The organism is Pedobacter cryoconitis, assembly GCF_014207135.1.
Classification (GTDB): domain Bacteria; phylum Bacteroidota; class Bacteroidia; order Sphingobacteriales; family Sphingobacteriaceae; genus Pedobacter; species Pedobacter cryoconitis_D.
Map to the genome: position 1 here is coordinate 400,044 of NZ_JACHCC010000003.1, position 57,671 is coordinate 457,714.

Annotated in this window: 47 protein-coding genes and 1 tRNA gene (2 of these 48 cut by a window edge); 31 read left to right on the top strand and 17 right to left on the bottom strand. The window is 39.2% G+C overall.

What is annotated here, in order from left to right; all coding sequences use genetic code 11:
• From HDF25_RS07185 to HDF25_RS07205, 5 genes are all read left to right on the top strand, one after another.
• Positions 1-592, top strand: the 3' portion of a protein-coding gene (locus HDF25_RS07185; RefSeq protein WP_184624052.1) for an AraC family transcriptional regulator. The gene continues 314 nt to the left of window position 1, outside the view; the window shows 592 of its 906 coding nt (coding positions 315-906); the start codon falls outside the window, past its left edge; it ends in the stop codon at positions 590-592.
• A gap of 216 nt (positions 593-808) precedes the next feature.
• A complete protein-coding gene (locus tag HDF25_RS07190; RefSeq protein ID WP_184624053.1) occupies positions 809-3,841 on the top strand; it encodes a SusC/RagA family TonB-linked outer membrane protein in 3,033 nt (1,010 codons plus the stop codon).
• A 17-nt stretch (positions 3,842-3,858) separates the two neighbouring features.
• Positions 3,859-5,286 carry a RagB/SusD family nutrient uptake outer membrane protein gene (locus HDF25_RS07195; protein ID WP_184624054.1) on the top strand — a complete coding sequence of 476 codons (1,428 nt, stop codon included), beginning with the start codon at positions 3,859-3,861 and terminating at the stop codon, positions 5,284-5,286.
• A 105-nt stretch (positions 5,287-5,391) separates the two neighbouring features.
• Positions 5,392-6,774, top strand: coding sequence for a DUF1080 domain-containing protein (locus HDF25_RS07200; RefSeq protein ID WP_184624055.1), 1,383 nt, complete (start codon positions 5,392-5,394; stop codon positions 6,772-6,774).
• The gene (locus HDF25_RS07205) at positions 6,771-8,126 is read left to right on the top strand and encodes a Gfo/Idh/MocA family protein (RefSeq protein ID WP_184624056.1); all 1,356 of its coding nucleotides are present in this window, start codon (positions 6,771-6,773) and stop codon (positions 8,124-8,126) included. The genes HDF25_RS07200 and HDF25_RS07205 overlap by 4 nt, the downstream gene beginning before the upstream one ends.
• Here HDF25_RS07205 and HDF25_RS07210 read toward each other — a convergent pair.
• On the bottom strand, positions 8,123-9,514 hold the full coding sequence (locus tag HDF25_RS07210; protein ID WP_184624057.1) for a CehA/McbA family metallohydrolase: 1,392 nt from the start codon (positions 9,512-9,514) through the stop codon (positions 8,123-8,125). The genes HDF25_RS07205 and HDF25_RS07210 overlap by 4 nt on opposite strands.
• Before the next feature lie 293 nt (positions 9,515-9,807).
• Here HDF25_RS07210 and HDF25_RS07215 point away from each other — a divergent pair, with 293 nt between their 5' ends.
• The 4 genes from HDF25_RS07215 (at position 9,808) to HDF25_RS07230 (ending at position 16,206) form a co-directional block, all read left to right on the top strand.
• Positions 9,808-12,828, top strand: coding sequence for a SusC/RagA family TonB-linked outer membrane protein (locus HDF25_RS07215; RefSeq protein ID WP_260409335.1), 3,021 nt, complete (start codon positions 9,808-9,810; stop codon positions 12,826-12,828).
• Between the two features lie 7 nt (positions 12,829-12,835).
• Positions 12,836-14,428, top strand: coding sequence for a RagB/SusD family nutrient uptake outer membrane protein (locus HDF25_RS07220; protein WP_260409336.1), 1,593 nt, complete (start codon positions 12,836-12,838; stop codon positions 14,426-14,428).
• Positions 14,429-14,502: 74 nt separating this feature from the next.
• Positions 14,503-15,585: a phosphatidylinositol-specific phospholipase C1-like protein gene (locus tag HDF25_RS07225; RefSeq protein ID WP_184624058.1), complete on the top strand. Its 1,083-nt coding sequence runs from the start codon at positions 14,503-14,505 to the stop codon at positions 15,583-15,585.
• Positions 15,586-15,624: 39 nt separating this feature from the next.
• Entirely contained in the window at positions 15,625-16,206 is a 582-nt protein-coding gene (locus HDF25_RS07230) for a YceI family protein (protein ID WP_184624059.1), read from the top strand.
• 1 nt (position 16,207) lies between these two features.
• On the opposite strand, the gene HDF25_RS07235 is transcribed toward HDF25_RS07230, so the two are convergent.
• From HDF25_RS07235 to HDF25_RS07245, 3 genes are all read right to left on the bottom strand, one after another.
• Positions 16,208-16,513, bottom strand: coding sequence for a hypothetical protein (locus HDF25_RS07235; RefSeq protein WP_184624060.1), 306 nt, complete (start codon positions 16,511-16,513; stop codon positions 16,208-16,210).
• A gap of 156 nt (positions 16,514-16,669) precedes the next feature.
• Entirely contained in the window at positions 16,670-18,280 is a 1,611-nt protein-coding gene (locus HDF25_RS07240; RefSeq protein ID WP_184624061.1) for a gliding motility protein RemB, read from the bottom strand.
• Positions 18,270-19,823 (bottom strand): capsule assembly Wzi family protein, encoded by a 1,554-nt coding sequence (locus tag HDF25_RS07245; RefSeq protein WP_221450869.1) that lies wholly within the window; start codon positions 19,821-19,823, stop codon positions 18,270-18,272. Before HDF25_RS07245 ends, HDF25_RS07240 begins: the two co-directional genes overlap by 11 nt.
• A 524-nt stretch (positions 19,824-20,347) precedes the next feature.
• Here HDF25_RS07245 and HDF25_RS07250 point away from each other — a divergent pair.
• Positions 20,348-21,238: a helix-turn-helix domain-containing protein gene (locus HDF25_RS07250; RefSeq protein ID WP_184624062.1), complete on the top strand. Its 891-nt coding sequence runs from the start codon at positions 20,348-20,350 to the stop codon at positions 21,236-21,238.
• Between the two features lie 94 nt (positions 21,239-21,332).
• Here the strand turns inward: HDF25_RS07250 and HDF25_RS25820 are convergent, their stop codons facing one another.
• On the bottom strand, positions 21,333-21,455 hold the full coding sequence (locus tag HDF25_RS25820; protein ID WP_260409337.1) for a hypothetical protein: 123 nt from the start codon (positions 21,453-21,455) through the stop codon (positions 21,333-21,335).
• Between the two features lie 23 nt (positions 21,456-21,478).
• Here HDF25_RS25820 and HDF25_RS07255 point away from each other — a divergent pair, with 23 nt between their 5' ends.
• From HDF25_RS07255 to HDF25_RS07280, 6 genes are read left to right on the top strand one after another with little or no spacing between them, the layout of a single operon-like run.
• Entirely contained in the window at positions 21,479-22,399 is a 921-nt protein-coding gene (locus HDF25_RS07255; RefSeq protein WP_221450870.1) for a DUF6268 family outer membrane beta-barrel protein, read from the top strand.
• A 21-nt stretch (positions 22,400-22,420) separates the two neighbouring features.
• Positions 22,421-22,831, top strand: a complete 411-nt coding sequence (locus HDF25_RS07260) for a DUF2141 domain-containing protein (protein ID WP_184624063.1) — start codon at positions 22,421-22,423, stop codon at positions 22,829-22,831.
• Between the two features lie 25 nt (positions 22,832-22,856).
• Positions 22,857-23,561, top strand: coding sequence for an ABC transporter ATP-binding protein (locus HDF25_RS07265; protein WP_184624064.1), 705 nt, complete (start codon positions 22,857-22,859; stop codon positions 23,559-23,561).
• Between the two features lie 22 nt (positions 23,562-23,583).
• Entirely contained in the window at positions 23,584-24,552 is a 969-nt protein-coding gene (locus HDF25_RS07270; protein WP_184624065.1) for an HlyD family secretion protein, read from the top strand.
• Entirely contained in the window at positions 24,552-25,691 is a 1,140-nt protein-coding gene (locus HDF25_RS07275; protein WP_184624066.1) for an ABC transporter permease, read from the top strand. Before HDF25_RS07270 ends, HDF25_RS07275 begins: the two co-directional genes overlap by 1 nt.
• 8 nt (positions 25,692-25,699) lie before the next feature.
• A complete protein-coding gene (locus HDF25_RS07280) occupies positions 25,700-27,052 on the top strand; it encodes a TolC family protein (RefSeq protein ID WP_184624067.1) in 1,353 nt (450 codons plus the stop codon).
• 107 nt (positions 27,053-27,159) lie between these two features.
• Here the strand turns inward: HDF25_RS07280 and HDF25_RS07285 are convergent, their stop codons facing one another.
• Positions 27,160-27,420, bottom strand: coding sequence for a flavodoxin family protein (locus tag HDF25_RS07285; protein WP_184624068.1), 261 nt, complete (start codon positions 27,418-27,420; stop codon positions 27,160-27,162).
• Positions 27,421-27,448: 28 nt separating this feature from the next.
• Positions 27,449-27,904: a MarR family winged helix-turn-helix transcriptional regulator gene (locus tag HDF25_RS07290; RefSeq protein ID WP_184624069.1), complete on the bottom strand. Its 456-nt coding sequence runs from the start codon at positions 27,902-27,904 to the stop codon at positions 27,449-27,451.
• Positions 27,905-28,042: 138 nt separating this feature from the next.
• Here HDF25_RS07290 and HDF25_RS07295 point away from each other — a divergent pair, with 138 nt between their 5' ends.
• The 5 genes from HDF25_RS07295 to HDF25_RS07315 are packed head-to-tail and all read left to right on the top strand — an operon-like array spanning position 28,043 to position 32,917.
• Complete coding sequence (locus HDF25_RS07295) at positions 28,043-29,092, top strand: HlyD family secretion protein (RefSeq protein WP_184624070.1); 1,050 nt, start codon at positions 28,043-28,045, stop codon at positions 29,090-29,092.
• A gap of 9 nt (positions 29,093-29,101) precedes the next feature.
• Positions 29,102-30,682, top strand: a complete 1,581-nt coding sequence (locus HDF25_RS07300; protein ID WP_184624071.1) for a DHA2 family efflux MFS transporter permease subunit — start codon at positions 29,102-29,104, stop codon at positions 30,680-30,682.
• Positions 30,683-30,700: 18 nt separating this feature from the next.
• The gene (locus HDF25_RS07305; protein ID WP_184624072.1) at positions 30,701-31,999 is read left to right on the top strand and encodes a TolC family protein; all 1,299 of its coding nucleotides are present in this window, start codon (positions 30,701-30,703) and stop codon (positions 31,997-31,999) included.
• Positions 32,000-32,017: 18 nt separating this feature from the next.
• Complete coding sequence (locus HDF25_RS07310; protein ID WP_184624073.1) at positions 32,018-32,233, top strand: hypothetical protein; 216 nt, start codon at positions 32,018-32,020, stop codon at positions 32,231-32,233.
• A gap of 51 nt (positions 32,234-32,284) precedes the next feature.
• The gene (locus HDF25_RS07315) at positions 32,285-32,917 is read left to right on the top strand and encodes a hypothetical protein (RefSeq protein WP_184624074.1); all 633 of its coding nucleotides are present in this window, start codon (positions 32,285-32,287) and stop codon (positions 32,915-32,917) included.
• A 42-nt stretch (positions 32,918-32,959) separates the two neighbouring features.
• On the opposite strand, the gene HDF25_RS07320 is transcribed toward HDF25_RS07315, so the two are convergent.
• Positions 32,960-33,646 (bottom strand): ArsR/SmtB family transcription factor, encoded by a 687-nt coding sequence (locus HDF25_RS07320; protein ID WP_184624075.1) that lies wholly within the window; start codon positions 33,644-33,646, stop codon positions 32,960-32,962.
• 97 nt (positions 33,647-33,743) lie between these two features.
• On the opposite strand from HDF25_RS07320, the gene HDF25_RS07325 reads away from it, so the two are divergent.
• From HDF25_RS07325 to HDF25_RS07355, 7 genes are all read left to right on the top strand, one after another.
• Complete coding sequence (locus tag HDF25_RS07325) at positions 33,744-34,370, top strand: flavin reductase family protein (RefSeq protein ID WP_184624076.1); 627 nt, start codon at positions 33,744-33,746, stop codon at positions 34,368-34,370.
• A gap of 49 nt (positions 34,371-34,419) precedes the next feature.
• Positions 34,420-35,145 (top strand): ThuA domain-containing protein, encoded by a 726-nt coding sequence (locus HDF25_RS07330; RefSeq protein WP_184624077.1) that lies wholly within the window; start codon positions 34,420-34,422, stop codon positions 35,143-35,145.
• Positions 35,146-35,559: 414 nt separating this feature from the next.
• Complete coding sequence (locus HDF25_RS07335; protein WP_184624078.1) at positions 35,560-36,108, top strand: OmpH family outer membrane protein; 549 nt, start codon at positions 35,560-35,562, stop codon at positions 36,106-36,108.
• Positions 36,101-36,670, top strand: a complete 570-nt coding sequence (locus HDF25_RS07340) for a hypothetical protein (RefSeq protein ID WP_184624079.1) — start codon at positions 36,101-36,103, stop codon at positions 36,668-36,670. Before HDF25_RS07335 ends, HDF25_RS07340 begins: the two co-directional genes overlap by 8 nt.
• A gap of 5 nt (positions 36,671-36,675) precedes the next feature.
• A complete protein-coding gene (locus tag HDF25_RS07345) occupies positions 36,676-41,982 on the top strand; it encodes a hypothetical protein (RefSeq protein WP_184624080.1) in 5,307 nt (1,768 codons plus the stop codon).
• Between the two features lie 34 nt (positions 41,983-42,016).
• Positions 42,017-46,141 (top strand): RHS repeat domain-containing protein, encoded by a 4,125-nt coding sequence (locus HDF25_RS07350; RefSeq protein ID WP_184624081.1) that lies wholly within the window; start codon positions 42,017-42,019, stop codon positions 46,139-46,141.
• Positions 46,142-46,496: 355 nt separating this feature from the next.
• Positions 46,497-46,940 (top strand): hypothetical protein, encoded by a 444-nt coding sequence (locus tag HDF25_RS07355; RefSeq protein ID WP_184624082.1) that lies wholly within the window; start codon positions 46,497-46,499, stop codon positions 46,938-46,940.
• Between the two features lie 116 nt (positions 46,941-47,056).
• Here the strand turns inward: HDF25_RS07355 and HDF25_RS07360 are convergent, their stop codons facing one another.
• Together HDF25_RS07360 and HDF25_RS07365 are read right to left on the bottom strand one after the other, a co-directional pair.
• The gene (locus HDF25_RS07360) at positions 47,057-47,404 is read right to left on the bottom strand and encodes a hypothetical protein (RefSeq protein WP_184624083.1); all 348 of its coding nucleotides are present in this window, start codon (positions 47,402-47,404) and stop codon (positions 47,057-47,059) included.
• Between the two features lie 77 nt (positions 47,405-47,481).
• Complete coding sequence (locus tag HDF25_RS07365) at positions 47,482-48,411, bottom strand: lysophospholipid acyltransferase family protein (protein WP_317618187.1); 930 nt, start codon at positions 48,409-48,411, stop codon at positions 47,482-47,484.
• A 138-nt stretch (positions 48,412-48,549) separates the two neighbouring features.
• Here HDF25_RS07365 and HDF25_RS07370 point away from each other — a divergent pair, with 138 nt between their 5' ends.
• Both HDF25_RS07370 and HDF25_RS07375 read left to right on the top strand, forming a co-directional pair.
• Complete coding sequence (locus HDF25_RS07370) at positions 48,550-49,584, top strand: glycoside hydrolase family 18 (RefSeq protein ID WP_184624085.1); 1,035 nt, start codon at positions 48,550-48,552, stop codon at positions 49,582-49,584.
• A 355-nt stretch (positions 49,585-49,939) separates the two neighbouring features.
• On the top strand, positions 49,940-51,673 hold the full coding sequence (locus tag HDF25_RS07375) for a DUF4091 domain-containing protein (RefSeq protein ID WP_184624086.1): 1,734 nt from the start codon (positions 49,940-49,942) through the stop codon (positions 51,671-51,673).
• Positions 51,674-51,692: 19 nt separating this feature from the next.
• On the opposite strand, the gene HDF25_RS07380 is transcribed toward HDF25_RS07375, so the two are convergent.
• Genes HDF25_RS07380 through HDF25_RS07390 form a run of 3 tightly spaced genes read right to left on the bottom strand, consistent with a single transcriptional unit; the run spans position 51,693 to position 54,341 of the window.
• Complete coding sequence (locus tag HDF25_RS07380) at positions 51,693-52,043, bottom strand: DUF488 domain-containing protein (RefSeq protein WP_184624087.1); 351 nt, start codon at positions 52,041-52,043, stop codon at positions 51,693-51,695.
• A 3-nt stretch (positions 52,044-52,046) separates the two neighbouring features.
• Entirely contained in the window at positions 52,047-52,460 is a 414-nt protein-coding gene (locus HDF25_RS07385; protein WP_184624088.1) for a hypothetical protein, read from the bottom strand.
• On the bottom strand, positions 52,461-54,341 hold the full coding sequence (locus HDF25_RS07390; RefSeq protein ID WP_184624089.1) for a chloride channel protein: 1,881 nt from the start codon (positions 54,339-54,341) through the stop codon (positions 52,461-52,463).
• A gap of 264 nt (positions 54,342-54,605) precedes the next feature.
• Here HDF25_RS07390 and HDF25_RS07395 point away from each other — a divergent pair, with 264 nt between their 5' ends.
• Positions 54,606-55,301, top strand: coding sequence for a Crp/Fnr family transcriptional regulator (locus tag HDF25_RS07395; RefSeq protein WP_184624090.1), 696 nt, complete (start codon positions 54,606-54,608; stop codon positions 55,299-55,301).
• Positions 55,302-55,707: 406 nt separating this feature from the next.
• Here HDF25_RS07395 and HDF25_RS07400 read toward each other — a convergent pair whose 3' ends face one another.
• The 4 genes from HDF25_RS07400 to HDF25_RS07415 all read right to left on the bottom strand — a co-directional run.
• Complete coding sequence (locus HDF25_RS07400) at positions 55,708-56,142, bottom strand: VOC family protein (protein WP_184624091.1); 435 nt, start codon at positions 56,140-56,142, stop codon at positions 55,708-55,710.
• A 73-nt stretch (positions 56,143-56,215) separates the two neighbouring features.
• Positions 56,216-56,788 carry a Crp/Fnr family transcriptional regulator gene (locus HDF25_RS07405; protein ID WP_184624092.1) on the bottom strand — a complete coding sequence of 191 codons (573 nt, stop codon included), beginning with the start codon at positions 56,786-56,788 and terminating at the stop codon, positions 56,216-56,218.
• 300 nt (positions 56,789-57,088) lie between these two features.
• Positions 57,089-57,178 (bottom strand) — tRNA-Ser (locus HDF25_RS07410).
• Between the two features lie 96 nt (positions 57,179-57,274).
• Positions 57,275-57,671, bottom strand: partial view of a YihY/virulence factor BrkB family protein gene (locus HDF25_RS07415; RefSeq protein ID WP_184624093.1) — the 3' portion only. Its footprint extends 593 nt past the window's final position; 397 of the gene's 990 nt are visible here — the last part of the coding sequence; its start codon lies beyond the right edge, outside the window — the gene reads right to left on this strand; its stop codon occupies positions 57,275-57,277.

Here is a 57,671-nt window from a genome sequence, read left to right on the forward strand (position 1 = left end):
TGGTCTGCCCGAAATGAAGCTGATGAATTCGTTCCTGAAAAAAAATAAACATGGGTTTAAAATCCCGTCTCCTTATGATAAAGAAATCTCCACAAGAATTCAGGAGGTACATAAAGCCTCAGGGATGAATGTGGTGTTTAATCTCCTTAAATTCTTTAACAGTTTACTGGCTATTCAGGAGGAAGAAACAGAGCCGCTTTGTCCTAAGTCATATTCTTCTTATATATCAGATAATGAAGGTGCAAGATTTAGTAATATCATTAATTACATTATGCTGAATTACAACAACCAGATTGCACTCGAAGATATAGCCAAAACAGCTTATATGACCCCTCATGCTTTCTGCAGGTATTTTAAAAAACATACGGGTTATACCTTTGTTTCCTTCCTCAATGAGGTCAGGGTTAATGATGCCTGTAAAAATCTGATAGATGGAAAAAAAGCGGACTGCATTTCGGGAGTAGCCTATAAATCCGGGTTCAGCAGTATTACCAATTTTAACAGGGTCTTTAAAAGTGTAATGGGACAATCCCCAAGGGCCTATATGGATGCTTATTATAATACAAATAAGCTCAATCTTATTTCGGTTTAGCCTTGAGCATCACAAAAAGCCATTTTTCTGTATCGAATAGCTAATTTCTGCACTTCATTAATGTCATTTTAATGTTAAAGTGTTGGATATAAACCGCACATTAAAGTTTTATAATTTCGTTCTAACCGGATCTTTAGGTACCCTTCAGTGTTGCCTAATTGTGCTGTATTATGTTTGTCTCATTCAGTATTCATTAACCAACTAATTAAAAATACTATGATGAAGCAAATGTTACTAACATGGACGTTAATCGTCTGTGGTTTTCATGTTTTTGCACAAAACAGAACAGTTCAGGGAACAGTTAAAGATGCAGTGACGAGCGAATTGCTGATCGGCGTCACAGTTAGTATTCCAAACACAACCATTGGTGCCACTTCGGACAGTAATGGGAAGTATAAACTAACTGTTCCAGGTGTAGCTGCTACTACACTTAAATACTCCTACATTGGTTACCGGGATACCTTAATAACCGTTATGCCATCGGTAGAGGATATGCACGTCTCGCTGAATCCGGCGTCGCAGTTTTTACAGGGTGTGGTCATTGCCGGATATACTTCACAAAGCAGAAGTAAACTGACAGGTGCTATTTCAAAAATCAATGGTGCCGATGTCAGCGCGGCCCCTGTAGCTTCACTGGATCAGGCTTTGCAGGGGCGGGTACCCGGATTATATGTGGCTTCGGCATCCGGTCTTCCGGGAACTCCGGGTCGCGTTACCATCCGGGGGATCGGTTCTTTACAGGGGGCTAATACTAATCCCTTATATCTCGTAGATGGTGTACCCATAGAACCCGCTTCATTTGCAGCGCTAAACCCCAATGATTTCGATTCTTACAGCGTATTAAAGGATGCAGCCTCTACTGCTCAGTATGGTTCAAGAGCTGCTAATGGTGTCATTGTCATCACGACCAAAAAAGGCCGTAACTACGAAGATGGTAAAGTCAGGATTAATTACCAGAACCAGTTTGGTTTTTCACAGGTCAATAATGCCAAATGGAATATGATGAACAGTAGCCAGCGTCTGCAATTTGAAGAAATCCTCAAAGATCCCGCGTTTCCGGGCTGGCAGTTTTCGCGTAAAAATGGATTTAATTCCAATGGATCGGCTAAAACAGAAGCTGACTATAATTACGGGGATCAGTATCTGGATAGTCTGCGAGGGATAGATAATCAGTTGAAAAAGCACTTGTTACGAACTGCATTTAATCAGTCACATGACCTGGACATCTCGGGAGGAAATGAAAAAACAACTTATTACCTCTCCGGATCTTATTTTCAGCAAAACGGAGTATTGCGCAATTCCGGTCTTGACCGTTATAGTCTGCGTTCCAACATTCAGCATATCAGCGGACGGTTTAAATTTGGCGTAAATGTTGGCCTGGCTTATGTAAAATCTAAAGTCACAGAAGGCGATTTTAATGTGTCAGAAACTAATCCTGTCGCTGCCCTGTACTTTTCGCTGCCTTATGAAAACTTATTTAATCCCGATGGAAGCCTGGCTACCGGAACAAACAGATATGGAGCCAATGCACTTTCTATGTACAAGGATATTAACAGGCAGCAAAATCAACTCAAAGCTTTAGTTTCCAGTAACCTCACTTACCAGATCGCACCAGGACTGAAATTTATGGGAAATGTTGGTCTGGATTTTCAGCAAAACCATAATACGACTTATATCCGTCCCGATTCCTATCTGGGCAGTCTGGTAGATCCGGGCGGATCGGGCAGTTATCAGGACCAGTACATCAACAGACTCGGGATGATTGCTACGGGAGGTCTTTTATACAATAAATCGTGGGGTAAACATGAGATAGAAGGTAACCTGTTGACAGAGATTAATAAAAATACTTTAAACAGCTCAGGATTTACCGGTTTTGGATTGATTCCCGGCATAGAGAATACGCCTTCCGGAATTACCCCCGGTACCAATGACAATGGTTTTATACCCTTGCTGAAAGGGCAGCGGTCACAAAGTGTATTGCTTTCGCAAATCGGGCTGTTCCGTTATTCCTATAATGACAGATATACCTTCACGGCCAGCCTGAGAAGAGATGGCTCTTCGCGCGTTCCTGAAGCTAACCGTTACAAAATGTTTTATGCTTTTGGCGGCAGCTGGAACATTTCGCGTGAAAACTTTATGGAAGAGTTAAAGACCATCAGCAGTCTCCGTTTACGTGCAAGTTATGGCCGTACCGGAAATGCTTCTGGTTTTGCGAGCGATTTTGGATACCGTGGTCTTTATGGGGGCTCGGGTTATGCAGGTCAGCAGGCCCTGATACCAGTTTATCCCGAAAACAGTGCCTATAACTGGGAACTCAATTATATCGGAGATATTGGACTTGAATTCGGTTTGCTGCAAGATCGTATCAGGGGAGGAATAGACTGGTATAACAGGATTACCACCAATCTTTTCATGCAGAAACGTTTATCCTATACTTCGGGTTTCGAAAGTATAGCTACCAATGCTGGTAAGATCCGTAACAGAGGGGTAGAATTATTCCTTGAAGGCGATCTGATCCGCGAAAAAGAGCTGACACTGACGCTGGGGCTGAATTTGGCTTATAATAAAAACAGGGTGATGTATCTGGGCGGAGAAGATCAGCTGACTACAGATCAGTATTCAGTTAATAAAATAGGTATGCCACTGGGACAGTTTAATATGGTCAGATGGGCCGGAGTAGATCCGCAGACCGGAGCACCTCAGTATCTGGATGCCTCGGGCAATATAACTAAGACATTTAACCCTGATGATGCAGTGCCTGTAAAAGGGTCTTTTGATCCGCCTTTAAAAGGGGGGCTTAATGTAAACCTGCGTTATAAAAATCTCGAGTTATCTACCTTGTTTACTTTTATCAGGGGGATGTACCGTCTGAACACTGCTGAACTGTTCAGAACTTCAGCAGATCCTAACTACCGACAGTATAATCAGTCTGTGGATATGCTTGATATCTGGCAGAAACCAGGTGATATCACCAATAATCCGGGCGCAGCCTATCCCCGTTATATGACTGATAGAGAATTGCAGAATGCCGATTACATTAAACTGCGCAACATCAGGTTAAGTTATACCTTTCCTTCCATTAAAAAATTAAACGGATTGACCAGGGGGATCAAAGTATTTGTTCAGGGACAGAATCTGGTGACCTGGACTAAGTTTAAGGCTTTTGATCCTGAGGATGACAATAACTGGTACCAGTATGAATATCCGCTTCCACGTACGATTACTGCGGGATTAAACATTTCATTTTAAATATCAAATCAGAAACAATGAATCTATATCATATTTTCAGTACAAGAATTATACAATTACTACTGATCTCTACTTTATTATTTACCGTTTCCTGCAATAAAATGCTGGACCTGAAACCTACGGATCAGGTCGAAGAAGCTGATGTTTTCTCTTCTGTTGAAAAACTGGAACGGGGCGTACTAGGTGTTTATGAAGGCTGGTACCCTGAATATACTATCAGAATCGGGTCGTTGATGGCTGATGAATGCAGAATCGGATTGCGAAATTCAGGTGTTCTGGCAGCTGGACAGAACCTTTTCCGCTGGACGTATTCCTCGGGTGATGATGAAGTCCTTGCACCCTGGAAAAATGGCTACCAGGTCATAGACCGGGTTAACCGGTTATTGAAAGGCCTGCCGAAAGTGCCCGCGAAAAATGAGACAGAGGTCAAAAAAATCAATACACTAAAGGGAGAGCTATTAGCTGCAAGAGCTTACGCACATTTTGCACTGTACCAGGTTTATGCTTATTCGGGAGTCTATGATCCCAATGCACCTGCTGTACCGTATATGGTAACGTCTGCTATTGCCAGTCAGCCTTCCCGTCCCAAAGCAGCTGAATTTTTTACGCTATTCTGGAAAGATTTAACCGAAGCAGAGCCCCTTTTAACAGAAAACACTAATCTCCGGATGGGATTAAATGCTTCTTACGCCCTGCATGCGAGGGCTGCCTTATACACTAAAAACAATAAAGAAGCTGTTTTATATACAACAAAGGTAATCAATCAGCTACCACTGTCCGGATTTTCCGATTTTCCTATGATCTGGAAAGACCAGAGTAACGCAGAAGTGATATTTAAACTAAAAAGGACTAATATCAGTATCATGCGTCCTGGCGATATCTTTTATAATATAGCGGCTTCCAGGATATTGTATGCACCTGCTATCGGGCTGATGAACCAATACGATCCGGTAAATGACGTGAGATATACGAGCTGGTTCAGAACTGATCCCTCACTGACTGCTCAAGGAGATCTTCCCGAGGTGATCACCAAATATGAAGGTACCGACGGCGCACAGAACAGGAGTGATCTGAAAATATTCAGAACAGGAGAAATGTACCTGATCCGTGCCGAAGCTGCCTTAAATAATGGGGATCATGCTACTGCTGCAAATGACCTGAATAGTCTGCGGACAGCGCGGATTAAAGGCTACCAGTCTGCCCATTTTACCAGTACTGCAGAACTTCAGTCAGCTATTCTAAATGAACGTTATAAAGAACTGCCTTATGAAGGGCACCGGTATTTCGATCTGAAAAGATTAAACAAACCTGTTTCACGGATGATCGAAGATGCTCAAAACCCATATCAGGTTTTGGCAACTGAGGCTTTACATTATCAGCTGCCTATACCACAGGCCGAAGTACTTGCTAATCCGAATATCAGACCAAATAATAAAGGCTGGTAAGCGATTCATTTACAGTTTATTCAAACAAAAATGTTACCCGATACAGGTAGCATTTTTGTTTGTCAGGCTTAGCGAATTCGTTAACTTGTTCTAATAAACCAAATTATGAGAAAAGCTAAATCGATACTTCTAAGTTTTGTAGTTATTCCGGTAATTTTTCTTCATTCATTCAGGAGTAGTGCACAATCCACAAAATCAGGACAAAACCTTTTTGACGGTAAAACTTTAAAAGGCTGGAAAAGACTGGCTGGCACAGCCGATTATAAAGTCGAAAATGGTGTTATCGTAGGAACCACAGTAATCAATTCCGGTAATACCTTTCTGGTGACCGAGAAAGAATACGGCGATTTTATCCTGGAACTGGATGCTAAAATAGAAAGTCCGTTAAGTAATTCCGGCATCCAGGTAAGAAGTCATTATGGAAGTGATGGACACCCCGGAAGAGTTTACGGAAGACAGGTTGAGATTGATCCTTCCCAGCGCAGCTGGTCTGGAGGGATTTACGATGAAGCCCGGCGTGACTGGTTATATCCTTTGGACCTCAATCCAAAAGCAAAATCTGCTTTTAAAGTGGGAGAGTATAACCATATCAAAGTAGAGTGTATCGGTAATTCCATGAAAACCTGGATTAATAATATACCAGTAGCTTATGTGGTAGATACCATAGATCATCAGGGTTTTATTGGTTTGCAGGTACATGGTATTTCTACGCAGGAACAAGCAGATAAAAAAGTATACTTTAAAAATATCAGAATTAAAACCACTGATTTAAAACCAACTCCTTTCCCGGCCGATATATATGTCGTTAATTATGTACCGAATACGTTAACGCAGGATGAAAAACAGCATGGCTGGAAACTGTTATTCGATGGTAAATCGCCTGCTGGCTGGAGAAGTGCGAAAAATGCAGCATTTCCTGCCAAAGGCTGGGAAATTGAAAACGGAACAATAACTGTCTTGTCATCCGAAGGAAAAGAAGCCGCTAATGGAGGCGACATTGTGACTAAAGATTTGTACAGCGTATTTGATCTTTCTTTTGAATTTAAGCTTTCACCAGGAGCCAACAGTGGGGTGAAGTATTTTGTAACACTGGATGAAAAGACTGAAGGGTCTGCAATTGGACTGGAATATCAGATACTGGATGATGAATTACATCCTGATGCTAAATTAGGGCGTGACGGAGACCGTACGCTGGCTTCTTTGTACGATCTGATTACCTCAGACAAACCCAAACGTTTTATCCGTCCAATCGGTGCATGGAATACCGGCAGAATAGTGGTTTATGCAGATAACAAGGTTGAACATTACCTGAATGGGGTTAAAGTACTTACTTATGTACGCGGATCAAAGGAATTTAAGGACCTTGTTGCCATCAGTAAATATCATATCTGGCCCGACTTCGGTTTAGCCCGGGCGGGGCATATCCTGTTGCAGGATCATGGAAATACAGTGTCTTTCAGAAGTATTAAAATTAAAGCCGGCAAATGAAATCATCACGTCGTTTATTTATTAAACAAGCAGCTTTAACCGGAGCCGGTGTATTGGTTGCAAAGGTTGGCTGGACTGCAAAAAGTTACAGCAGGATCATGGGTTCGAATGATAGGGTAAATGTTGGGGTTATTGGTTTTTCCGACAGACATAAAAACTCGCATCTGCCCAGTTTTATGAATCATTATAAGGAACTGAATTTTGATATTGTGGCTGTGTCTGATCTATGGAGTAAGAGACGGGAAGAAGGAGTAGCTACCTGGAAAGGTAAAATGGGGCATGATATCATTGGTTGTAGAAATAATGAAGAGTTATATGATCAGAAAACAGTGGATGCTGTTTTTATAGGGACAGCAGATTTTCAGCATGCCAGACATACTATCGAAGCTGTAAGAGCGGGCTGTGATGCCTATGTAGAGAAACCTTTTGCAGAGACCATGGAGGACAACCGTGCTGCGTTAAAAGCGGTTAAAGAAAGTGGTAAAATTATCCAGATAGGTTCACAGCGAAGAAGCGGATCGAATTATCAGGCCGCAAATGATTTTATAAAATCCGGCAAATTCGGACCTATTACAATGGTCGAATTAGCCTGGAATGTAAACCAGCCTGACCGGTGGCGCAGACCAGCTTTGGTTGGACAACTCAAAGAAGAAGATACAGATTGGAAAAGGTTTATCTTAAACAGGCCTTACGAAAACTTTGACCCCAGAAAATATTTGGAATACCGGCTGTTCTGGCCTTATTCTTCAGGTTTGCCGGGGCAGTGGATGAGTCATCAGATAGATACTGTACACTGGTTTACAGACCTGAAGCATCCGCGTAGTGTCGTTGCCAATGGTGGAATCTATGCCTGGAAGGATGGACGGAAAAACTGGGATACACTCACAGCTGCATTTGATTATGGCCCTTTGAATGATCTGACCAGCGGTTTTCAGGTCACTTTTGCTTCGCGGATGCATAACGGAGATGATGATCCTTCTGAAATATATTATTCCAATGGAGGTGAACTCAATCTGGCTACTAATAAAATTTCACCTAAAGGGGGGCTGATTAAATCTCATGCAGAAGCCATGAATATGCAGCCCAATTTATTACCTGAATTAACCCTGTCTGCTGCTGGAAAAGTAATCGCATCAGCCAATACCGGAGGGGATATACTCACCTCTAACCATGTCCGTAACTGGATGGAATGTGTCCGTAGCCGGAAACAGCCCAATGCACCCATAGAAGCAGGGTACAGTCATTCCATTGCAAATATCATGACCAATGCTGCTGTACATACAGGTTTTAAAGCAACATTTGATGCAGCTACCCAGGAAGTAATGGCAGGCGGTAAAGTCTTTAAATACTAGTTGTTTAGCCAGATAGGATTCGTTAAAGCCAGCATAGTCCCATTTTTTGCACGTATTTCTATGCGGATATATCGGGCGGTGCCCGGTTTTAAAGTCCATTGGGCAGGTTTTTCCGATGAAGCTGCTCTGGCTATTATTCCCTGGTCACTATGTAAGGTGAGCTCAGCATCTGGTATAAATGAAGTAGTTAAACTCACAGTTATAGTTTGACCAGCAGGTGTATTTAACACTTCGCCTGTTTTTGATTTTTTACCATTGCATGAAGCCGTAAAAGAAAGGTTTATATTATTGCTGGCAGCTAAATAGACATTTCCTTTTTTTAAGCCTGAGAGTATGCCGTTTCTGGATAAAGATCCCGCATAGACAACTGTTTGTGGCTGACCTAAATTATTGTCGTAGGGATTGTTTTTATGCGTGTCACTTGCACCGATAGCAATCTTCTTTTTTCCATGTTGTAAGAATTCGTCCCACCAGTGTAAGGCGCGTTCGTCATCTTTGTCCCAGCTTCCGTTCCAGATTTCAATTCCGTCAAAAGGGGTAGCATCAAACAGAAAAAGATTGGCATAAAAAGGATGGTTGATTATAGCCAGTCCGCCATCCTGGTGAACCAGGTCAATATATTTTTCAACCTGATGGTCTTCGGGAGCGTACCTCCAGTCAATATAGGTGCCTGTGTTTATACCAATTGCATTCCAGTGTCCATAGGCAGTGGTGGTGACTTCTTCTCCATTGATGATCAGCAGATGATCATTGTCGTACTTTCCCCAGCTTTGGTTAGCGCTATTGGTATTGTGTTCGGTAGAAATTATATAATCTAATTTTTTATCAATCGCCTCATTAACCAGTTCCTGTTGGGTACGTTTCCCATCCGAATGTAGCGTATGCATATGCAAATCCCCTCTATACCAGCCCGGCAGATGATTTACCACTTTTTGAGCAGGAGATACCTGGAACAGGCTTTCTGTTTTTCCAAAGGATAAAGTAATTTCCAGTTTCCAGTCCAGTCCTTTAGCTATGACGTTAGATGGATAAATCAATATATTCCAGGTACCTGCTTTAACTTTACCCGGGATGTATCCGGTTGAAGCAGATGAACCATTGATGTAAAATTCATTTTTAGCTCCGCCAGACCAGCCCCTGAAACCAGCTGTATTCCCTGGTTCATAGCCTTCCGGACCATATATACCCATATTTAATACATTTCCATAGGTATAAGATTCCCTGATCCGTATTTCTTTAATCCCGACAGGTACTTCGACTGGTACATAAACTAACTTAAATATCCCCTGTGGATCTATATGTCCTGACCTCACAATAACAGTGTCTTGCCCGGCAAACAATAAGAAGGGGAACAGGAGGAAACAGAACAGCGCAAATCCTTTGATCATGGCATAAAACTCTAAGCCCTAAAGCTAGAGATTACCAGTCTGTCCATTTTTAAATTCCTATTAACTTTTGATGAATCCTGACCCCGTTTACTATTAATATAAAGTGTATAATATACACCCGATATTAACAGATATTAACCTGTTGAATAATAGAAGCTTAAACGTTTTAAAAACGTAAAATAGCCTTAGAAATAACAATTCATTGATGATTTGATAACACTCCCCGGATTCCTTTGCTTACGAAATGTTCTGTATTCAGAAATCAATCTGAATCCACATGAATCTGAGAAAATATGAAAAAAAATTACCAATGTTTTTACCAGTGTATGAGTTATTTCTCCAGCCGGCAGTTTCTATTGCTGTTTTGCGTCATGCTGTTGAGTTCGTTATCCGCTTTCTCTTTTCAACAATCTACGCGGACAATTAAGGGGACGGTGACAGATGAAAAAAATGTCCCGGTCCCGGGAGTTTCCGTCAGGATAGTTAGCTCCGGGAAAGGAGTTGTGACCGATAACAGAGGAGTTTATAGTATCCAGGTTAACAATGATCATGAGGTGATCCGGTTTAGTTCCATCGGTTTCTTAAATCAGGAAGTTGAAGTAGCAGGAAGAAGTACAATTAACATCAGTTTACAGCCTGATGCTAAACAACTGAATGATGTAGTAGTGATCGGTTATGGTACAGCCAGCAAAAAAGATATAACTGGTGCTATCACTTCTTTAAAATCTGAAGATTTTAACCAGGGGGTATTGACCTCACCGGCAGAATTACTCCAGGGTAAAGTGGCGGGTCTGAACATTACCAAAAGTGGTGACCCCAACCAGAAACCTTCAGTGACTTTAAGAGGGCCTTCTACCATTCGTACCGTCAATGGTGGGGTTACAGAGCCCTTCTATGTGATTGACGGGGTACCTGGTGCATCTGTAGACCTTCTTGCCCCTGATGATATAGAAAGTATTGATGTACTGAAAGATGCTTCTTCTACAGCGATCTATGGAACAAGAGCTGCCAGCGGGGTTATTATTATTACCACTAAAAAGGCAAAAGCAGGGCAGACCAGATTAAATTACAGTGCGTATGGAGCTATGGAAAACGTGTCTAAAAAAGTAGATATGCTGAGTGCCGATGAATTACGCCAGTATTTGAAAAGTAATGGGGTAAAACCTTTGGCAACACCTACTGATGATGATGGTTCCAATACCAACTGGCAAAATCTGGTGGAAAGAACCGGTTATTCTACCAACCAGAATGTCTCTATAGGGGGCGCTACAGACAATACTGATTACGGGGGTAGTGTCAACTATATGAAGAACAATGGTATTTTGCAGCGTACGTCCTTACAGCGTACCATTTACAGGGCTTACCTTAATCAGCGTTTTTTCAATAACCGGTTGAAACTGGGGATTAACCTGACCAACAGTTCCACCAACCAGAATGATATTGCCCAGAGTAATGTATTGCCGGGAATGTTATTCTATTTACCGACAGTCGGCCCTTTTAACCCAGATGGCTCTTATAAAGAAAACTATACCAGAACTGGTAGTGGACCGTTAAACCCATTGTCATTAGTCAACAATAATAGTTTTGTAACCAATGACAGCAAAACGCTGATTAACGGAATCGTTCAGGTTGATATCATTAAAGGTTTAAAATTCACCTTAACAGGTTCCCAGCAGAAGGATCAGAATAAACTCAACAGTTATTTAAACAGCCAGTCCGGACTGGCGGTGAATCTTGGTGGTGTAGCACATCGTAATGATTATCTGACTACCAATGATGTTGTAGAATCCTATCTGAATTATGACCGTGTTTTTGGGGAACACAGCCTGAAATTTTTAGCTGGTTATTCTTATCAGCAGGACCGTACCAATGACGGATTCGGTATTACTACCCAGAATTTTGCGAATGATGCACTGGGTTATAATAACCTGTTTTTATCAAATCCGGCATCACTCTCACAAATTGCATTTGATAATAATCCGATATCGACTTTGCGCCTGGAATCGCAATATGGACGTGTTCAGTATCAGTACGCTGACCGCTATTTACTCCAGGCTTCGATTCGTAGAGACGGTTCATCCGCCTTTGGGGTGAATAACCGTTATGGCTATTTCCCGGCAGTATCTGCGGGCTGGAAAATCATCAATGAAAAGTTCATGAAGGATCATCCGTTATTTACCGACCTGAAATTAAGGGCTGGTTATGGTGTTTCTGGTAATAGCCAGGGGTTTGACGCATTTTCTTCTATCTTAATCTATGGTACGCCTCCGGGAAGCAGTAAATACATCAACAACGGGGTGGTGTCTAATTCATTAAATGCAGTAAGAAATGAGAATCCTGACCTGAAATGGGAAAGTACAGCTACCACTAACATCGGTCTGGATTTCGCGATTTTAAATAACCGGATCAGTGGATCAGTAGACTATTACATTAAAAAAACGACCAACTTAATTGATGATGCTTTACCAGTATCTTCTACCGAGTTTCAGTATACCACTTATACAGCCAATGTAGGTCAGATGAGTAATAAAGGGATTGAGGTCGCTTTGAATTTTGTACCTGTTAAGACATCAGATTTCAGCTGGAGATCTTCTTTAAACTTCTCCCACAACAAGAATAATATTGATAATCTGTCCACCAGCAGATTTACAATCCCATACATTTATACCGCACAGTTAGGAGGGAAGGGACAGTCAGGTAACTACAGTCAGATTGTTCAGCCAGGTTATCCTTTAGGTACATTCTTACTATGGCATTATTTAGGTAAAAATGCTGCGGGTGTAAGTACTTATGAAAAAGCTGACGGAACCACTACTGCTACCCAACCCTTAACTACCGATCAGCGGGTTGCAGGAAGTGCACAACCTAAACTGATCTATGGCTGGAATAACAGCTTTTTTTACAAACAATTTGACTTTAATTTCCTGATACGCGGTGTATATGGAAATAAGATCCTGAATGCTACGCTGGCTGGTTTAAATAACCCTGCGGATTCAAAGATCCAGAATATTCCAAGGTTTACCCTGGGCGAATCATTCAATGATATCAACGCCTATCTGATTTCGGACAGGTTCCTGGAAAGCGGTTCTTATTTACGTCTGGACAATGCAACTTTAGGTTATACCATTAAACCCAAAATTCAGAATATCAAATCTATCAGATTATACCTGAGTGGTAATAATCTTTTTGTGATCACCAAATACCGTGGTATTGATCCTGAGATAAACATGGGTGGATTAACTCCCGGTATTGATAACAATAACTTCTATCCTAAAACCCGCACCTTCATTTTTGGTTTAAATGCGTCATTCTAAAATTTATATGAAAAAGAAAATATTACTGGTTTTGATGACCCTGACGGTTGTGCTGACCTATTCCTGTAAAAAACTGGACGTCCCTGTAGAATCACAGTTCGTGGCCTCTAACTTTCCTAAAACCCTGTCTGATTATAATGCTTCTGTAGGTGCTATATACTCTAATCTGTCATCCAATTTTGCAGTGCCTTACTGGCGTATGCAGGAGTTGGCTACCGATGAAGCGATCTTGCCGGCAAGGGATGGAAACTTTGATGATGGCGGGCAATACAGGCAGTTACATTACCATACCTGGACATCCGATCATCCAAATGTAACCACTATCTGGCAATGGGCTTACAGTGGAATTATGACCTGTAACCGCTTAATTAATATTACCAATTCATTCGGTTTTACACCTGCCGATAAAACAGCTAAACTGGCAGAAATCCGTGGAATGCGAGCCTTATACTATTTCTTTCTGATGGATTTGTATGGCAATGTTCCGATCATTACAGATTATCCTGTGACTGGCATTCCGGCTACTCAGCCCCGGGCAAAAGTTTTTCAGTTTATCGAAAGTGAATTGTTAAGTATAGAGCAGCAATTGCCTGCTAAAACCAATGTCGTGGCTTCAAATGTGCTGCAATATGGCAGGCCTACCAAAGGAATGGTTTTCGCGCTACTCTCTAAAATCTATTTAAATGCGGCTGTTTATACTAACGTACCACGTTATCCGGATGCTGTAGCGATGGCTGATAGTGTGATGGCTAATACCAATTATGGTTTAGATGCCAGATACAGAGATATCTTTTTGCCTAACAACGGGCCGCAGATCAGAGAGACCATTTTTGCTATTCCTTATGATCAGCAGATCCCAGGTAATCAGTTTACCAGATTTGGATTCTTTTATTACCTGGTTAATGCTTATGGTTTCAATGTGGGCTTAAGTATTGCCATGAGTACTACGCCCGAGTTCTACAACCGCTTTAATCTGCCGGGTGACTTCAGAACAACTACCTGGTTATCCGGGCCACAGTTTGCCCCAGATGGTAATGGTGGATTTACGACACAACCGATTTATTATCCTAATACAACTACACAGGTTGTCATCAATCCTGTTTTAACATTGGTACCGCCTAAACCTATGGATCTGGGCAATACCCTGGCCAGTCAGTCTGAAGGGGTACGTTCCATTAAGTATTATCCAGACCCTGCAATTATACAGGCTACCCGTTTAAATGGTAATGATGTACCTGTATTGCGCCTGGCAGATGTCATGCTGATGAAAGCTGAAGCGATTTTACGTGGGGCGCAGCCTACGGTGGTGAACGGTGAAATGCAAACACCATTGCTGTTGGTAAACCGTGTGCGTGCAAGGTCTGGTGCACAACTGGCTACTTCAATTGACCTGAATGGTATGCTTGACGAACGTGCCAGAGAGCTTTCTTGGGAAGGATGGAGGAGAAACGATCTGATCCGTTTTGGACAGTTTGAAGTTGAGTATCCTTTACCGAATGATGTACTTTCTATGGATAAAAGCACCTTCCGCAGATTATATCCGGTACCTACAACCGAACTGAAGTTAAATGGTAGCCTGATACAGAACCCAGGATATTAGATCTTAAATCAGACAGCATAAAGGGTTAATTCTCTTTATGCTGTTATTGAATTTAAAACAATAAATATAAACAGATGAAACTATTATTAGCTACTACAATATTTGCGCTATTGCCATTTTTCCCACCTCAGGAAGACGCTCAGCCGATAAACCACATACAAGTAATTGGTTCACACAACAGTTACAAAAGAGCTATAGATCCAGGATTATTCAAGGTGTTGCAAAAAAGAGATTCTGTCGGAATGAGCAGGATAGATTACAGCCATATATCTTTAACAGAACAGTTAAATATGGGATTGCTAAATCTGGAAATAGATGTTTACGCAGACTCACTGGGAGGAAAATATGCGCATCCCAAAGGACTTGACCTGGCTCCGGGACAGCCAGCCTACGATACAGAAGGGGTAATGAAACAGCCAGGCTTCAAAGTATTTCATATCCAGGATATAGATTTCAGGAGTAATTGCCCGACGTTTAAGCAATGTTTGGGAGAGCTTAAAAAATGGTCTGATCTGCATCCTGATCATCGTCCTGTTTTTATCACGATGAATGCTAAAGATGAAGTGATAGAAAAGGCAGGGTTGACTGTGCCTGAAAAATTCACCACTAAGGTATTTGATGCGCTTGATAAAGAAATTGCAGATTATCTGGGCAAAAGTTATTTAATTACACCTGATCAGGTAAGAGGTAAATACATCACTCTTGAAGCAGCTGTTTTACATCAGAACTGGCCTGATTTAAAATCTGCAAAAGGGAAATTTATTTTTATCCTTGATGAAACCGGAGTTAAAAGGTCAGCTTATATTGCCGGACATCCATCCTTAAAAGGAAGATTATTATTTGCAGATGCAGAACCGGGAACACCAGAGGCGGCAATTCATATTATGAATGACGCAAAAAGAGACCTTGTAGCTATTCGGACTTTAGTAAAAAAAGGATATATCATACGAACCAGGGCGGACAGTGATACAAGGGAAGCCAGAGAAAATGATCAGCGTACCTTTCAGGCAGCATTGCAATCTGGTGCACAAATTATTACCACAGACTATTACCTGAAAAGCACACACTTTAAATCTGCTTATGTAATTAGTTTTGCAGATAAATCGTATTTCCGGTTTAATCCGTTATTTAGTAACAGGATGAATGAATCAAAATGAGATTGTTTTTGTAAATTGCTGTTAAGCAAACTATTAGTTATGAAAAAAATGATATTAATTGTTTCGGTAGTGGTTTCTGTATTTCTCTTTTCCTTCAAAATGATGGAACCGGTTATATGGACCGTTGATAAGGCTCATGCCAGACTAACTTTTACTGTCACACATATGATGGTCTCTGATGTGGAAGGTTCTTTCAGGATCTTTAATGCTAAAGTAATTACACTGAAGGATGATTTTAGTGATGCTCAGGTTGACTTTTCGGCTGATGCAAGCAGTGTAAATACTGATAATGACCAGCGTGACGAACATGTGAAAAGCGCTGAGTTTTTAGAGGTGACCAAATACCCGGTCATTACTTTTAAAAGCACCTCTTTTAAAAAAGTAAATGGTAATGCCTATAAGGTCACCGGAAACTTAACCATTCATGGGGTGACCAAACCTGTTATCCTTACCGCGGTAGCCAGAACAGGTATTAACCCAATGAGTAAAAAACCAATTGCGGGTTTTAAAATTACAGGTACGATTAAACGTAGTGATTATGGGGTTGGAACAAAATTTCCCGTAGCTGTGTTAAGTGATGAGATTGCTATTGCAGCGAATGCAGAGTTTGGTAAGAATTAATTTATCCGCCCGGAAGATTCTGCGCTGCGTAATTTAAAAATAGGTACAGCAGAATCAGACATAATGATAATAAGCATAAGATTACAGCCAGGATATTTCTTCTGATTAAAATTGATGACACGCCACATAGCAGCGTAGCTAAAAGACAATAAAAGCTGAAATACATGTAATCAGACATGAAAAAAGTATAACTAAACTCAATATTGGTACATAGCGAGGGGATGGAAAAGACTAAAACGGCAATGATCAGTAAGGCTGTACCTGTTATGGCAACGTAATAGGCTCGTTTCTTTTGTTTTTCAATCATTATCGACGTCAGGTAGGTTCCTGTTTTTAAAGATAACAGATTTTGATCTAGTATAAGCCCTGTATGATTTGGTCACGAAATAAATACAAGATGAGGCCTGAATATGTAAAATCCATTCCCTGATCAGACGATCAGGGAATGGATTCGCTATAGACCTTAATGAGAAGTAAGATCTGTATAAAGACTACGGAAAGAGCTTCTTACTCCAAAAGTTAATAAGGTAGTTCTGTTTGTGAATACATCATTCGTTTCATTCCTGAAAATTCCACCTAATTCTATTCTTAGGTTATATTTAGGATTAATTAGAAAAGATGCTTTTCCTTCAAGGTAAACCATATTTGTAGCCAATCCCTGGCCAGTATAATTGTTATAATATCTTGCTGGATCTATGTAAACTTTGAAAATGTCTTTTCCATAGTTTAATCCATTCATATCTAATCCATATTTGCCTAAATCAACCTCTCCGCTAAAATCAAATCTTTTATAAGTATAATTTAATATACCCACAAGTTCTCTGAAATTAGCTCCCCACGGATGTGCCAGTGGCTCTCCGTTGGAAGAATAATTCTCTATGGCAGATCTTGCAGCATAAGTGTAAGGTTTTACACTATTGGTTTCCAGCAGGTAATTCAAGCCTTTGATTTTAAATAAATTAGCTCCTCTGACGCCCAGTTGCCAGCCATATTTGTTACCGAAACTTCCATTACTGGAGAAGAAATCTTTGGCACGAAATTCATTTAAGGCAAATTGGCCATAGGCAGTTATACCATCAGTGAATTTATATTTAACATTTAAACCCAGCAGGGATTTATCTGGATTATTGGCTGAATTATTAATAGGTTTCATAAATATAACCGGATTTATATAGTTGAAATCAAAGGGGCGTTTTGCTCCATTGTCATCTGTATAGAATCCCATAATATTTTCGAAAAATCCGATTGACAATTTTTTGTTTACACTCCAGTCAAGGTAATGGAAGACTCCAAATTTCTTTCTGTTAATCTGATACTGTGATGTAGTTGCAGGATCATTCATATACGTCCACATGGCCATGTACCGCACATTTCCCAGTGTTCCGGTCAGTTTGAAAAATGGATAGGGGGATGCATAATCTGAAAGCAGCAGAGACCGGTATCCATCTCCAATGAAAGTTTTATCACGACCGGCACTGATGGTTAAATATTTAATAGGCGTATAAGCTACTGAAGCACTTATATAAGCCCAGTTATAAGCATCCTTGCCGGGATAACGCGCATAAGCCTGTCCCGGTATAATTCCAACCTGGTTAATATATTCAGTAAGATAACTTGGGAAAGATCCCCGGCTTAAATACCCGCTTACATTATAAGAGAGTTTATCGCCTATTGTCCCTCCCAGTTGTACACCCATTGAACCCAAACCAGTGGTTTTACGTCCTGAGAAATCTCTGCCTATACTAAAATCAGGTAAGAGATCAGCATAAAATGCAGAACGGGGCATTTTAATATCAATTAAATGCTCACTAAACAATTTTCTGTAGGCCAGGCTGTGTTGTTTATCATCCTGTTTATGATTCAATAAAGAATCTATAGAACGATTGATTAAAGTGTCATTTACAATAAATGGTTTTAAAGAGGTATGTTCATTACTTTTTGTAGAGTATATGTCCTGGTTAAGTTTTTGATAAAACTGATAAGGATATATCGTTTGCGCAAACACCGGTCCTGTAGCAAATATGCATAACAGGAGCAGGACAAACACTGGCTTATTAGGTAAATTAAAAATCATGGTATAGGTTTCTAAAGCTGCTTCTTAATCCAAAAGTTATCATGGCTGTTTTAGTGTCAGTCAAGCTGTTTTTTTCTTGTCTGAGTAAACCGGAAACTTCTAAACGTAAATTATATTTGGGATTGAGTAAATAAGCCACTTTACCTTCTGCAAAACGCATAGATGTAGCTAGCCGTTGCCCACTTTGATCAATGCCATATCTTGCATAATTAAGCTGGCCCTGGAAATCAAATTTATTAATTGAATAATTGATGATACTTAGCCACTCTCTAAAATCTGAACCAAGGGGATGAGCCAGAGATTCACTTAGTTGACTATAGTTAACAATTGGATGGGCTGAGTAGGTATAAGTATTTGGTGTTGCTGTATTGTATTCAACTAAATAATTTAACCTGTTGACCTTAAAAAGGTCCGCACCTCTGAAACCTAATTGCCAGGCATTTTTATTTTTGTTTGTTTGAGATGGTGCCTGATCAAAAATCAGCTGACCGTATACTGTTGTGTTCTTTAATACTTTGTATTTACCATTGAATCCTATTAAAGTATGATCAGGTGTAGTTCCTGATGGTCTTAAAGCTGAAGAAAACAGAATGGGATTAATGTAATTCAGATCAAAGCCATGTCCTTTACCCTGATCATTTGCTTCTTCTGCAACCAGAGCATTAAAAAAACCTAAAGATGCATTTTTATTGATAGTCCAGTCTACATAATGAAAGGCACCCCATTTACGTCTGTTGTTATAAAAGGAATTAAATTCTGTTGCATGTTGATCCTGCATATAGGCCCACATAGCCATGTACTGAACCTTCTTGCCCAGGTTTGCCTTTAGCCTAAGCAAAGGGTAGGGAGCAGCAAAATCAGACAATAACAACGATCTGTACCCGTCACCGATAAAGGTTTTATCCTGGCCCAGTTCGACAGTAATAGATTTATTAATTGAATAACCCATTAATGCTGTAACGTAAGACCAGTCAATCGCTTTGGATGGGCTTGGATCTTTACTGTAGGCTTGTCCTGGCACCATACCGGTTCTTGTGGTGTAATTAAGTTCATAATTGGAAAACTGAGCCTGGTTCTCGAATCCACTGGTATAGATGAAGAATTTCTGGCCGATCGTAATGCCTGCCTGGTAACCACGTGTATTCAGCCAGGTAGTTTTACTACCGTTAAATTCTCTTCCCAGTTGAAAATCGGGCAAAAAATCTAAATAGAAGGTGTATTCTTTATTTCTAACATCGACTAAATGTTCATCGAACAACTTTCTGTGAACCCAGCTTCTGTGTACTGTGCTCGCCGGAGAATTCATTAAAGAATCATGAAGCGGTCTCATCGCACTTGAATCAGAGATCAGATAAGGTTTAAGTGCAGTATGCGAGTTCTCCTCTGCTGAATACACATTTTTGTTCAGTTTTTGATAGAACTGATAAGAATAAGGCTGGTATATTAATTGTGCATTACTCTGTTCCGGCTTAATTAATATAAATGCAAAGAGTAGGACAAACGAGATTAACCCCTTATTTTTAGTAAGGTAAATATCCTTCATAAAGTTTCAGATTTAGGGGTGCGTCTTAAAGGTTGATATTTCATTTTTTTATTTTTCATTAGCGTGTATATTGGTATGTTTATGATGGTCTCATTATGATAAAGAGAATTCCAAAAGTAAAGAATAAACATTAAAGACCCACTAATTTAACCGGAGAATTAGACTTGTACAGTGTTAAACTATTCTCATACACCGATACAAAAGTGTTTTAATTGTTCTTTTCGACTATTATAACGTCAAAAAATAAGATTTAGTGACTGGTTTGTCGACTTTGCCTTGGTGTATTAAGTTTTTTGACGTAAAAAAGGGTCTTTATTGCTGTATAGAGGCCTTTTTTTTGGATAGATATTTCTTGTTTTTTTAAAATACCTAAAGAAATCTCTTTTGATCAGGGTATATAGGTTAAATCTTTACCGGCCATTTTCTGGCTACCTGGCTTGAAAAAAAACTGGTTTTTGAGAAAAAAGAATTAAAATTGCCCTGGCAGATTTCAATCACTGAGATACAGCTGTTAATTTTGTACTGTGACTAAAATAAAGAGAATAACTCCAACCGATTTCAGAGGACAGTATATGTCTGAAATGTCAATGGATTTTGCAATTTTAAAAACACCTGTCCAGATACATGACATAGCCAGAACATCTGGTTTTATAAAAGTCCCAACGCCATTACACAGACAGGATTTCAATTCGATAATTCACATCACCCGCGGAAATGCGAAACAGCAGGTGGATGCAGATCTGATGTCTGTCAAAGAAGACGAGATCTTATTCATCCGTCAGGGGAATGTTACTTCGTTAAAAGAGGTAAGCCCTGATGCTTCTGGTCATATTATTTTATTCGAAGATCAGACCATTAATCAGCTATTGTCCAAACAGGAGCTGATCAGACTTTTTTCAGCAAATACAGTTATTCATTTATCCAGAACAACGAGTGAGTGGCTGACCCCGCTTTTTGAATTGCTGAGTATTGAGATTTACAGTGAAAACCCTAATCTGGGAATTTGTTACTCCCTTTTGCAGGCTGGGCTACAAAAAATACTGACTTCGAGTAAAGAGCTGAATAAAGGTGTAAACCGGAGTACCGAAATCACCTTTAATTTTAAGGAACTGGTTTACAAACACCACAGAGCACAAAAGACAATTGTATTTTATGCCAGTAAGTTATCCGTTTCTGAAAACTATCTGCACCGGTGTATTAAGGAAACTACAGGTATAAGTCCGAAAGAATGGATTAATAAAGCAAGTATTCTGCAAAGCCAGTTACTTTTACAGGATCTGACCAGGAGCGTATCAGAAATTGCTTTTGAGCTAAATTATGGAGATCCCAGTTACTTCGGACGTCTCTTTAAAAAGGTAACCGGAATAACCCCTTCCGAATACCGGATCGCATTTATGCAAGATTTGTCCGAGTAAAGGTAGGTTTTGTTTTAAAGCCTCTTTCGTTTTCATTCCATCTTTGTCTTATCAAATTCAAAGAAATGAGAACACATATTATCATCAGAAATTATTACAAAACCAGGCCTGGAATAATCTGTCCATATGGTCTTGCTGTGCATGTTTCCAGGTTAAAGACCCGCATGCAGAAATCTCCCTGTCCTCCTGATTTTTTATCCGCGGTTAAACGCTGCATTATTCTATTGTAAATATAAAACCATGAATAAGTTATCTATTCTTTTTGTCATCATCTCAGCGCTCTTTTTATCCAGTAAATGCCATAGTCAGATTATTCAGGATGTCGGTGGCGTTGCACTTACTGTTCACGATAAAAGTTATTTTAAAGATTTGCCGGCCGGAAGTTCATTATCAGGGAATAAGTTTCAGCTGAACACTTACGATGCCTGGTTACCGGTTCCTCCTTTCAGAATTGGAAAGACAACTGTCTTCAGTAACCTGAATTATCGTCTGATGGATTTCAGATACGATCAGAAATCGGTAGCCGATCCAAACCGGATAGACAGAATCCAGGAAATCAAATCAGTAATTGTTGTCCGACACCCCATTTCAGAAAGATGGTCAGTTTTAGGAATAATTATGCCAACAATAGCCTCCGACTTTAAGCAGTCACTCTCCTTTGACGATGTAATCTTAGACGGGATATTGGGTGTATCTAAAAAATTCGGCAGTGAATCCAATCTCGAGATCGGTTTAGGAGTCCATGCTTTATATTCTTTTGGAGACGTTTTAATTACTCCGGGCATATCAGTTGATTACAGGAGTTCCAATGATAAATGGTTGGCCCAGTTCTACTGGCCAAGACTGAATGTACTTTACAAGGTGGCTCCGGGTACAAGAGTTGGTTTAGCAGGTTCCATAGACTGGACGCGGTTTAACCTGAAGAACTATACCGGGTATAATGGAAGAGAGGTTGATTATGCACAGTTCTCCAGTATACATGGAGGTTTACAGATACAACAGCGTATTGCAGGTAGTTTCTGGGTCCAGGCACAGGGGGGGATGGGACTTTTCAATAAATATGAATTGTTCGATCCCAAAAACAAAACCGTAAATGATTTTCCGGTAAACAATATGGCCTATGGCAAATTGACGCTTAGTTATAGAATCGGCAGAAAATAAATAATTAAAATCCATTTAATCATGAAAGCATTTATTCTTATCATCCTGTCTCTTTGTTTATCAGTTATAACAAAGGCACAATCAGTAAAAATGACCATTGAGGTCAAAAAGGTGCAACCTGGAAAGGGAACGGTCGTGGTCAATATATACGATAAGAAAGAGGTTTTTTTAAAAACCTCCTTCCTCAGTAAAACCCAGAAAGCAGACCAGTCAACCCTGAAATTCATTATAGACTTACCCAAAAAAGGTACCTATGCGATTACTGTTTTTCAGGATCTGGACAACAATAAGAAACTCAACCAGGACTGGCTGGGAATCCCGGAAGAACCAGTTGGTTATGGCAATAATTTCAAACCATCCTCGAAGCCGAAATTTAATGAATGTTCAGTAACGGTAAATGAAGATACCAGTCAGGTGATCAGTCTTCTATAAGTGGATAAGAAACAATTATACTCCAATGAAAAATAGAACTATTGCAGAAGTGATGCAGGTATATAAAACTTATCAGACGGGAGATACCCTGATTACGGCCCTGCATTCTACCTCTCTGCAGTTTAAAACCGGAGAGCTGACCCTGATATTAGGTCCCTCCGGTTCAGGGAAAACTACTTTGTTATCATTGCTGGGATGCGTTATTTATCCAACCGGAGGAGATGTTTTTATTGATGGTCAACAGGCAAACTTATTGTCTGCTAACGAATTGTCAGTGCTGAGGCTGGGTAAGATTGGTTTTGTATTTCAGGGGTTTAACCTTATTGCCCCACTCAATGCGCTGGAAAATGTAATGATACCACTACAGCTTAGAAATAACAAAGCAGCCGGCAATAAACAAAAAGCCGAAGCAGCACTCGAACTGGTTGGTATGAAAGACCGGATGAAGAACCTGCCCAAAATGCTCAGTGGGGGACAACAGCAAAGAGTAGCTATCGCAAGGGCCCTGGTAACTGATCCTCCCATTATACTTTGTGATGAACCGACCGCTGCGTTGGACCCTAAAAGTGTCGGTGTTGTTATGGAGGAGCTTAAAACACTGGCGATAAACGGAAAGAGCGTAATCGTGGTTACCCACGATATGCGGCTTAAACAATATGCTGACAGAATAATCTACGTAGATAATGGTTTGGCAGCCGAGGTGGAACATCTCAGTCTCCTCCCTCATTAATATTAAAAAACAATATATACGGATGAAAAAGACATTTATTTACCTGGTATTCATTTACCTGGTACTACTGGTCTGTTGTGCCTGCTCTTTTGGCTGCAAGCCGGCAGAGGCAAAGAAGGAACCCAGTTTATCTTCAGCACAACAAGACATTGCGAACCATGAAATTGTAGGCTTAGGACGAATTGAACCAGAAGGGAAAGTGGTATCGCTGGCTACAGCGGTAACCGGGATCATCACCGAAGTATATAAAAGAGAGAATGATCAGATTCTGAAAGGAGAGCTGATCCTCGAACTTGAACATACTGTACAGGATGCAAAAATGGAACAGGCAAAACGAAGGGTTATTACACAATTGGCTGAGATCAGGATTGCAGAATCAAATCTGGAAGAACAGAAGGTTCTTTTAAGTAATAAAGAGCTGGAACTGGGCAGAATAAAAAATCTGTACGCTAAAGGAGCAGAAACAAGACAGAACTTAGATAATCTCGAAACTGATGTCAAAGTTTGCCAGGTGAAGACGGCGCAATTACAAAAACAGATCGTTGTATCCAGCGCAAGACTGAAAGAAGCAGAACAGGAAGCAGATGTATTTGCCAGAGAATTACAGCAACATTTTGTGAAAGCTTTAGGCGATGGGCAGATCATGGATATGAAGGCTATAAAAGGAGCTGCATTAATGGCCAATCAGTCTTTTGCAGAATTCATACCCAAAGGGAGACTGGTTGCTACCTGTGAAATCGATGAACTTTTTGCTGATAAAATCAGAGAAGGCCAGCAGGCAGTGATCCGCCAGATAGGTTCCCATCGGATCCTGGGAAAGGGAAAATTGATTTTTGCCTCTTCGGCACTTAAACGAAAATCTCTTTTTTCAGAGCAGGCAGGTGATCAGGAAGACAGGAGAGTGAGAGAGGTCAAGATCCTGTTAAATGACCAGACAGGTTACCTCATTAATTCCCGTGTTGAATGTATCGTGCAATCAAAAATAGACTGATGAAATCTACAATTATTACTGCCTGGAAGTTTATTCGCTTTGATCAGACAAAGAGTATTGGAATTGTGATAGGGATCGTAATCAGTACTTTTCTGATCGGTCAGCAACTGGGAACGTTTAACTTCCTGACAAGTCTGATGAGTGTGCTGGTTAAAAATACAACAGCAGATATCTGGGTTGTAGATAGCAAAACAGCCGATGCCAATCAACTCATCCTGTTAGATACGAGGAAAGAAAGAGAAATTAAAAGTTTGCCAGGGGTGGAAGAAGCTTTTCCGATAGTTATTACAGGGGGGAAAGCTAAATTTCCGGACGGGACGAGTGCAAATGTTAATCTCATCGGCAGTGAATTTCCATATTTTAAAGCGGGTCCCGATGGTGCTAAAATTATAGAGGGTCAGCGTAATGATCTGTTGCAGGAAGCAGGTGTCTCGGCAGAATATTATGACAGGAATAATTTTGGAGGCTCTTCAAATGTTGGCGTTGAGTTTGAAATAAACGGTAAACGTGCCGTAATCACTGTCCAGACTAAAGGTATCCGTGGTTGGGGTGGTTATCTGATGTACACTACTCTGGAAAGAGCAAGGTATTACGGGCATATTCCGTCCACAAATATCAGTGCGGTATTGGTAAAAGTCAGACCCCAGGAAGATGTGGACCAGGTTGTCAGACAAATAAACCAGGCTATTCCCGGAGTAAAGGCCTGGAAGACTTCCGAATTAAGTTCCTCCACTATTGATAGCGTACTCAGTTCGACCGGACTAGGGGCGAGTACCGGTTCATTGGTTGGTTTCGCTGTTATTGCCGGCTTCTTTATAATCGGATTAACTATGTATTCCTCTGCATTGGACAGAATCAAGGATTACGGGACTTTAAAAGCTATTGGCGCCACCAATGTGTATATCCGGAACCTGATTCTGACACAGGCCACCTTGTTCGCTGTGGTTGGCTTTATCATCGCGTTAGCTTTTCTGATGGGATTTCAGAAAGGCATGTCACAAGCAGGTTTGCTGATTGAATTTAAACCAGTTATGGTGATGGGCATTTTACTAATCACTTTTTCAATTGCATTACTCGGGGCAGTATTTGCCATCCGCAGAATTAAAGATGTTGAACCAGCCTCTGTATTCAGGGGATAAAATATATTATGAACAATAAAATGAAATCATATTCGGCATTTACGCTGTCTGTTTTAATGACCTTTTTTTTGAATGGTTATGCACAAAGTGATAAGTTGACCTTACAGAACGCAATAAGAGCAGCTAAAAATAACCGGCGCTTACTGGCTTCTCTGGAAATGGAAACCCGGATCAGTCAGCTTAAAACAACTGAATTAAATGCCAGATACTTACCAAAAATAAGTCTGGATTATAACTATCAGTATCATCCGATTATTGCATCTGGTATTATTCCTCTTGGTGAATTGAATTCTAATGTACCCACAGGGGCTGGGAAAGCTTTGAAAATGGGTACCAGCTATACACAAAATGCTGGTTTGACTGTTCAACAGCCTTTGTTAGATATCTCTGTTTCCAAATTGGTCCGCGAATCAAAGTTACAGGAAAAGCTGGCCCGGCTGAATGAGAAAGATGCAGAACTGGAATTGACCTATGAAGTTGCGAAAGCTTATCTGAACGTACTGGCTTCTGCAGAACAAGTCCGGATCGCAGTGAATGATACGGTCAGGACGGCACTGAGTTTAAAAATGGTCAGGGAGAAATTTCTTAATCAAAGGATACTCAAAGCAGAGGTGAACGAGACATTGGTCACACACTATGATAATGTTCAGCAATACCATAATGCCAGGAATGCGGAATTGGTTTCCAGGCAATATTTACTTTACGTCACCGGAAATGATTTATCAGGTGCCCCACTATTGGTACTGGAAGATTATAATTTAAGTCAGGATATTTCGGATATGGATGAAACCAGGTTAACTGCTTTACCCAAAATAGAAATCCTGAAAATCAAAAATGAAGTATTGAATAATAAAGAAAAGCTGGAACGCTTAAAATACAGTCCTCTGATTAATTTGAATGCCTATCTGGGAGGTGATCAGTTTAGTGACCGGTTAAACCCGTTTAAACAAAACTCATGGTATGGGAATAGCTATGTTGGTGTTTCATTAAAGCTACCTGTACTTTTTGGAGAACAGACAGCCAAACGGCTGAGTCAGCTGAAGTATCAGCAAAGACAAAATGAATATCAAATGATAGAAGAAATCAACAGGTTAAAGCATGATATACAAAGTACCGCCGCAAAGTTTATCAATATTTTACAGCAGCTGAATACGTTGACAGGCAATATTAACCTGAGCTCTGAAACTGTGGCCATCTATCAGGAAAGGTTTAAAGAAAGTCAGTTGTCATTAAACGAACTGAATGACAGAGAGGTCAGATTGCAGCATTTAAAATTACAGTATGAAAAGCTGAAAAAGGAACTGATCATTGCGTGGCTGGACTGGAAAAAGGCAAATGGCACTATTGAGTTCATAAAATAACACCTTTATATACTTGTTTGTCATAGCCACAGCTAATGAAGTATAATTTCTTTCCCTTTAGCTTATACCCCAGATCTTTTCGCAATTTCAGCAAATCCGAAAACCTGTCAAAAAAAAGTTTTGAGCTGGGCGCTTAATGCATACCAGTAAACGGGCGAGACAATAATCAGTTCGTCATACTTTAAAATATCCTCCATCAGGCTCAGGTAATCATCATTTTTATAGTCAAATGAATAATCGAAATAGCCGATATTGTAATCATTTAAATCATATACTTTATCAATTTGGATCTGTTGAGTGATAACCTCCACCAATTGTTTCGTATTGCCGTCAGACCTTGAACTGCCAAAAATTATTACAGGATTCATCTATAGATGTTTAATGGAATTTTCCAGGCTATGCCTCATTCTCCAGCCGTTCATGGAAATCTATCATTTTTGTAAGGGTACTCAGGGTAGTGTCAAAGTTTTTAGTACCTACAAATTTCTTGTATTCGGTATGGAGTTCTAAACCATTCTGTCGGATAGAATCAAACAATAATTTCCCCTGTGGTGAAAGGAATATCATAATTGACCTGGCATCAGTTTCACTTTTTTCAGTATAGACCAAACCAAGGTTTTCCAGTTCTTTAACTGTTTTACTTACGCCTTGTTTGGTTACTTTGATTTTACGGATTAGTGCATGATTGGAAATTCCATGATCCCCTATACTCATAAAATAAGGCAAATGGACAACATTTAAGCTTTCAGGGGTAATACCTGCTAATTTTGATTCAGTCCATCTGTCCATCACCCGCTTCATCAGGTAAACTAATCTGAAAATGAGATCTTCTGTTCCGTCTTGCTGTTCCATTTTGTAAAAGTATGTTTTTTTAATATAATTCCTAATTGTCATTGAAATGTATTATTTGACATTTTTGTTAATAAATAAAGTAAACTAAGTTGACTAATATAGTCAACTTAGTTTACTTTTGTTGAAAAATAATAGAACATGGAAACAGAAGAAAAAAAACAAAGTCCAGCTAAACTGACAGCAAAACTTGCAACGGTAGGTATTTTGGCGATCGTAGTTTGCTACTTCGCTTTTACTAAAATAAATCATGCCCTGAATTTTGAAGGTACTGATAACGCACAAATTGAAACCAACTCTGTACCAGTGCTTAGTCGTGTGCCTGGTTATATCAGAGAATTTTCACTGATAGATTATCAGCGCGTTAAAGCAGGGGATACTATTGCCATTATAGATGATAGTGAGTATGTTCTGGCTGTGCAGCAGGCCGAAGCAGATTTACTGGCCGCAAAGGCAGATCTCAGTGGTGCTGAATCTCAGTTACCTACTATTGGCTCCAACAAGGAAGTCGCCTCGGCTGATATGAGTATTGAAGAAACCGGGTTGCAAAAAGCGAAAAGAGATGTTGACAGGGATGGTGCTTTATTTAAAGAAGGATCGATTACCCGCCATCAGTTTGAAAATAGTCAGTCTGCTTATCAGACAGCGCAGAAACAATTAATTGCCAGCAAAAGGAAAGTAACCCAGGCCGGTACACAAACCAGCACTGCCGAAGCACAGATAGCTAAAGCAAAGGCGGCCATAGCAGCTAAAGAAACGGCTTTGGCCAGAGCCAGACTGGATCTTTCTTATACCAGGATTATAGCTCCTGTTAGTGGTAAAGTAGGGAAAACGAATCTGAAACAAAACCAGTATGTACAGGGAGGGCAGCAACTTTTCAGCCTGATCACTAATGATAAATACTGGATTGTGGCCAATTTCAAAGAAACACAGATTGAACATATGAAAATCGGGCAGCTGGTAGAAGTTAAAGTGGATGGTTACCCTGATCATAAAATCACCGGAAAAGTATCTGGTTTCAGTGATGCGACGGGGGCAAGGTTCTCATTGCTGCCACCAGATAACTCTACAGGAAACTTTGTTAAAGTGACACAAAGAGTTCCAGTAAGGATAGAATTAGATAATCCGGCTGCACTAAGCGGAATTCTGAAAGCGGGTTTAAGTGTAGAGGCTGATGTAAGAGTAGATTAAATTATCAAAATGTCTGATAACACAAATAAACTGATTAAGATCATTATTGTCATCACGACCATTTCGGCAGCGATCATGGAACTGATAGATACTTCTATTGTGAATGTCGCGCTGAGTAATATCAGCGGTACACTGGGAGCAACCTTAGAGGATGCTTCCTGGGTAGTTACTGCTTACGCGATAGCCAATGTGATCATCATTCCAATGACTGGGTTTCTCAGTCGCTATTTTGGAAGAAAAAACTATTATCTCTGTTCTATTATTCTTTTTACGATCGCTTCCTACATGTGTGGAAGCTCTACGTCATTGTGGATGCTTGTTTTATGGCGGTTTATTCAAGGAATTGGTGGAGGGGCTTTGCTTTCTGTATCACAGGGAATTCTTTTCGAACAATTTAAACCTGAAGAAAAAGGAATTGCAGGAGGAATTTTTGGAATGGGGATCGTGATCGGCCCAACCATCGGCCCTGTTTTAGGAGGATATATTGTAGATAATTATCATTGGGCACTGATTTTTAATATCAATGTTCCGATAGGTATAATCGCGGCTTTAATGACCTGGAAATTTATAGACCGGAAACCAGAAGAATATAATATTGACAAAAAATCTATACCGATTGATTATCTGGGTATTCTGTCTTTAATGGTAGGTATCGGTGCATTGCAGTATGTACTGGAAAAGGGGCAGTCTGATGATTGGTTCCAGTCGGAATCTATCCGTTACCTGACTATGGCCGCAGTTTCGGGGATAGCCTTTTTTATCTGGTGGGAACTCTACACTAAAAATCCGGTGATCAATTTAAGGGTATTGAAGAGCCGGAACCTGATAGGAAGTAATGTTTTAACCTTTGTCTGTGGTTTTGGTCTTTTCGGATCAGTTTATCTGTTTCCGGTTATGGTCCAGCGGGTAATGGGTTATACACCAACTGAGACTGGTATATCGATGGCGCCCGGCGCACTGATCACCATTTTTGCGATGCCTTTGATCGGAGCTGGTCTGGGTAAAGGGATCAAACCGATGTACTTTGTAGTCGCAGGATTTATCCTTTTTATTCTTTTTGGATATCTTTCTTCGCTGGCAACAGCCGAGTCCGACAAATGGTGGTTTACATTGCCACAGGTATGCAGGGGACTGGGGACAGGTTGTTTAACAATTCCACTACTTAGCCAGGCCGTTGTTGGTCTGAAACCCGTAGATATGCCTTATGGTATTTCTTTGAACAACATGTTCCGTCAGCTTGGCGGTGCATTTGGGATTGCTATTATGAATAGTTATGCGACCAATCGTTTTGCAACGCACCGTTCCGATCTGGTATCCAATCTCCAGGGAAATAACCCCATGTTTACTGAACGCCTCAATGGTATCGCACATACACTGACTGCAAAAGGGATTAATCCGCTTGCGGCTAAACAAGCGGCCTATGGGATTCTGGATAACACAATTTCCAGCCAGGCACAAATGCAGGCATACCTGGATGGCTTCTTCTTAATCGCCGTCTTTTTCGTCTGCGCTATACCATTTATGCTGCTCCTTAAAAATCAGGCGATGGATGCTAAAACCAGAGAAGAGGTAGCAGCTGCAGCTCATTAATTATAAAAAATATATATCATGAAACGTTTAATCAGTACCCTTATCATACTTTCTCTCTCTACTGCAATTTACGCGCAGCAGGGGTCGGGAAACCTGTCTGCACTTATCAACCAATCTTTTAACTACTTTCCTCAGTTTAAAGAACTGGGACAAGCTATAGATGTGGAGCAGCAACGCATAGTCCTGGCTAAGTCTCCGGCATTGCCATCTTTTCAGGCTACAGGAAGTTACAACTATATTAATCCGGTATCAGAGATCAGTATCCCGATGGGTGCCGAAACCAGGACTTTCGCTATGATGCCCAAAAACAATTACAAGACTTCGCTGAACGGAAGTTATACACTCTGGGATTTTGGAGTGGTGAAAGCAGGGGTAGATCGTGCGAAAGCTTCATTACAATATGCTAAAGATAATATGGATTATAATAAAAACCAGATGGCTGCTCAGGTATCCGGAATATATTATCAGATTGCTTATCTTAAATCTTCTATTGAGATCCAGAACAGTGTGATCAGCTTTCTGGAAAGCAACCGTAAAGACACCGAAATTAAATACAAACACGGTGATGCCTTAAAGTATGATGTCCTTTCCATTCAGTCTAGTATTGATCAGGAAAATAACCGCAAAATTGATTTGCAGAATACTTTAAACAAACAATATATTCTGATGGAATATACCACCGGTGCAAAGATCAGTACAGATCCTGCCGATTTTGTTTTCCCGGTTCAGGGTTTAGAGGAAGGGGTAGATAAATCATTCGAAAATGCGACAAATTATAACCCAGAATTTAAATTATTAAAAGATAAAATTGTACAGGCCGAGGCTGATCTGGCGGTTAGTAAAACAGGGGGGAAGCCATCAGTCAGATTAAGTGCTGGTACTGGTTATGCTAATGGTTATCCAAACGATTTGAACAGGTTTATCTATAACTATACAGCAGGTGTAACTTTAAATATTCCGATTTATGAAGGTGGTAAGGCCAGGAAGCAGGCCAGGTTATCTCAAAGCCAGCTTAAACAGACCCAGTTGGCCTCAGAAAGTCTGAACAATACTTATCGTAGTAATATCCAGCAGGTTCTGACCGATATTAAAAGTAACCGGTCGAGTATGGTGAATGCGGACAGGCAGATTAACGAGGCGAAAGAAGCACAGAAACTTGCACAAAGCAGGTATAGAAATGGGACTGGTACTAATCTGGAGCTGACTAATGCGAGTACCAATGTACAAAGAGCAGAACTAACAAAATTGCAGTATGCTTATCAGCTCTGTGTTGCGCAGGTTGAAATGGCAAGATTAACAGGAATCAAATACTGGTAAACAATTAAATAACTGACCATGAGAGTTTTCATTTTCGTTTCCAATATCAATACCGAAGCAGATATTCACAAGTTAAAGAGACAATTTGATCAGCGCAGGGATATTGCTGACTGGTCTGTCGATCTGAGTGATGAGGAAAAAGTTTTACGTGTAGTGACTGGTACATTGGAACGACCTGAAGTTATAGCCCTGGTCAGGTCCTGTGGATATGATTGCCATAAAATGGATTGGTGAATTGTTGCAGAAAATCAGGAAATATTTGTACTATCGTATAAAAATCACTTTATGAAACGTATCTATGTGGTTTCCATCATTTCGGCATCCTTATTTGTCTATGCATGTAAACCAAGCAACAACAACAACATTCAAACCGGAAAAGATAGCACAGCAGCCACGGTTAGTTCATCTGCACCAGCTACAACTGCAACAAGCAGCGAACAACCCAGTACAGATCTTTCCAGACTGGAAGAATTAAAAAAGCTTAAGCCTTACACGGAACAAGAAGCGAAAAAACTTCTTCCGGAGGAACTGGATGGACTTAAATTAGCTGATCTGACTGCAAATGATCTATTTGGACAGGCAGTTAGTGGTGACTATGCTAAAGCCAAAGAAGCTCCTTATAAAGTATCCGTTACGGATTGTGCCGGAGAAAAAGGTGCTGGTAAGTATATGATGTTTTACATTGGTCCGATGGCAGCTGAAGACAGTAAACCAGCCAAAGGAGCTGAAAATGTCGTTACCCAAAAGAAAGTAGATTTTGAAGGTCAGAAAGCAATCAGCCGTCATGATCCTGTGAACAACATTAACTCTCTTGTTTTTGTGAAAAAGGGAAGATTGTTTGTAGAGATGTCAGCTCCGGCAGGAACAACCCTGGAACAATTACTTGCAATAGCTGGTAAACTCAGCGCAAAATTGTAATCACTAGCCGGTGCGCGTATAAACGGGCACCGGCTTTGAATTCTATCCCGGGAGTTCTACCCCTAGGATATCATAAAGACTTCTTTCCCCTTTTGATGTGATTACTAAAGCTCTTGAATTCTGAGTACGGCGCATCCAGTCATCCTGAAACATTTTTTCCAGAATAGCACGTCCCAGAGACCCTGCAAGATGAAACCGTCTTTCACTCCAGTCTAGACAAGGTCTGGCAAACGGTCTTTTTAGTTTTAGTAAAACATCCGTGTCAATACCAAAACCAGTAAAAAACGAATGTCCTTTATCAGTCAATTCATATTGCTGACCTTTTTCTGAAAGATACGCTAGTTTTAATATCCTGTCGGTAATTGCCACGCCCGCTTTCCCGGCAATATGATCGTAACATGTCCTGCAATTTTTAACCGGAACATTTTTAGCACCAGACTGGCAAGATTCTTTCTGAACCGGAACCAGGTTGGCCAGTGCTTCAATAGCATAGGCGACCTCATCATTGGCATAACTGAAATAACGATGCCTGCCCTGGGCAATAACCTTTAAAAGCCCGGCCTGTACCAGTTTACCCAGGTGCATACTTGCACTTTGAGGAGACACCTCGCCAAATAAAGATAACTCTGTTGCCGTATAAGCCTTACCATCCATTAAAACCCATAACATCTTAATTCGGGCCGGTTCACCTATTAATGTTGCTATGTTCTCCAATTGTGCGATTTCCATGATCAAATATACCTGGTTTATAAAAGATATAGTTCATTTTAAAATGAACTATATCTTTAGATAATGAGAGAGATTTACAGCGTAAATAAATTCAGTTATGCATCTCAGAAACACAACTCCTTTTTTAACCATTCAACCTAAGATTTTATATTTCGGTACTCCTGTCGCTTTAATTACTACCATTGATGAAAAGGGGATATCAAACATCGGCCCCATATCATCTGCCTGGGCTTTAGGCTATAACCTGCTCCTTGGACTAGGTTGTGACAGCAAAACCTATCAGAACCTGATCCTGACTAAAGAATGTGTCGTTAACCTGCCATCCGCCGGCTTATTTGAAAAAATTGAAAGAATAGCAGGTTTAACAGGATTAAATCCTGTGCCTGAAAATAAAAGTAAACAGTACCGGTATGAACCAGATAAATTTCTGGCAGGTGATTTTCAGATGATGCCGGCAGAGAAAGTTACTCCGCAAGCCATTGCGGACTGTCCACTGCAATTGGAAGCGACTCTTCAACACCATTATATTATGGAATATGGCACTGATGGAACCCCTTTAATTGCTGCGGTACAGGTAAAAGTAATTAATGTAAGAGCTCATGAGCATCTGGTTACCAATCAGAACTATATCGACCCTGCATTATGGTCGCCGCTGATTTATAGTTTTCGCCATTACTATGCACTGGGAGAAAAAGTAGGAAAAAATTTCAGAGCTGAGATTTAAATAATAACTTACCGTAAACTTGCCATTTTTTTAATTATAAATTCAAATCATGAAAAATCTGATCCTGTTACTCTGTTTCTTTTCCATGCCTTTTATGCTGCTGGCTAATGCTGATCATCCTGCAAAACCTCGTATTCTCGTGTTTTCAAAGACAGGAGGCTTCAGACACAGTTCTATTGCAGTCGGAAAAGCGGCGATTATTAAACTGGGCTCAGAAAATGCCTTTGATGTTGATACAACAGAAAATGCAGCGTATTTTAATCAGGATTCACTGAAGAAATATGCGGCCGTAGTTTTTCTGCAAACCACAGGTGATATACTTGATGCAAACCAAAAGGCAAGTTTTGAAAAATACATCCAGGCGGGGGGAGGATTTGTAGGGGTACATGCAGCTACGGATACAGAATACAACTGGCCGTGGTACGGTGCTTTGGTAGGAGCTTATTTTGTCAGTCATCCCAATCAGCAGGTAGCCGTATTAAATGTGGTAGACCGTACACATATTTCTACCAAACATCTTCCGGCAGTTTGGAAACGTAAAGATGAATGGTATAATTTCAAGAATCTGAATAAGGATATAAAAGTATTAATCACTATTGATGAGAAATCATATAAAGGTGGTATTAACGGGGATTTTCATCCAATGGCCTGGTATCATAACTATGATGGTGGACGTTCGTGGTATACTGAATTAGGGCATACGGAGGAGTCGTACACAGAAGAAAATTATTTGAAACACTTACTGGGTGGCATTCTGTATGCAATTGGTGGTTAGCCTGTATGCCTGCACTACATGTGGTGTTAAAATAACAGCCTCTATAAACATCAAGAAACAAGATTAGTTTATTCCTGTTTTGGTCACAGTGTGATCTTAGAGTTAACCGAAATTTCCTTTTGTGTGAATTTAATATTAAGTATTGAATATTAAATAATTAAATAATAAATAAAATATAAATATGTATATAATTGATAAGAAATTATCGTTGACATTGTCAATAATATATATAAATTCGCCTCAGGAAATATCTACCAGGAAAATCTAAGTTGGTCAGTCAATAGATTGATTCTCTTGTCTGACGTTAAACCAAATTACAATTCTGAAATTATGCGGGTATTAGTTATATTGATATCACTAGGACCAATAACTAATCTCTGTATAATTTTAACTCTCGTATCATATATTTTTTAAATGCTAAAGTTAATCTCTGTTAAGGCTCTCAATCGCCAGGTGGTACTAAACGTTTTATTCACTTGTACAATCGTTTACCTGCTATTACTACAATTAGTTTTCAAAACCAGGACCGCGTATATTGATTCTAATAAGATATATCAAAACTACAAGGGAATTTTAATTGCTAAAACTGAGTTTCAGAAAAAAGTTGATCTCTATAGAGAAAGGATGGATACCTTATCAGGGAGGGTAAAGCTTGATATTATGAAAATTGAAAAATTCAGATCAAATAAAGCCATTGCACAGCAGTACGTAGACTCCGTAAAGTATCACAAAAAACAGCTTTCTGATTATCAGCAGTCAATGAATGCGTCATTAAAAACAGAAGAAGGAAAGCTGACGCAATCTGCTATAGAAAAGCTAAATCAATTTTTGAAGCAGTATGGTAAAGAAAAGAACTATGATATTATTTTCATAGCTAATAATACAGGAACGATTGCTTACGCCAATGATAAATATGACATCACGGATGAGATTCTAAAAGAAATCAACCGTCAGTATGAATAAGGTTGTTTTTGGTATTCTATCTGGGATAAGTATCTTGTTGATTTCCTGTGCGCCTAAGCAAATGAACAGGGAGCAATTGCAAAACTACCTACATGATGAGGAAAATGGGGTTAAAAAGACCATTAATCATCGATCAGGCCTAAAAATGGAAGTCTATGCGCTCAGACCAGAGTTAATTTACGGGAAAACAAAGCCTGTAAATAAGCTGGATTCGTTGCAGTATTTTATGATTTCATTTAGTAAAGAGAACAGAGAAGCTTTGTTACAGGCGGGAGCGATGAATACCTATTCAAAGCTCGTTGAAAACTTATCTTATAATACTAGTCAGTTTTGCCGGTTAATTGTCGATAAAAAAGATACCGTACAACTGGAAAATTCTACATTTTCAAATGAATTCGGTACCTCTCCGGCAAATTCATTACTACTGATTTTTAAAACAAAATTACCAGAATCTCAATATGAACTCGATTTGGATGAATTAGGATTCAATATTGGGGATACCAAAGTTGTATTTCAAAAAAAGGACCTAGATCAATTTACACATATCAATCTCAAGAATTAACCTCCATGCCAAAAACTTTCGCTTTAAAGAAAGGAATCACCATAACCCTGGCCCTGATTCTTTTAAATAATGCTCTTACACCCGGTATAGCCTTTGCATTAACCTCTGGCCCTAAAAGGCCTGAATCAACTAGTTTTGAACCTGTTGATACCACCGATATGGTAAATATGTTAAGCGGCGATCTGGCCTATAACATTCCTTTGCTGGAAATACCTGGTCCTGAAGGTGGTTATCCATTATCATTATCCTACCATGCAGGAATGCAACCCGAAGAGGAAGCTTCATGGGTAGGACTTGGCTGGACACTTAATCCTGGCGCAATTGACAGAACGGTTAGTGGGTTTCCGGATGATTTTAACGGACAGCAGAATTCATCTAGAGATTACTGGGGTGGAGGTAAAAGAACAACTACGTCTGTTGGTGTGAATGTGGGATTAGGCGGAGTGCTTTCTGCAGATATTGGAGTTGCCATTGGTCATGATACATTTTTAGGTAGTGGTATTGGTGGTTATATGGGACTAAGTGCCTCTGTGCCATTTGTAAAGGACAGTCCTTATGGTGCAACAGCGTCACTGGGGCTTGCTGTTGACCCATTTGGGGGAACCTCTATGACAGGCGGTATTGGTGCCGGTGCAAGACTGGGAAGTAGCGGTAATATGAGTGCAAATGCAAGTCTGGGTCTTAGTTTTTCTACGAACTTTGAAAGCCTGAACGTTGGAGCTGGTGGTGGATTGAGCCTTTCAGCGAAAGGCGGAGGGCATTCAAGATCGGTAAGCGGCTCTTTATTAGGAGCCTCTATGAGTTCTTCAGCCGGCGGAGTAAACCTTAGTCTTGGTGGCGGTTATAATAATGTAGATAATGCAAAAGCGGGTAAGATTCAGACACAGTCAAGTGGCTGGGGGATATCTATACCTGTATGGTTTGGTGTTTCATTATCCTTAAGTCATAATTATATGAGATATTGGTCTGATGAAACATCCAGTGTACAGACCTTCGGATCTTTACATCCGGCTTTAACCAGAGGTTATGGTAACAATATGGAGTATGATACCTATTATCTGGCAGATATTGATAATCCTGGTTATATTTTAACTGATGTCAATAAAAATGATCCTGTAAAATCAACAGGAGGTACTCTTTCAGATTTTGATGGTTATTCCGTTTTAGGACAAGGTATCTCAGGAAGTATGAGGCCTTATGGTTATCAATTAGAACTCGTTGGTAAAGCTAAAAACAGTACTGCAGATCAAAGTGTTTTTCAGACTAACCGTCAGACTGTTACCAATCAGCAAACATTTGATAACTATTGGGATAATAGTATACAGGATTATGTAGAAGTCGTATATGATAACTTTACTTATCACACACAAAATCCATCAAAATTAGATTTCAGGTTTACCAATGATTTTTCAAACCGTTACCTGCAGAAAGATTTAGTCTTAAAAGATAATAATGCTGTTTTTGATACCAGTCCGACTTATGGCTTAAATGATGCTAATTACGGGTATGATCCGACGACCGAACGTTTAGCCTCCTCAAAAAATATTGAATACTTTACTAACGATGAGATCAAAAATGGAGCAGCGCAACTTAAAGGGTTTATAGATTCACAGGCCAAAGGATTCGATAGAACTAAAAATCCTGATGGATCTGCTGTTGGTGCTAATGATCAGAGAATAGGAGGGTTTATGGTAACGAATGAGAGTGGTGTTACTTATCATTATGCACTTCCTGTTTATTCTTATAATGAGTACTCTAAAACAACACAAAATTCGGATGTTACTCAATTCAATGAGCAAAGAAGGCCAAGCCCATACGCAACAAGCTGGCTGCTGACAGCAGTTACTGGACCTGATTATGTAGATACGAATCATAATGGAAAAGTAGATAAAGGTGATTGGGGATATTGGGCTGATTTCGAGTATGGCCGGTGGGCTAAAGATTATGTATGGAGGACTCCATTCTCTGGAACGAATAAAGATCTGGATCAAAAATTCAGTTATTTTTCAATGGGCTATAAAGAACTATATTATTTAGATGCGATTGTTACCCCAAGTCACACTGCAATATTTTCAAAAGAGATTCGTGCTGATGGAAAAGGTATTTCCGATACATTTCCAGTTGCATCAGCTCAGCTCCGTTTGAATGATATTATTTTGTTGAATAATAAGGATATGAATCTGACCTTAGATCAGATTCGGAATTCTTCTACTAATTATACTCAATCTCTTTCGTATGATAGCTGTACGGACTGTGATAACCCAACCACATATACTAAAAAACTTCATGATGGAGATAATATCATTGATAAATATGATATCGCCAGCTGGACTGGTCTGAAAGGAAAAACGATCAGAGACGTAAAGATGAGTTATGATTACAGTTTATGTCTTCAAACTGATAATAGTTACGATCCGGCAGGAGGTCTTTATGATAGCAGTGCAGGTGCAGGCTCAAACGTAAAAACAGGTAAGCTAACTTTAACTTCATTGTCTTTTTTGGGTAAGCAGGGGCAGTCTAGTATACCTCCAACCACTTTTGACTATGAATTACCATCCGATTTGGTGAAACAAAGTAGTTCCATTACTTTTCAGTCGCAGAAATCTAATTCAGACGTTTGTCTTTTTCAAGATCCCCAGGATATATTCAGCGAAGGTGATATTGTTAAATTTATATCAGGTGGTATTACTTATTACGGCCTGATCAAAGCTGTTGACGGTAGTCATATTATTGAAGTTAAATATATCGGGAAAACTCCTCCGGCCCTGAGCGGAAGCTTGACTTTTATCAGTACGAAAAATCCGCCCTATTCTGCCAGTAATCACGATATGTGGGGCATGTATAAAGCCGATTACCAGGATGTGAAAGATAACGAAAACCTTGGAAGATTACCATCCAGGGCTTCGGCGAAAGCTTCAGATGTCTGGTCATTACGAAGAATTCATCACTCCTTGGGTATGACTACGGACATTGTATATGAGCCAGATGTTTATAGTAAGGTAGCCCTATACCAGAATGCATCTATTATATTGAATACAATACAGAAAGGGACTGGGACTAATGATATTGTGGTAAGTAGTTCAAATAATTTTGGAGTGGATTTAAGAGACTTTATCCGTATTGGAGATAAGGTTCAGCTGTCTCTGACAGGAACATATCAGGAGCAAACAGCAGATCAGAATGGTACTCCCTATTTTGTTTCTGCTCCAACAAGTCTTTCATCTGGTGATGTACCTAGTTTATTAGTCACGAGTGTTTCTGAATATAGTATTACAATAAATGATGCTGGTTTTTACAAAGAAGTTTTTCAAAACGAAATAGGTGGGCAATATTTTGGTGGGAACCTTTCTGCTGGAGGAATTGGGAATAACTATGGAGGTGGATTAAGAGTAAAACAGATTGTCAATAAGGAACCTATAACCGGGGTATCAATGTCGGTTAATTACAATTATAATTATCCTGGACTAACTCTGAGTTCTGGTGTAACATCATATGAACCTCTTGGTATTGATGCAGTGAGCTTAAGAACTAATTCTTTTGATCCTTATCTGGATGGGCTTACAAGGAAGTTTTCTAATCTGCTGGGCCTTTCCCGTCTCATACCGGGTCCGGGAGTAATGTATGAATATGTAGGTGTAAATACATCCCGGACGGTTGATGGTCAGACAGTTGAACAGTTAGGTAGTTCTCAGTATCAGTTTGAAGTCTTTACCAAAGGTATGATAGGAGTTTTTAATGAGTCTCCTGTAAGAACCAGTTCTCTGGAAACCTCAAATATCCTCATTCAGAATTATAGTAACCGGATAGGTAATTTAAAAAGAATGATAAGATATGATAAGGATGGCAGAAAGTTAAATGAAACTATCAATCATTATTTATCAGATGAACAATCCGGAGAATCTGCACAGAGCAACTATTCTCAGTATGAGAATCTGTTGAACCGTTATAACAAACAGGGTCTAATAATGGAAAGAACTGCCGAAGGACGATATAATGATGGAAAATACCGTCGGGTGATGACTATGAATACGACTTATCCAAATGTTGCTACTGGAAGTACTACAATAGATTATAAAACTGGTTTGACATCCAATACGCAAACACTTGGTTTTGATTTCTATTCGGGAACACCTAATAAAACCTTAACGTTTGATAGTTATGGAAACCGTTTCATCACTGAAATTACTCCTGCATATAGAATCTATCCATCGATGGGACTTAGATTTAATAATCCTCAGAATGCGAATATGCTAGCTCAGACAGCGCAAGAGGTTACTTATAAAGCAGACCAGAGTAATAATTATACCTATGTTGTTTCGGCAACAGCCAATACCTGGAGTAATCAGTCTGTGATGTTAAATGATACCGAACAGCCAGTAGCTACCAATATAGCTAATACCAGGGCGACTAAGGTTTCAACGACAGATCAGTTAAATATCTGGCGACCATATCAGACCTATAACTGGATGCCGCAAAGCCGGACAGGAGGGTTGAGTAGTATAGCTGATTTTGCTTCTTATTTCAATGGAGGAGATAAACTGGCAGCATGGGTAAAGGCTTCAGAAATTACCTTGTATAATATTTATAGTAATGCTTTGGAAGTCAGGGATATCAATGGGAATTACGGTGCCACTATGATGGGATATAATCAATCGAAAGTGGTAGCTAATTCATCAAATGCTAACTATAATGAGATATGTTATGCAGGACTTGAGGATAATATGCTTTATAGTAATTATATGCCAAGAAAAGTTGCGCTTGGACAAGGAACCATTGTTAATGGAATCAGTCATACAGGTGATTACTCAGAGCAATTAAATGGGGGACAATCGGGACTTATCTATACAGTTACTGCCAATCAGTTAAAACAGGGGCGTAATTATACTGCTTCAGTATGGATGAAAACTGATGGAAATGCGTCATCCCCAACTTTGTATTATAAAATAAATGGTGGGGCTGCAAACCTGGCATCAGTTAATTTAACTAAGAAAGCAGGGGCCTGGTATTTAGTGACTTTACAAATTCCTGGAGGCAGTGTTAGTTCGGGGAGTACGCTTGAAGTGGGTTGTATTAATAATGGTTCATCAGTTGCTTATTTTGATGATTTCCGCTTTAAACCGGTCAGTTCTGCGATGACATCCTATGTCTATGATACTAATTCGGGTGAGTTAACCTACATATTAGATAACAACAATATGTTCGCTCAGTTCCAGTATGATTCAGAAGGTCGCCTGACAAAAACGTTTAAGGAGAATTTTAGTTACGGAGTCAAACAGACAGGTGAAAATCAATATCATTATGCTAATCAGTAAATACGTTCGGACCAACCTTTTAAACATCCATTTAATGAGATCTAAAGAAGAATATTTCAGAAATAAAATTCGGTTTGCAACAGTGTTATGTTTGATTATACTGCCTTTTTTTGTTAAAGGTCAAGAGGTAATTCAAAATGCAGGTGCAATTAGTTTACCTGCGTTAGACGGTGGTAGTAAAATTATAAATAGTGGACAGACCTTAACTGTGACCAGTAATACTTCAGTATCCCTGAGGCCAGGTTTTTATGCAGCTGCTGGCTCAACCGTCTCCATCAGCATATTGAGTACAGCAATTTATCCTGTACCTTTAGCTAATAACAATACCAATCCAGAGCTTAACTGGATAATTAATAAAGAATTTGATGAGATTGGGAATGTCGTCTCCGCAAGTAAAAAGTTTTTTGATCTGGGTGGTAAGTTATTGCAAAGTCAAAGTATAAATACTACAACAGGGCATGTGCTGGCTAGTCAGACACTAAACGATCGTTATGGTAGGCAGGCAATTCAAACGCTTGTTGCGCCTGTAAATAGTAGTGATTTTATCTATCGGTCTAATTTTGTTTCAGGCAGTAATGGTCAGAGTTATACGACCTCACTATGGGATTTGCCAGCTAAATTGAACAGTCCGGATGCTGTTGATTCCGGTACTATAGGTACGCTGGGTTGGTACTATAGTGATAATAATACCTGGGATGCCTATGTTCCTGCCACAGCATATCCTTATAGCCGAAACGATTATTTTAAAGATGGTACAGAGACTGTATCCAGAACAACCGGGCCGGGAGAACAATTAAAAATGGGAACCGGACATGAAAGTGTAGGGAATAATTTTCCTGTAATTAATGAACTGAGTAACTATCTGGCTATTCGTAACCGATTTTTCACCGATGCAGGTAGTATTGGTGCTACAGGGCAAACTGATTTGATTGGATCTGCTGTACAGTCAATTGGTAAAGATGCCCAGGGAAATTGGGTAATGAACATAAAGGATAAGGATGGTAAGTTATTAATGAACGCGCTGCCCGGTAACTGGTTTACTGTGAATAATACGGTAACACTAAATAATTATAAAGAAGAATATGATATTAATGGAGCTACTTTAGGGACACAATTAACTGATCTTAAGCTAACCGGGGCAGGTACATTTTTTGTTTATAATAATAATAGTCTGGTTTATCAGGGGAACCTGGCAGGCTATACTATTCCTGGTACTATTGCAACGACTGAGAAATATAGATTTTTATCAGATCGGCCGTTTACAGTCCAATACGCTTCTGTTACTGGAGTAAGTTCAAAATCACCGGTTTGTGAAAATTGTCATTCTCAGGTTCAGGACGGTAATGTCAATGGACAGGATTATCATTATTTTGCTTTACCAGCAGGGGGTAATGTAAATATTACCGGAGGAAATGTCCAGATAGAGGATGTAGTAAATAATTCAGTATTATATACGAATCAAACTGGTGCTGTTACCCTTGCAGCGGGAATGTACAAGGCAATTGCACAAAGCAGTCAGCCACAACTTAGTTATTCAACCAGCTGGGGCGATATAAGCTATAATTTTTATGATCAGAAAGGTCAGGCGATAGCATCAATAGCACCAAATGGTGTACAGCAGATCATCAGTAATGGTGTATCTAGTTATGCTGATCTGGCGCATTTACCTTTTACTTCAACAGTAGAATATAATCAGCAGGGGAAGGTGATGGCATTTACTTTAGCAGATGGCGGACGGACAGAGTTCGTTTATCGGAAAGATGGGAAGATGCGTTTGAGCCAGAATGCTGAACAGCGTAAAAATGGGCGTTTCACGTATGCTAACTATGATGATAGTGGAAGATCTGTCGAATCGGGGGAATATCTTCCAGGGGATATAACCTTTGAAAATGCGAAGATAAATCAGGCATTAATAGAAAATATTAATCCTGACGGGGGCCTTACAAATGGTATTAAAAAAGATTGGGTACGTGTGCATTATGATCAGGCTGATAATAGTCATGGACAGAGTGGATACGTGCAGGATTATTTGGATGGAGTTATAAGCTGGACAGAAAATTCGAATGCTAAAACCTGGTATAGTTACAATGAACAAGGTAAATTAACCTGGGTAGTTAAATATGTTAATGGCTTGGGGTATAAGACATTTGACTATAATTATAACTTCCTGGGGAAAGTAACCACCGTATCTTATCAGAAAAATAATCCTGCTGAGAGTTTTTATCACTATTATACTTACGATACAGACCAAAGGTTATCAAATGTACAGACTAGTAGAGATGGAGTGAATAAACTGCAACAAGCAGGTTATCAATACTATCTGCACGGACCAATAAAACGTGTTGAACTTGGGGATCAGCTGCAGGGATTGGATTATGTTTATACGGCTCAGGGGAAACTAAAAAGTATTAATAGTGCTAGTGGTGATCCGGCTAAAGATCCAGGACATGACGGACAAAATTCTTTTACCCCTGATGCATTTAGTATGCAACTGGAATATTTTAATGGTGATTATAGTAGAACAGGTACTAATATCGGTAGTGTAAATTCAGTTCAGAATTATTATAATGGGAATGTTAATGCTTTTGGATGGCAAAGTAAAAAGCCACAAGGAGTGGTTAGTATATCAGGTATCGCGATACAAAATCCAACTATGTACAACTACAGTTATGATAACAAGTCTCAGTTAACTGGAGCTGCCTGGGGTACACCTGACTATACTGCCCTTAGTTTTACACCACAGACAAAATTTAGTGAAAATAATATAAGTTATGACGCGAATGGTAATCTCAAAGGGTTACAGCGTACCAGTAGCAGTGGTACTTTAGCAGATGATTTTAGTAATTATCAATACCAGAGCGGAACAAATAAGTTGAATAGTGTAGGGAATGCGAATAATTCAACAGTCTATGCTAATTATACTTATAACAGTCTTGGACAATTGGCAAGTGAAACGCAGACAGGATCAAATTACTATATTAATTATAATGTAAATGGAAAAATAACCGGAATTTATGCAGATGCTAGTTTAACCCAATTGAAAATCGGGTATGCTTACGATGAGTCTGGAAACAGAATCTCAATGACTGATAATACTGGTACGACTCCAGTAACAACATATTATGTCTATAATACAGCGGGTAATTCTGCCGCAATTTATACGGGAACTACTTTGACAGAAATGTCAGTTTATGGTTCTTCCAGATTGGGTACTTATACATTAGCGGCTAATGCTTATGCCTATGAACTACGTGATAATGTAGGAAGTGTAAGGGTTGTCATTAACAGAAACCGGGACAGCCAGGGTAAACTGGATGTGATGAGGTATAATGATTATTATCCTTACGGGAGTGTTGCACAGAGTGGAGGTACAAATTACCGTTACGATTATCAGGGAGCTTATGCGGAAAAAGATCCGGTTACAGGGTTTAACAATTTTGCACTTCGGATGTATGATCCGAGGATCGGAAGATGGTTGAGTGTTGATCCAATGGGGCAGCATAATTCGCCTTATGCAGGTATGGGGAATAATCCGGTTAGCAGATTTGATAAAAACGGAGGATATGACGATTATCCTGATGAAGGGACAGCAGCTCTTGCCTGGGTAGGAGCCTATATGAATGGGAAAACACCAGGCTCTATTTATAACACTGGTGGTAAAAACGGCTGGGGATTTAATATAGTATCTGCTAAAAACCCTGAAGGTGTTACTTTTCAAAATAATGGAGGTCTTGATCTTGCTGATCAAGTTTGGAATGGCCCTATTGCAAGAGCCATGGTTCCAGATGTTATGAATGCTAGTGTGAGTGGTAGCATGGTTGCTGGAATAGGATTAGGCGGTAGTTTTAATCTTACTCTTTTGACACGAGGAAAAGATATTGGTTTTCATAGGAATAATACAGGGTCATTAAGAGTTGGTGCTGAGGCGGGTGTATCCGCTAATTATTCTGCAGGTTATTTTCTTGGGGATCCCCACAATGCAACTTATGATAGTTTGTTGGGTAGCGGAGTTGATGGTACAGTAAGTTTAGCAGTTGGAGTAGGGGCTTGGGGATCTCTAAAGGACAATTTAGCACCTTCGTGGCTTGGTTATACTGTTGGATTTGGACCGGGCGCAGGTGGTTCAGTTGGTTTTACAATGACTGAGGATGGTTGGTAATAAAATATATTAAAAAAAGAATAAATTTGAAATCATTTAATTAATATGTGGAAAAGAGTAATTTGTATTGGTATGCTTTTATTGTTTGCAGGAAGCATGTATTATTTCAGTGCAAAGGAATCCAGAGAAATCTTAAGTTATCATTTTAAAGGAGAAGTTAAGAATGTTCGGTATGACCGAAAGGGTTTTCCGTATGTCACAATTGAGAAGACAACTTATTATTTATCGTATAATAATTGGGCCTTTGAACATCAGATTCAAAATGGTGATACACTTGAGAAAAAGATAAACTCTTTTACAATTAAACTTACCAAATACAAATCTGGTGATGTCACAATATTTAAATAAATTTTTCATGAAGAACGCATTATACTATTTGATTTTGATTGTTTCCTTAACATGTGCCTGTACATATAATAATGTGTATCTCAATAGAGAAGAAGACAATAATGAAGGGAAAGTACTCCTTAAGAAATTCTATTCCAATGTAATCAATGAAAACTATAGGGGTGTGGATGAAATGGTTGGGAGTAGCATAAAGATACTAGGTGGACCTCATGTAGTACGTAAACTAGTGAAATTTATCAATAGTAAAGTAGGTAAATGCAAAGGTTATACTATTGAAGATCGCTATATCCGTCGCACAACTGGGAGTATTAATGAAACATCTTATAATTACAAATTAAAGGTAACTTATGATAAAGGAACAATTAATGAAGTTATTGGCTTTATAAAGCGAGATGGATCAGAAAGTAAAATAAATGCATATCAAGCTAACTCTGATTTGTTAATGAACTAAGATCATTCTTGATCACCCTACGGGAGTAATCAGGGGAAGGAAAAGTATAATGTAATAGCAATTTATTATCCCGGAATAAGCAATCCACTTGTTCCGGGAGATTTATATAACGATTTTTAGTGTTTAGTCTGGCTACGTTTTTCAGCCATCCAATTATTATATTTTATCAGTTGATCAGCTGTTAAAAGTGCTGTAATTTGGGCATAGTCATATTTAAACTGAGCCTTGATTACGCTTTTATCAACATTGATTTTTTTAAGACTGTCAAGCTTCGTATTCTGATCTAAAAACACATTGTAGAGACTTGTTTTTTGATTATCACTTAACTGTAGTCGTTCTTGTAACTGCTTAATAGTTGTTTCTGCCCTTAATTTTGGGGTTAGTTTTGCATCGGGAGTAGCCTGGGCAAAAGAGAGAGAACCTGTAAAAAAAGTAAGCGCCAAGCAGATTATTGTTTTTTTCATTTATACCTGTATTTATAATGCTAAATATAGGTTTAATATCCTTTATAAAATAGTTTAGGAGCTTGTATTTAACAACATCAGGGTCTATCTGCGATCGAACTGATATCTGGCTTGTACTTCCATCTTCTATGACTCCAGAGCCAGTAAGCAGGTTCGTTATTGATAATGTCTTCGAGCATATGGGGGTGCATTTCTGTGATTTCATAATCAGCTGTTTTGGCAGGATTTAAACAAAGCGGAATACAGTCAACTGTATAATAACCCCGTTTAACATAATTGACCCTGAAATAGAATATGGGCTGATTTGTCTTCTTTGCTATTTTCTCTATACCTAGTTGAACGGAAGTCTGCTGATGCATAAAAGTTGTCCAGTAATGTGAATCGCCTTTTGAGGGCGCCTGATCATTTCCAAAGCTAAACATGCTTGGTTTACCTTTGCTTTCCTGTAAAGCTCTTAAAGTCTGACGCATCGCAATGAGTTTATTCCCAAATCTGCTGCGGACTCTTTTGAACCATTCATCGAATATGTGATTGCTTAATGGCTTGTAAATAGGGTAGTGATCTGCCTTGAAATTTAAACCGATTCCTAAAGTTCCCCATTCCCAGTTCCCATAATGTGCTGAACAGATCAGGATGCTTTCTCCTCTGTCTAAGTAAGCCTGAACCTGTTCTTTATTTCTGAAAATAAAGCGTTTTTCAATTTCTTCTCTGGAGATGCTGTTCATCTTTATGATTTCGAAAATCAAAGAAGAAAGGTACTTGTAAAAGCGTTTCTCAATAACTTTGATTTCTTCAATTGTTTTATCGGGCAGTGCGTTGATCAGGTTCTCTCTGACAACTTTTCGGCGGTAGCCAAAGACACGGTATAATAATACATATACACCATCCGCAAAAACATATAAAACTGATAATGGAAATAGAGATAGTATGCACAAAAAATATACTCCTAAATGAGAAACTATTTTCTTAATCATAGTAAACTTAGTTGACTTTACAAAAGTAAAAATGAACTAAAAAAAATATGCCACACAAATGTTATAATTAATTTTTGTGATGGATTGTAGAAAATCATTGTAGATGTCTACTCCCTTTGGCACAGCTTATCGTTATACCTGTAATAAAGTTAACCTAATAAATACCTAAAAATGAAAAACTTAAAGAATGGAGTTGGACTTCGGGCGCTGACAATTGCGGGTGCTGTCTGTTATCTGCTTTTGCAGGGGTCGTGTAAAAAGGATTCTGGAAAAACAACCGGCGTATTGGCTACCAGTCCACAAACCACCAATGTGAGCACTGATTATAACACGCAGTTAAGAGCCTACAAAGCAAGTGATCATCAGTTGATGTATGGCTATTTTTCATTGGCTAATGCTGTTGATATAGCTAAAATACCTGATGGTGTTGATATTATTGCCTTATGGGGAAGGCACGAAGCAAATTCGCCCGATTTCAAGGCTGAACTGGACGCCATTCATCTGATGCAAAAGGATAAGGGAACTAAATTTGTCATGGCCTTTATGCTTTCTGATTTAACCGACAGATTTGGTCCGAGAGATCCGGTGACTAAGAAAATCAATAATGCTGATCCGCTTTCAGGAGTTCAGCCTTTGGTCGATTCTGTTAAAAAATGGGGATTGGATGGAATTGACATTGATTATGAACCTAATTATTGCGGATGTAATGATGTATTTGCGGACAAGCAGAAAATGTCCGGTCTGATCACTAAATTTTCGGCAAGTTTTGGCCCCAAATCAAATACTAATCTCTTACTTATTGTAGATGGAGAACCAGGCTTCCTGAACACAGATCTGGGACAATATCTTAATTATGGAATTTCGCAGGCTTACGGTGCCTCTAATGGGACTAATTTACAGCAGCGTTATTCGACGAGTAAAATAACACCGGGCAATACTGCAAATGTCCTGAAATCACCATCAAAATTTATTGTAGCTGAGAATTTTCAGCAATATGGTAGTACAGGTGGGGTCGATTTCACTAATGCGGATGGAACCAAAACTAAATCTTTACAAGGAATGGCAGGCTGGAATCCAACCGAAGGTAAAAAAGGTGGAGCGGGTTCGTTTTATATAGATGCAGATGCGAAAAATGTTCCTGCCTATAAATATACAAACATGGCGATTCAGATTATGAACCCTGTGAGTGCCAAATTTATACATTGATAACTCATCGTAGTATAGGACAAGGTTATACCTAGTTTAGTTTCTAATCTCTGTTGAAGCGAGGTTGAACTGGGTTTGAAGCAGGGTTGAAGTACCTAAACCTGCTTCAAACCCAGTTCAACCTCGCTTCAACATCGTATCAACATTAAACAGAAACCGACTAGAACTATATCTGTCTTATACTGAATTTACTTGACGCACTTAGTGAAAAAACTGCAGAGACCGTCAGATCAACGGTGCATTCCATGATTTTTTTGGAAACTATCAATATCGTTACATTGTATCAAACGGTTGCGTAACAAACGCAATACAAAAGCTCTTTAACCTTACTCTGTCAATGTGTTAACTTAGAGTTATGAAATATCTGGTTTTTATCTGCTTTTCTTGTTTATGCCTGATAGCCAGGGCACAGGATGTAAGTTTAGCTCTTCAAAAAAAGGCTCCCTTAAATTCACAAACTATTCATGATGAATGGAACAAAGTAGCTAATGGGTTAAATGTAAGTTTTGCCTCTGCTAATGTCCGTTTTGCAAGAGAATTACCACCAAAGGTGGAATTGCAGTCAACATGGGAAACTAAAGCCTGGAAAGGAGAAAAGATACATACGCAAATGTTAGTCTGGGCTAACAAGAGTTTTAATGCAGTAAGCTTACAGCTTTACGATCTGAAAGATAAAGACGGACATCTCATCAAAAAAGAAAACATTACTGCCGGATTTATCCAATATGTGATCACTGACGAATTTAAAAACGGCTGTGGTTATCGCAAGACTGTAGATTTCGATTCTTCGTATGTTGCAGATGCAATTGATACCAAATCTGCCTCTATAATGCTAAAGGAAAATAACACGCAACCAATCTGGTTAAGTATTAAGGTTCCGGCTAATACTACTCCTGGAAATTATAAAGGCTCGATTAAAATAAAAGGAGACAAGGATTATTCCTTTCCTATATCTATAGAGGTATTAAACAAAACACTTCCTGCTGCCAGCAAATGGCAATATGATTTAGACTTATGGCAACATCCAGCCGCAATAGCCCGCGTTCACAAATTACCATTATGGAGCCCGGAACATTTTTCAATGATGAAGAAGTATTATCAGATGCTTGCAGATGCTGGTCAAAAAACAATCACTGCAAGTATCGTGAATGAGCCCTGGGGACATCAGACTTATGATGATTATCCGAGTTTGATTAAATGGACTAAGAAAAAGGATGGAAGCTGGAGTTATGATTATAGCTTATTTGATAAGTATGTAGCTTTTGTAATGGATTGTGGAATTACCGAACGGATCAACTGTTACAGTATGGTGCCCTGGAAAATCGCTTTTACTTACTATGATGAAACGCTACAGCAAGAAGCAGTCTTTACAGATGCTATTGGGACACCAACTTATAATGTTTTCTGGAAAACCATGCTAGTCGATTTTACTAAACATCTGAAACAAAAAGGATGGTTTGGCAAAACTTATATTGCCATGGATGAAAGACCAATGGACACGATGATAGCGGTCATTAAATTATTGAAAGAAACTGATAAAGACTGGAAAATAGCCCTGGCGGGAGATTATCATACCGAAATAGAGAAAGATATAGATGTTTATTGTGTAGCCTCCAGATGGGATTTTCCAGCAGCTACTTTACAAAGACGAAGACAAGAAGGCAAAGTGAGTACCTGGTATACCTGCTGTACTGAACCTTATCCTAATGGTTTTACTTTCTCTTCGCCTGCTGAAGGAGTTTGGATGGGGTGGTACACTGCGAATAAAAACCTGGACGGTTATTTACGATGGGCTTATAACAGCTGGACAAAAGATCCAATGGCTGATAGCCGTTTCACTGCCTGGCCAGCTGGCGATACTTATCAGGTGTATCCTGGCCCGCTAAGTTCTGTCAGGTTTGAGAAACTGATTGAAGGTGCTCAGGACTTTGAAAAGATAAAACAATTGAAGATATACTACAAAAAGAATAATCTTACTAAGGAGCTAAATGAACTGAATAAGGCTCTGGAGATCTTTGAGATCAAATCACTGGCAAATACTACAGCTGATGAAATGCTGAAAAAGGTAAAGCCACTGCTGAACAGGTAAATTGCAATGGCTGGATAAATCACCCAATTATCCTGTTTAAGAAATTTCGAAGCACTATAGCATGATTATGCTCCTGATCACTGGCCGCATAGAGCAACGTAATGGTCTGATGCTTTTGATATTCTTCAAGCATCGCCATTACGGCTGGATTGGAGGCTAACTCTTCCGTATAGCGAGTTTCAAAAAGCCACCATTTACCCTGATCCTGGTCAAACCAATCTTTCAGAAGAAAGGAATGAGCAATATCCTTCATCCAGAGATCAATATCTGCATCTTCTTTTTTTAATCCTCCTGGCCATAACCGGTCTATAAAAATTCGGAAGCCATCCTCTGCCGATGCAGGTTCATATATCCTTTTTAGCTTAATCATATCTCATTTATATTTGAATGTTTTGACTTCCCAGCTCTTATCTTTTTTAATTACACTATATGTCAATAGCATTTTTTTATTTAGGCAAAGGATAGAGAGCGTTGCTTCTTGTTTGTTGACCTCAAAATTTTCTATGCTATATAAAAAGTGGTTTTTTGAGATCAAAACGTCGGGTTGCTGGTTGTAAACTATGTTAAAATGACCTATCCGTTCCGGCCAGTTATCGTGGGTATATTTGTTTTTAACCATCATCAGTGTTTGTGTCTGCGGAGTAACTATTGTCTGGAAACCCGGATCATTAAATACACAGTTGAGTATACTAACTGTATCCTGATAATTAACGAAACTATTTGCGGCCTGATTAGTGCAAGCAGTAATCAGGCTGAATAAAGCGAATAGTAAACTCAGATTTCTCATTTATGAATTGGCTTTGCTTACTTTATAGAACCTTTTTCCTTTAATCAGCATCTTCATTCTTTGTCTTTTTAGTGACAAGTTTGCGCCCGCTTCCTTGTTTTCGATGAGTTGAATTTTATAAGCCTTCAGAATATCCTTATAAGTTAATACACCAATAACCTTGTTTTCGTCTTCAGACAATACAGGTATTAATTCTTCCTGCTGCACTGACATCAGCTCTACAGCTTTTGATAAGCTATCGTTGCTTTTGATTGCATAGTCTGACTTTTTCAGGATAGCGGAAATAGCTGCGTTCTCTCCGATTTTATTGTTGTAAAGATCAGTAAGCGCAACTGTTCCCTGAAAATCACCCTGTTGATCAACAACAATGAAATGGCTGTCTGTTTGGAGATTGTTAGCTAAATAAACTTTGAATTCACTGATCAAAGTTTCAGGATTCAACAGGACTGATTGAGTTGATATGACCTGGGCTACTGATAATTTTCTCAGAATGTCAGGTTCATAGGCATCTGGCGTATAAACTCCTCTTCTGGCAATTTTTTCAGTCATAATCGTATTTTCCATAAAAAAGAAAGATACAAGGTAGGCAGATGTACAGGCCCCTAACAGGGGTAAAAGTGCTTCGGGTTGCATAGTAGCTTCCAAAGCAAAAGCGATACTGGTTAAATAGGCACGGGATGCACCTGCAAACATTGCAGACATACCAATCAAAGCACACATCGGCAAACTAATATCAGCTGCGGGCAATAGATATATAATAACAGAGCCGATAATAGCCCCGCAAGCACCACCAATGGTTAGTAGGGGGGCAAGTGTACCACCTGAAGTGCCACTGCCAAGGGCAATAGCCCAGGAGAGAAATTTGAACAGGGATAAACTTAATAATAATGCTAACGTGATATGACCAGAAAGTATATTGATAATGTTATCATAGCCGACACCTAAAGTATGTGGTTGATAAAAACCGATTAATCCAACAGCGAGACCACCTAAAGCTGGCCACCACATCCAATGAATGGGTAATTTTTCAAACAGATCCTCTATGTAATAAACGGCTTTGGTTAATCCTACAGCTAAAAATCCAATGATGATTCCAATAGTGCTGTAAATACCCAAGCCAAAATTACCTGGAACAGCAAGGTGAGGCATAGGAAATACAGGTCCGGATTCGAATAAAAAGTGATGTCCTGCGGCCCCGGTAATACAAGCCAATGCGACTGGAAGAATAGCTTTTGGTGAAAATTCGAAAAGTAATAACTCTACTGCAAGGAAAATAGCCGCAATCGGTGTTCCGAATATGGCGGACATCCCCGCGGTTGCACCTGCAGCTAAGATAATTTTTCGTTCATTAGAGGTAATCTTGAATAATTGACCCAGTGTTGAACCCAAAGCGCCACCGGTAGCAATGATAGGGCCTTCCGCACCGAATGGGCCACCCGTTCCTATGGCAATAGCGGAGGAGATAGGCTTTAGAAAAGTAATAATTGGTTTAATCTTACTTTTATTGATCAGGATTTGTTCCATAGCTTCCGGGATTCCATGACCCCGGATAGCTTTAGAACCATATAGGGCCATAATCCCTACCAGTATCCCCCCAATTGCAGGAATAAGTATCACCCATAAACCGAGATGGTTGGTTGCTGGGCTATGAAAATTAATATCTGCCGAACCGTAAAAGGCAATGTTTGTAACCAGGTTGATTAAGTAGATCAGCAATTTGGCAATTATGCTGATTGCCGCGGCTACAATAACCGAAAGAACGGAGATCTGGAGTAATCTTTTTTTGAGGAATAAATTTTGTTTTTTATCATCTTCCTTTTGGTTATAAAAATAAAGTAAAGGAGATATGGGAATGCCATTTTTATAGTCTGTTCTCTTCATAAATATCACATTTTCTAAGTCAGGCTTATCGTCAATGATAAAACCTTAACTGTTGCAAAGCTAATAAAATCTATTGTTGGTTTTTGTATTAAATATTGTTTATTACATGTTTTTGTTTATTATTATTGATAATAATTGTTTTTTATATTGTTTATGCAATATTTGTTTGATTTGATGTTACTGGCTTATTTATCTAAATAATTTGATTCAATAAATTTAGATCTACAGTTATTTAGTAATATTGTGCCCAAACAAGTCCTACCTATGAAAGAATGCAAAAGCACCTGTGACCTTAATACCTGTTTTTTATGTAAAAACTGTCTTTCAGAATGGCTTCCTGCAATTGATAGTCACCGGAAAAACTTTGAAGTTAAAAAGGGAGAACAGATTTTTAAGGAGGGAGACCCTGCAAAGGGGATTTATTTTATTTATAAAGGGACTGCAAAAGTTCATAAGCGATGGGATAAAGAAAAAGATCTCATTATTCGTTTTGCGAAAAAGGGAGATATGTTAGGTTACCTTGGATTAGGTAATGATCCGATTTATCCTGTCTCTACGACAGCACTGGAACCAATGGTGGTATGTTATCTGGAAATGACCTTTTTTGAAGCTACACTGGCTGTAAATACGGGCTTTACTTATAAACTAATGCGTTTTTTTGCCAATGAATTGCAGGAATCTGAAAAAAGAATGCGAAACCTAGCCCATATGTCAGTTAAAGCAAGAATCGCACAGGCGTTCCTTGCTTTAAAAGATCAGTTTGGTACAGATCAGAATGGTTTAATTGGTATTGAAGTCACCAAGCAGGATGTATCCTCTTATGCTGGTGTCTCTTATGAAACTTTATTTAAAGTCAGTCAGGAGCTAGTACAATTGAAAATAATAGAGTTGCAGGGAAAAGCTATAACTATTATTGATCCCAAACAACTGTTACAAATTGTAAAAGCAGATAACCAATAATAAGATCCGGACTACGTCATTTAAAGAATGCGCTCGCCTTTTTTTACATGTGAGGATATATTGAAAATAAGGCCAATTACAAAAAAGAGACCGCCGCTAAATGTGATCCAGGAGAAAGATTTGATGCCATTTATATTAATCGTCCAGGGATGAGAGTCTACTGAATTTACATAATTAAGGTTTTTGAATATAAAGGTGCCTAAGATCAAGAGGATAATTCCACCTATCATTAATACTGTTCCTGATTTTTTCATGATATTGTTTGTTTGGTATTTTAATATTGTTTTTTGTAAAAATATATATAAATTATATTGTTTAAACAATATTAATGTAAAATTCCTCGAGGAATGTTTTTTATGATGTAACACTAAAACAGTACATAATTAAAGCACATTTTAATGTTTAGTTATTTTTCAGCGTGTAACCCAATTCTGTTTCCCGCGCTGTCCATAATTACGGCAATAAATCCTGGTGGAATTTGCATTTTAGGTGTGATAATCTTTCCTCCTGCCTGCTCTACTTTGTCAAGGACTGTTTGTATAGCTGGACTTGCATTGATATAAATTAATGTGCCTTGTGATGATGGGTTATTCTCTTCTGATTTCGACAATACGCCAGTCACCCTCCCAGAGGTTGCCTGGATTACATTTGGATTATACGGAAAGAAAACACTTTCATCATTTCCATCAATTCGCTTAATCATTTCAAGAGCTAAAATGGTTTCGTAGAAATTTTTTGCTCTTTCAATGTCGGATACAGGAATTTCGAACCAAGTCAGGATATTGGTTTCTTCGTCAATTTTTCTTAGTAATTGCTTGCTTGTTTCCACGTTTTTTAACATTTTCTTATTTGTTTTTGTTCTTTACAAAGGTCAAAAATGTATAGGATTTAATCCTGTGACGATCGTCACAAAATTACACAAGGGTTCTTCGTTTTCGTATCCTGCTTAATGTTTCCCTTGCTACGCCAAGAAATGATGCAAGTTGTGAAAGTGAAACTCTTTGTAACATGTCAGGATGATTGACTTCTAAGTACTTTAAGCGTTCCTGAGCTGAATAAAGTTTGAACAGCGTTGAAAATTCTTCTTGTTTTGAGGCGAATAGACGTATGCAATTACGTCCTAAAGCTTCTATTTCGGCTGTTTCTTTGGCAGCTTTAAATAATTGCTGTTTGTCAAAAATTACGACTGTTAATGGTTCGCAGGCAATGATATTATATTCTGATTTTTCTCCGCTACCAAAGCTGCTGATGTTTGTTGCGATGTCATTTTCAAAGAAGAACGCTGTATTTTTTTTTGCTCCGTCAACTTCATAATAACTCTTACAGTAGCCTGAGTCAATATAAAATAAAGAATTGCAAATCTGTCCTTCATGTAGTAAAAAATCATTCTTCTTAAACTGTTTTTTTGATAACGCAGGTTGTAGTGATTCCCAGCTTTCCTCAGAAAATACAGTTAGCGAATGAATATATTTTAAAAGATTGTCCATCTATAATCAGGGTGAAACACGCGTAATTAATAAGTACGCATAGCTTTTTAATATTTGTGATGTAATTTATTGATTCTTTACAAGAATATAAAACTATCCCGAATAGGATATGGTTTCTGAGGTTAGATTATCTCTGGAACGGATTAGCTCGCTGCGCTCGCTGATCCCTGAGGGGGGGGGCTTCAAACAAAAATGCGTCGCTGCGCTCCTGTCATTTTTTGTTTTTATCAAGCCTTGCGCTTGCAGCGCAGAACTTGATTTAAAACAAAAAATGCCACCCTATCGGGTAGCATTTTTGTTTGGCGGAGAGTGGGGGATTCGAACCCGCGGACCCTTTGACAGGTCAACAGTTTTCAAGACTGCCTCAATCGACCACTCTGACAACTCTCCGCGACAAAAGTACAAATACCTCTTGATTATGCAAACAATGATGTTGATTTTTTAACAGAAAATTCATAACTAATTAAAACAGAGATAGAAAAACTTCTATTTGCTTGTTTTTTGGGTCTGAGAAGTGCCTTTTTTGAACAAATTAAAGGGCTGTTTGATGATTTTAACGCTGCGTTTAGAGACGTCAACGCTCACATTCAGCTCAAAACCGATTAAAAGTATCAGAGAATTGAGGTATAACCAGATCATAATTACGATCAGTGTGCCTATGGAGCCGTATACTTTATTGTAAGAACCAAAGTGATTAATGTAGAAGGAAAATCCCCAGATGGTGAGGAAAGCAAGAATAGTTGCCAGCCATGATCCGGGACTAAAGAATGTCCATTTCTTGGTGTTGGCAGGACCATATCTGTAAAGGATAGAAATAGTGACAAAATAAAGGATACCCAATAATGCCCACCTGGATAAATCAATAAGGTAAGCAATAAAATGC

Bases quoted from the DNA above. Each gene is read 5' to 3' on its own strand.
- HDF25_RS07340 (WP_184624079.1), top strand. From the start codon at position 36,101: ATGAATAAGGTTGTTTTTGGTATTCTATCTGGGATAAGTATCTTGTTG.
- HDF25_RS07290 (WP_184624069.1), bottom strand. From the start codon at position 27,904: ATGGAACAGCAAGACGGAACAGAAGATCTCATTTTCAGATTAGTTTAC.
- HDF25_RS07265 (WP_184624064.1), top strand. From the start codon at position 22,857: ATGAAAAATAGAACTATTGCAGAAGTGATGCAGGTATATAAAACTTAT.
- HDF25_RS07190 (WP_184624053.1), top strand. From the start codon at position 809: ATGATGAAGCAAATGTTACTAACATGGACGTTAATCGTCTGTGGTTTT.
- HDF25_RS07275 (WP_184624066.1), top strand. From the start codon at position 24,552: ATGAAATCTACAATTATTACTGCCTGGAAGTTTATTCGCTTTGATCAG.
- HDF25_RS07375 (WP_184624086.1), top strand. From the start codon at position 49,940: ATGAAATATCTGGTTTTTATCTGCTTTTCTTGTTTATGCCTGATAGCC.
- HDF25_RS07230 (WP_184624059.1), top strand. From the start codon at position 15,625: ATGAAAAAAATGATATTAATTGTTTCGGTAGTGGTTTCTGTATTTCTC.
- HDF25_RS07360 (WP_184624083.1), bottom strand. From the start codon at position 47,404: ATGAAAAAAACAATAATCTGCTTGGCGCTTACTTTTTTTACAGGTTCT.
- HDF25_RS07345 (WP_184624080.1), top strand. From the start codon at position 36,676: ATGCCAAAAACTTTCGCTTTAAAGAAAGGAATCACCATAACCCTGGCC.
- HDF25_RS07330 (WP_184624077.1), top strand. From the start codon at position 34,420: ATGAAAAATCTGATCCTGTTACTCTGTTTCTTTTCCATGCCTTTTATG.
- HDF25_RS07405 (WP_184624092.1), bottom strand. From the start codon at position 56,788: ATGGACAATCTTTTAAAATATATTCATTCGCTAACTGTATTTTCTGAG.
- HDF25_RS07285 (WP_184624068.1), bottom strand. From the start codon at position 27,420: ATGAATCCTGTAATAATTTTTGGCAGTTCAAGGTCTGACGGCAATACG.
- HDF25_RS07385 (WP_184624088.1), bottom strand. From the start codon at position 52,460: ATGAGAAATCTGAGTTTACTATTCGCTTTATTCAGCCTGATTACTGCT.
- HDF25_RS07255 (WP_221450870.1), top strand. From the start codon at position 21,479: ATGAATAAGTTATCTATTCTTTTTGTCATCATCTCAGCGCTCTTTTTA.
- HDF25_RS07310 (WP_184624073.1), top strand. From the start codon at position 32,018: ATGAGAGTTTTCATTTTCGTTTCCAATATCAATACCGAAGCAGATATT.
- HDF25_RS07395 (WP_184624090.1), top strand. From the start codon at position 54,606: ATGAAAGAATGCAAAAGCACCTGTGACCTTAATACCTGTTTTTTATGT.
- HDF25_RS25820 (WP_260409337.1), bottom strand. From the start codon at position 21,455: ATGCAGCGTTTAACCGCGGATAAAAAATCAGGAGGACAGGGAGATTTC.
- HDF25_RS07225 (WP_184624058.1), top strand. From the start codon at position 14,503: ATGAAACTATTATTAGCTACTACAATATTTGCGCTATTGCCATTTTTC.
- HDF25_RS07400 (WP_184624091.1), bottom strand. From the start codon at position 56,142: ATGTTAAAAAACGTGGAAACAAGCAAGCAATTACTAAGAAAAATTGAC.
- HDF25_RS07315 (WP_184624074.1), top strand. From the start codon at position 32,285: ATGAAACGTATCTATGTGGTTTCCATCATTTCGGCATCCTTATTTGTC.
- HDF25_RS07195 (WP_184624054.1), top strand. From the start codon at position 3,859: ATGAATCTATATCATATTTTCAGTACAAGAATTATACAATTACTACTG.
- HDF25_RS07280 (WP_184624067.1), top strand. From the start codon at position 25,700: ATGAACAATAAAATGAAATCATATTCGGCATTTACGCTGTCTGTTTTA.
- HDF25_RS07335 (WP_184624078.1), top strand. From the start codon at position 35,560: ATGCTAAAGTTAATCTCTGTTAAGGCTCTCAATCGCCAGGTGGTACTA.
- HDF25_RS07235 (WP_184624060.1), bottom strand. From the start codon at position 16,513: ATGATTGAAAAACAAAAGAAACGAGCCTATTACGTTGCCATAACAGGT.
- HDF25_RS07380 (WP_184624087.1), bottom strand. From the start codon at position 52,043: ATGATTAAGCTAAAAAGGATATATGAACCTGCATCGGCAGAGGATGGC.
- HDF25_RS07260 (WP_184624063.1), top strand. From the start codon at position 22,421: ATGAAAGCATTTATTCTTATCATCCTGTCTCTTTGTTTATCAGTTATA.
- HDF25_RS07300 (WP_184624071.1), top strand. From the start codon at position 29,102: ATGTCTGATAACACAAATAAACTGATTAAGATCATTATTGTCATCACG.
- HDF25_RS07355 (WP_184624082.1), top strand. From the start codon at position 46,497: ATGAAGAACGCATTATACTATTTGATTTTGATTGTTTCCTTAACATGT.
- HDF25_RS07325 (WP_184624076.1), top strand. From the start codon at position 33,744: ATGCATCTCAGAAACACAACTCCTTTTTTAACCATTCAACCTAAGATT.
- HDF25_RS07270 (WP_184624065.1), top strand. From the start codon at position 23,584: ATGAAAAAGACATTTATTTACCTGGTATTCATTTACCTGGTACTACTG.
- HDF25_RS07350 (WP_184624081.1), top strand. From the start codon at position 42,017: ATGAGATCTAAAGAAGAATATTTCAGAAATAAAATTCGGTTTGCAACA.
- HDF25_RS07295 (WP_184624070.1), top strand. From the start codon at position 28,043: ATGGAAACAGAAGAAAAAAAACAAAGTCCAGCTAAACTGACAGCAAAA.
- HDF25_RS07320 (WP_184624075.1), bottom strand. From the start codon at position 33,646: ATGGAAATCGCACAATTGGAGAACATAGCAACATTAATAGGTGAACCG.
- HDF25_RS07200 (WP_184624055.1), top strand. From the start codon at position 5,392: ATGAGAAAAGCTAAATCGATACTTCTAAGTTTTGTAGTTATTCCGGTA.
- HDF25_RS07245 (WP_221450869.1), bottom strand. From the start codon at position 19,823: ATGAAGGATATTTACCTTACTAAAAATAAGGGGTTAATCTCGTTTGTC.
- HDF25_RS07305 (WP_184624072.1), top strand. From the start codon at position 30,701: ATGAAACGTTTAATCAGTACCCTTATCATACTTTCTCTCTCTACTGCA.
- HDF25_RS07240 (WP_184624061.1), bottom strand. From the start codon at position 18,280: ATGATTTTTAATTTACCTAATAAGCCAGTGTTTGTCCTGCTCCTGTTA.
- HDF25_RS07215 (WP_260409335.1), top strand. From the start codon at position 9,808: ATGAAAAAAAATTACCAATGTTTTTACCAGTGTATGAGTTATTTCTCC.
- HDF25_RS07210 (WP_184624057.1), bottom strand. From the start codon at position 9,514: ATGATCAAAGGATTTGCGCTGTTCTGTTTCCTCCTGTTCCCCTTCTTA.
- HDF25_RS07205 (WP_184624056.1), top strand. From the start codon at position 6,771: ATGAAATCATCACGTCGTTTATTTATTAAACAAGCAGCTTTAACCGGA.
- HDF25_RS07370 (WP_184624085.1), top strand. From the start codon at position 48,550: ATGAAAAACTTAAAGAATGGAGTTGGACTTCGGGCGCTGACAATTGCG.
- HDF25_RS07220 (WP_260409336.1), top strand. From the start codon at position 12,836: ATGAAAAAGAAAATATTACTGGTTTTGATGACCCTGACGGTTGTGCTG.
- HDF25_RS07390 (WP_184624089.1), bottom strand. From the start codon at position 54,341: ATGAAGAGAACAGACTATAAAAATGGCATTCCCATATCTCCTTTACTT.